The sequence below is a fragment of the Parasphingorhabdus sp. JC815 genome, assembly GCF_040717415.1.
Lineage (GTDB): Bacteria > Pseudomonadota > Alphaproteobacteria > Sphingomonadales > Sphingomonadaceae > Parasphingorhabdus.
The window spans coordinates 1-57,671 of record NZ_JBFEFM010000001.1 but is presented as its reverse complement, the minus strand read 5'-3'; the positions used below and the strand labels follow the sequence as shown (position 1 = coordinate 57,671).

The 57,671-nt window shown below is 53.1% G+C and carries 52 protein-coding genes and 2 riboswitches; of the genes, 16 read left to right on the top strand and 36 right to left on the bottom strand.

The window, feature by feature from the left end:
- Window positions 1-66 precede the first annotated feature (66 nt).
- From AB1K62_RS00260 to AB1K62_RS00250, 3 genes are all read left to right on the top strand, one after another.
- On the top strand, window positions 67-810 hold the full coding sequence (locus tag AB1K62_RS00260; RefSeq protein WP_367000311.1) for a hypothetical protein: 744 nt from the start codon (window positions 67-69) through the stop codon (window positions 808-810).
- 20 nt (window positions 811-830) lie between these two features.
- Entirely contained in the window at window positions 831-1,232 is a 402-nt protein-coding gene (locus AB1K62_RS00255; RefSeq protein ID WP_367000309.1) for a DoxX family protein, read from the top strand.
- A 62-nt stretch (window positions 1,233-1,294) separates the two neighbouring features.
- Window positions 1,295-1,447, top strand: coding sequence for a hypothetical protein (locus AB1K62_RS00250; RefSeq protein WP_367000308.1), 153 nt, complete (start codon window positions 1,295-1,297; stop codon window positions 1,445-1,447).
- Window positions 1,448-1,481: 34 nt separating this feature from the next.
- Here AB1K62_RS00250 and AB1K62_RS00245 read toward each other — a convergent pair whose 3' ends face one another.
- From AB1K62_RS00245 to AB1K62_RS00200, 10 genes are all read right to left on the bottom strand, one after another.
- Complete coding sequence (locus AB1K62_RS00245; protein ID WP_367000307.1) at window positions 1,482-2,174, bottom strand: hypothetical protein; 693 nt, start codon at window positions 2,172-2,174, stop codon at window positions 1,482-1,484.
- Window positions 2,175-2,451: 277 nt separating this feature from the next.
- Window positions 2,452-4,134 (bottom strand): RNA-directed DNA polymerase, encoded by a 1,683-nt coding sequence (locus AB1K62_RS00240; protein WP_367000305.1) that lies wholly within the window; start codon window positions 4,132-4,134, stop codon window positions 2,452-2,454.
- Between the two features lie 434 nt (window positions 4,135-4,568).
- Window positions 4,569-5,222 carry a hypothetical protein gene (locus AB1K62_RS00235; protein ID WP_367000303.1) on the bottom strand — a complete coding sequence of 218 codons (654 nt, stop codon included), beginning with the start codon at window positions 5,220-5,222 and terminating at the stop codon, window positions 4,569-4,571.
- Between the two features lie 62 nt (window positions 5,223-5,284).
- Complete coding sequence (gene thiC / locus AB1K62_RS00230) at window positions 5,285-7,207, bottom strand: phosphomethylpyrimidine synthase ThiC (RefSeq protein ID WP_367000301.1); 1,923 nt, start codon at window positions 7,205-7,207, stop codon at window positions 5,285-5,287.
- Window positions 7,208-7,250: 43 nt separating this feature from the next.
- Window positions 7,251-7,658 (bottom strand): hypothetical protein, encoded by a 408-nt coding sequence (locus AB1K62_RS00225; RefSeq protein WP_367000299.1) that lies wholly within the window; start codon window positions 7,656-7,658, stop codon window positions 7,251-7,253.
- A gap of 39 nt (window positions 7,659-7,697) precedes the next feature.
- A riboswitch (TPP riboswitch) is annotated at window positions 7,698-7,800 on the bottom strand.
- A gap of 70 nt (window positions 7,801-7,870) precedes the next feature.
- Window positions 7,871-8,998: an EAL domain-containing protein gene (locus AB1K62_RS00220; RefSeq protein WP_367000298.1), complete on the bottom strand. Its 1,128-nt coding sequence runs from the start codon at window positions 8,996-8,998 to the stop codon at window positions 7,871-7,873.
- 126 nt (window positions 8,999-9,124) lie between these two features.
- Entirely contained in the window at window positions 9,125-9,433 is a 309-nt protein-coding gene (locus AB1K62_RS00215; protein ID WP_367000296.1) for a DUF1153 domain-containing protein, read from the bottom strand.
- Between the two features lie 217 nt (window positions 9,434-9,650).
- Window positions 9,651-9,782, bottom strand: a complete 132-nt coding sequence (locus tag AB1K62_RS00210) for a DUF2474 domain-containing protein (RefSeq protein ID WP_367000295.1) — start codon at window positions 9,780-9,782, stop codon at window positions 9,651-9,653.
- Window positions 9,782-10,780: a cytochrome d ubiquinol oxidase subunit II gene (gene cydB, locus AB1K62_RS00205; RefSeq protein WP_367000293.1), complete on the bottom strand. Its 999-nt coding sequence runs from the start codon at window positions 10,778-10,780 to the stop codon at window positions 9,782-9,784. Before cydB ends, AB1K62_RS00210 begins: the two co-directional genes overlap by 1 nt.
- Window positions 10,777-12,213 carry a cytochrome ubiquinol oxidase subunit I gene (locus AB1K62_RS00200; RefSeq protein ID WP_367000291.1) on the bottom strand — a complete coding sequence of 479 codons (1,437 nt, stop codon included), beginning with the start codon at window positions 12,211-12,213 and terminating at the stop codon, window positions 10,777-10,779. The genes cydB and AB1K62_RS00200 overlap by 4 nt, the downstream gene beginning before the upstream one ends.
- Before the next feature lie 415 nt (window positions 12,214-12,628).
- Between AB1K62_RS00200 and AB1K62_RS00195 the strand changes: the two genes are divergently transcribed.
- Window positions 12,629-12,895: a hypothetical protein gene (locus AB1K62_RS00195; protein WP_367000289.1), complete on the top strand. Its 267-nt coding sequence runs from the start codon at window positions 12,629-12,631 to the stop codon at window positions 12,893-12,895.
- Between the two features lie 189 nt (window positions 12,896-13,084).
- Complete coding sequence (locus AB1K62_RS00190; protein WP_367000287.1) at window positions 13,085-13,402, top strand: hypothetical protein; 318 nt, start codon at window positions 13,085-13,087, stop codon at window positions 13,400-13,402.
- Window positions 13,403-13,525: 123 nt separating this feature from the next.
- On the opposite strand, the gene AB1K62_RS00185 is transcribed toward AB1K62_RS00190, so the two are convergent.
- Window positions 13,526-15,118, bottom strand: coding sequence for an isocitrate lyase (locus AB1K62_RS00185; RefSeq protein ID WP_367000286.1), 1,593 nt, complete (start codon window positions 15,116-15,118; stop codon window positions 13,526-13,528).
- 189 nt (window positions 15,119-15,307) lie between these two features.
- Here AB1K62_RS00185 and AB1K62_RS00180 point away from each other — a divergent pair, with 189 nt between their 5' ends.
- The gene (locus AB1K62_RS00180) at window positions 15,308-16,726 is read left to right on the top strand and encodes a short-chain fatty acyl-CoA regulator family protein (protein ID WP_367000284.1); all 1,419 of its coding nucleotides are present in this window, start codon (window positions 15,308-15,310) and stop codon (window positions 16,724-16,726) included.
- A 25-nt stretch (window positions 16,727-16,751) separates the two neighbouring features.
- Here AB1K62_RS00180 and AB1K62_RS00175 read toward each other — a convergent pair whose 3' ends face one another.
- From AB1K62_RS00175 to AB1K62_RS00160, 4 genes are all read right to left on the bottom strand, one after another.
- Window positions 16,752-18,041, bottom strand: a complete 1,290-nt coding sequence (locus tag AB1K62_RS00175) for an adenylosuccinate synthase (RefSeq protein WP_367000283.1) — start codon at window positions 18,039-18,041, stop codon at window positions 16,752-16,754.
- 30 nt (window positions 18,042-18,071) lie between these two features.
- Window positions 18,072-19,184: an ATP phosphoribosyltransferase regulatory subunit gene (locus tag AB1K62_RS00170; RefSeq protein ID WP_367000281.1), complete on the bottom strand. Its 1,113-nt coding sequence runs from the start codon at window positions 19,182-19,184 to the stop codon at window positions 18,072-18,074.
- Between the two features lie 60 nt (window positions 19,185-19,244).
- On the bottom strand, window positions 19,245-20,828 hold the full coding sequence (gene serA / locus AB1K62_RS00165; RefSeq protein WP_367000279.1) for a phosphoglycerate dehydrogenase: 1,584 nt from the start codon (window positions 20,826-20,828) through the stop codon (window positions 19,245-19,247).
- A gap of 101 nt (window positions 20,829-20,929) precedes the next feature.
- The gene (locus AB1K62_RS00160) at window positions 20,930-22,105 is read right to left on the bottom strand and encodes a phosphoserine transaminase (RefSeq protein WP_367000277.1); all 1,176 of its coding nucleotides are present in this window, start codon (window positions 22,103-22,105) and stop codon (window positions 20,930-20,932) included.
- Window positions 22,106-22,373: 268 nt separating this feature from the next.
- Here AB1K62_RS00160 and AB1K62_RS00155 point away from each other — a divergent pair, with 268 nt between their 5' ends.
- A complete protein-coding gene (locus tag AB1K62_RS00155; RefSeq protein ID WP_367000275.1) occupies window positions 22,374-23,039 on the top strand; it encodes an extensin family protein in 666 nt (221 codons plus the stop codon).
- 91 nt (window positions 23,040-23,130) lie between these two features.
- Window positions 23,131-24,000, top strand: a complete 870-nt coding sequence (locus tag AB1K62_RS00150; protein ID WP_367000274.1) for a TIGR00730 family Rossman fold protein — start codon at window positions 23,131-23,133, stop codon at window positions 23,998-24,000.
- Between the two features lie 152 nt (window positions 24,001-24,152).
- Here AB1K62_RS00150 and AB1K62_RS00145 read toward each other — a convergent pair whose 3' ends face one another.
- Window positions 24,153-24,791: a cytochrome c family protein gene (locus tag AB1K62_RS00145; RefSeq protein WP_367000273.1), complete on the bottom strand. Its 639-nt coding sequence runs from the start codon at window positions 24,789-24,791 to the stop codon at window positions 24,153-24,155.
- Window positions 24,792-25,039: 248 nt separating this feature from the next.
- Here AB1K62_RS00145 and AB1K62_RS00140 point away from each other — a divergent pair, with 248 nt between their 5' ends.
- Complete coding sequence (locus AB1K62_RS00140; protein WP_367000271.1) at window positions 25,040-25,954, top strand: prephenate dehydratase; 915 nt, start codon at window positions 25,040-25,042, stop codon at window positions 25,952-25,954.
- Window positions 25,955-26,001: 47 nt separating this feature from the next.
- On the opposite strand, the gene AB1K62_RS00135 is transcribed toward AB1K62_RS00140, so the two are convergent.
- Genes AB1K62_RS00135 through AB1K62_RS00085 form a run of 11 tightly spaced genes read right to left on the bottom strand, consistent with a single transcriptional unit; the run spans window position 26,002 to window position 37,087 of the window.
- Complete coding sequence (locus tag AB1K62_RS00135) at window positions 26,002-26,550, bottom strand: histidine phosphatase family protein (protein WP_367000269.1); 549 nt, start codon at window positions 26,548-26,550, stop codon at window positions 26,002-26,004.
- Window positions 26,547-27,347: an adenosylcobinamide-GDP ribazoletransferase gene (locus AB1K62_RS00130; RefSeq protein ID WP_367000268.1), complete on the bottom strand. Its 801-nt coding sequence runs from the start codon at window positions 27,345-27,347 to the stop codon at window positions 26,547-26,549. Before AB1K62_RS00130 ends, AB1K62_RS00135 begins: the two co-directional genes overlap by 4 nt.
- Window positions 27,344-28,393 (bottom strand): nicotinate-nucleotide--dimethylbenzimidazole phosphoribosyltransferase, encoded by a 1,050-nt coding sequence (cobT, locus tag AB1K62_RS00125; protein ID WP_367000267.1) that lies wholly within the window; start codon window positions 28,391-28,393, stop codon window positions 27,344-27,346. The genes AB1K62_RS00130 and cobT overlap by 4 nt, the downstream gene beginning before the upstream one ends.
- Window positions 28,390-29,859, bottom strand: a complete 1,470-nt coding sequence (locus AB1K62_RS00120; protein WP_367000266.1) for a cobyric acid synthase — start codon at window positions 29,857-29,859, stop codon at window positions 28,390-28,392. Before AB1K62_RS00120 ends, cobT begins: the two co-directional genes overlap by 4 nt.
- Window positions 29,847-30,794, bottom strand: coding sequence for an adenosylcobinamide-phosphate synthase CbiB (gene cbiB / locus AB1K62_RS00115; protein WP_367000265.1), 948 nt, complete (start codon window positions 30,792-30,794; stop codon window positions 29,847-29,849). Before cbiB ends, AB1K62_RS00120 begins: the two co-directional genes overlap by 13 nt.
- Window positions 30,791-31,591, bottom strand: a complete 801-nt coding sequence (locus tag AB1K62_RS00110) for an ABC transporter ATP-binding protein (protein WP_367000264.1) — start codon at window positions 31,589-31,591, stop codon at window positions 30,791-30,793. Before AB1K62_RS00110 ends, cbiB begins: the two co-directional genes overlap by 4 nt.
- Window positions 31,591-32,589 (bottom strand): iron ABC transporter permease, encoded by a 999-nt coding sequence (locus tag AB1K62_RS00105; RefSeq protein ID WP_367000263.1) that lies wholly within the window; start codon window positions 32,587-32,589, stop codon window positions 31,591-31,593. The genes AB1K62_RS00110 and AB1K62_RS00105 overlap by 1 nt, the downstream gene beginning before the upstream one ends.
- Window positions 32,586-33,536, bottom strand: coding sequence for an ABC transporter substrate-binding protein (locus tag AB1K62_RS00100; RefSeq protein WP_367000262.1), 951 nt, complete (start codon window positions 33,534-33,536; stop codon window positions 32,586-32,588). Before AB1K62_RS00100 ends, AB1K62_RS00105 begins: the two co-directional genes overlap by 4 nt.
- Window positions 33,533-34,138 (bottom strand): cob(I)yrinic acid a,c-diamide adenosyltransferase, encoded by a 606-nt coding sequence (gene cobO / locus AB1K62_RS00095; protein WP_367000261.1) that lies wholly within the window; start codon window positions 34,136-34,138, stop codon window positions 33,533-33,535. Before cobO ends, AB1K62_RS00100 begins: the two co-directional genes overlap by 4 nt.
- A gap of 51 nt (window positions 34,139-34,189) precedes the next feature.
- The gene (gene cobD, locus AB1K62_RS00090) at window positions 34,190-35,176 is read right to left on the bottom strand and encodes a threonine-phosphate decarboxylase CobD (RefSeq protein WP_367000260.1); all 987 of its coding nucleotides are present in this window, start codon (window positions 35,174-35,176) and stop codon (window positions 34,190-34,192) included.
- A 9-nt stretch (window positions 35,177-35,185) separates the two neighbouring features.
- Window positions 35,186-37,087 (bottom strand): TonB-dependent receptor, encoded by a 1,902-nt coding sequence (locus AB1K62_RS00085; protein WP_367000259.1) that lies wholly within the window; start codon window positions 37,085-37,087, stop codon window positions 35,186-35,188.
- A 132-nt stretch (window positions 37,088-37,219) separates the two neighbouring features.
- A riboswitch (cobalamin riboswitch) is annotated at window positions 37,220-37,424 on the bottom strand.
- 31 nt (window positions 37,425-37,455) lie between these two features.
- Here AB1K62_RS00085 and cobU point away from each other — a divergent pair.
- The 3 genes from cobU to AB1K62_RS00070 all read left to right on the top strand — a co-directional run bounded on the left by cobU (window position 37,456) and on the right by AB1K62_RS00070 (window position 40,976).
- Window positions 37,456-37,992 (top strand): bifunctional adenosylcobinamide kinase/adenosylcobinamide-phosphate guanylyltransferase, encoded by a 537-nt coding sequence (cobU, locus tag AB1K62_RS00080; RefSeq protein WP_367000258.1) that lies wholly within the window; start codon window positions 37,456-37,458, stop codon window positions 37,990-37,992.
- 234 nt (window positions 37,993-38,226) lie between these two features.
- Entirely contained in the window at window positions 38,227-40,005 is a 1,779-nt protein-coding gene (locus tag AB1K62_RS00075; RefSeq protein ID WP_367000257.1) for a copper resistance system multicopper oxidase, read from the top strand.
- Window positions 40,002-40,976: a copper resistance protein B gene (locus AB1K62_RS00070; RefSeq protein ID WP_367000256.1), complete on the top strand. Its 975-nt coding sequence runs from the start codon at window positions 40,002-40,004 to the stop codon at window positions 40,974-40,976. The genes AB1K62_RS00075 and AB1K62_RS00070 overlap by 4 nt, the downstream gene beginning before the upstream one ends.
- Window positions 40,977-41,030: 54 nt before the next feature.
- Here AB1K62_RS00070 and AB1K62_RS00065 read toward each other — a convergent pair whose 3' ends face one another.
- Window positions 41,031-42,791: an adenylate/guanylate cyclase domain-containing protein gene (locus tag AB1K62_RS00065; RefSeq protein ID WP_367000255.1), complete on the bottom strand. Its 1,761-nt coding sequence runs from the start codon at window positions 42,789-42,791 to the stop codon at window positions 41,031-41,033.
- Entirely contained in the window at window positions 42,791-43,804 is a 1,014-nt protein-coding gene (locus AB1K62_RS00060) for a TIR domain-containing protein (protein ID WP_367000253.1), read from the bottom strand. Before AB1K62_RS00060 ends, AB1K62_RS00065 begins: the two co-directional genes overlap by 1 nt.
- A gap of 306 nt (window positions 43,805-44,110) precedes the next feature.
- Here AB1K62_RS00060 and AB1K62_RS00055 point away from each other — a divergent pair, with 306 nt between their 5' ends.
- Both AB1K62_RS00055 and AB1K62_RS00050 read left to right on the top strand, forming a co-directional pair.
- Entirely contained in the window at window positions 44,111-45,595 is a 1,485-nt protein-coding gene (locus AB1K62_RS00055) for an MFS transporter (protein WP_367000252.1), read from the top strand.
- A 58-nt stretch (window positions 45,596-45,653) separates the two neighbouring features.
- Window positions 45,654-46,121, top strand: coding sequence for a DUF411 domain-containing protein (locus tag AB1K62_RS00050; RefSeq protein ID WP_367000250.1), 468 nt, complete (start codon window positions 45,654-45,656; stop codon window positions 46,119-46,121).
- A gap of 63 nt (window positions 46,122-46,184) precedes the next feature.
- On the opposite strand, the gene AB1K62_RS00045 is transcribed toward AB1K62_RS00050, so the two are convergent.
- From AB1K62_RS00045 to AB1K62_RS00030, 4 genes are all read right to left on the bottom strand, one after another.
- Window positions 46,185-49,256 carry an autotransporter domain-containing protein gene (locus AB1K62_RS00045; RefSeq protein ID WP_367000248.1) on the bottom strand — a complete coding sequence of 1,024 codons (3,072 nt, stop codon included), beginning with the start codon at window positions 49,254-49,256 and terminating at the stop codon, window positions 46,185-46,187.
- Between the two features lie 139 nt (window positions 49,257-49,395).
- The gene (locus AB1K62_RS00040; RefSeq protein WP_367000246.1) at window positions 49,396-51,807 is read right to left on the bottom strand and encodes a TonB-dependent receptor; all 2,412 of its coding nucleotides are present in this window, start codon (window positions 51,805-51,807) and stop codon (window positions 49,396-49,398) included.
- A 7-nt stretch (window positions 51,808-51,814) separates the two neighbouring features.
- Window positions 51,815-52,795, bottom strand: a complete 981-nt coding sequence (locus AB1K62_RS00035) for a FecR domain-containing protein (protein ID WP_367000245.1) — start codon at window positions 52,793-52,795, stop codon at window positions 51,815-51,817.
- A gap of 48 nt (window positions 52,796-52,843) precedes the next feature.
- Window positions 52,844-53,356 carry an RNA polymerase sigma factor gene (locus tag AB1K62_RS00030; RefSeq protein ID WP_367000244.1) on the bottom strand — a complete coding sequence of 171 codons (513 nt, stop codon included), beginning with the start codon at window positions 53,354-53,356 and terminating at the stop codon, window positions 52,844-52,846.
- Window positions 53,357-53,693: 337 nt separating this feature from the next.
- Here AB1K62_RS00030 and AB1K62_RS00025 point away from each other — a divergent pair, with 337 nt between their 5' ends.
- Together AB1K62_RS00025 and AB1K62_RS00020 are read left to right on the top strand one after the other, a co-directional pair.
- A complete protein-coding gene (locus AB1K62_RS00025; RefSeq protein ID WP_367000242.1) occupies window positions 53,694-54,128 on the top strand; it encodes a hypothetical protein in 435 nt (144 codons plus the stop codon).
- A gap of 225 nt (window positions 54,129-54,353) precedes the next feature.
- Window positions 54,354-54,980: a GNAT family N-acetyltransferase gene (locus tag AB1K62_RS00020; RefSeq protein WP_367000240.1), complete on the top strand. Its 627-nt coding sequence runs from the start codon at window positions 54,354-54,356 to the stop codon at window positions 54,978-54,980.
- A gap of 177 nt (window positions 54,981-55,157) precedes the next feature.
- On the opposite strand, the gene AB1K62_RS00015 is transcribed toward AB1K62_RS00020, so the two are convergent.
- From AB1K62_RS00015 to AB1K62_RS00005, 3 genes are all read right to left on the bottom strand, one after another.
- The gene (locus tag AB1K62_RS00015; protein WP_367000238.1) at window positions 55,158-55,592 is read right to left on the bottom strand and encodes a DUF2147 domain-containing protein; all 435 of its coding nucleotides are present in this window, start codon (window positions 55,590-55,592) and stop codon (window positions 55,158-55,160) included.
- 268 nt (window positions 55,593-55,860) lie between these two features.
- On the bottom strand, window positions 55,861-56,892 hold the full coding sequence (locus AB1K62_RS00010; RefSeq protein WP_367000237.1) for a FecR domain-containing protein: 1,032 nt from the start codon (window positions 56,890-56,892) through the stop codon (window positions 55,861-55,863).
- Window positions 56,889-57,431, bottom strand: a complete 543-nt coding sequence (locus tag AB1K62_RS00005; protein WP_367000235.1) for an RNA polymerase sigma factor — start codon at window positions 57,429-57,431, stop codon at window positions 56,889-56,891. The genes AB1K62_RS00010 and AB1K62_RS00005 overlap by 4 nt, the downstream gene beginning before the upstream one ends.
- Window positions 57,432-57,671: the final 240 nt, after the last annotated feature.

The window sequence follows — 57,671 nt, the reverse complement described above, 5'->3', positions numbered from 1 at the left end:
AAGGGGTCGGGCTGCTATTTTCGTTCCCCTTCCCCGAACGGGCAATAATGTGTATCGCACTGTGATATGACACATATTTTTCGCCTTTCCGGCCCTCTGCCCACTGCATTCACCGCAATTGCCATGTCTGCGGCTTTGACAGCTTGCCAGCCTGACGAGCAGCCAATAGCTCCAGAACCGCAAGACGTCTATTTTGACCGCCTGTCGCAGCTTTGCGGCAAGGCTTTTTCAGGCACTCTCGCCTCTGATCAAGCGGTAGATGCCGATATGGCGGGCAAGCCGATGATCATGCATGTCGCGCATTGTGACCAGAACGAGATCCGGATTCCTTTTCATGTCGGCCCCTCTCCCACCGATGCGGCGGATAGCGAATGGGACCGCTCGCGCACATGGATCATCACCCGTATTACCGACGGAGACAAAAGCCGCCTGCGTCTGAAACACCGTCACCGGCATGAGGACGGGTCGCTTGATGCTGTAACCAATTATGGCGGCGATACCGTTTCACGCGGTAGCGCAGAGCGTCAGCAGTTCCCGGTCGATGCCGAATCCATCGCGCTGTTCAAACAGGAAGGGCTGGACCAATCTGTCACCAATGTCTGGGCCGTGGAAATCAGCCCGCCGGGCCAAAGCGACGCCCGCTTTGCCTATGAATTGCGCCGCCCCGCTCCATCCGGCACCCCGTCCGATACTCCAGCCACCGACGCGCCTTCTGATAATTCTTCGCCCGAAGGCCGCTTTTTCCGGGTCGAGTTTGACCTGACCAAAGCCGTTCCTCCCCCGCCTCCGCCATGGGGGGATCAGGATTGAAGGAATCGCGCGACTCCCTGATGCGCCGGTTTTTTCGTCTGCTCCTTGCTATATTCTATCTGATTGCGGGAATTGCCCATATCAAAAGCCCCGGCGGCTTTCTGGCGATTACGCCCGGCTGGGTTCCTTTTCCGCAGCAGGTCATTTTCCTGACCGGCGTGGCGGAAATCGCGGGTAGCATTGGCTTGCTCATCCCGCCCCGGCTTGTGCCGCATATCCGTTATGCCGCCGGGATCGGGCTGGCGCTTTATGCGCTGTGTGTTTATCCGGCCAACATCAATCATGCGATAAACAATATCGCCATTGGCGGAGAAACCGCGAACTGGGCTTACCACGGTCCGCGCCTTTTGTTTCAGCCGGTTTTCATCTGGTGGGCGCTGATTGCCGGCAATGTGATAAACTGGCCTTTTCGCAATCGTTAGAACCCCTTACATGAGCCGGGCTTTTCATGTTACAGTGAAGTTCAACAATTTCCAGGAGGAAAATGATGGATAAAGACGGTGACAATATCAGCGTTTCAGAAGAAGAAGCGAGCAACAAAACCAACCCGCAAGGCGTGCGATGGGTATTGGGAATATCACTCATACTTGCTTTGATCGCCATGACGGTTGTGTGGATTATACCCGCTGTAACTTAGGCTAAGTTCACTAAGTTCACACCAAGGAAGCGTTTTATTCCGCCATTTTTGGATTATCGGGGGTGTTGGCATCATGCCTATCATCCCCGTTTATACTTTTAACGCTGCCTTCCCCTGAATTGGCATCATCAAAATTCTCGTCCAGCGTAGGATGGATCATTTCCAGCGCAGCCGTCAGCGGCGTATAGCCATTGGACCAGTCCTTCACAGCCTTTTTCTTGCCAAGACCAACAATCCGTTCGTCGCCAATGCCGTATTGCGCCGGATTATGGGCGCGCAGCAGGAACATCAACAAGCGGTCATTATATTTGCGCCGGACATAGGTGCACTGCCCATCACGATCAAATACGGGGTCTTCCACGCCCTTCAGCGCGCGTTCAAACGCCACATCGACCAGCCGCCGGCTCGCCTGTCGCATCGCCAGTTCCCACGCATAAGAAAAGCTCTGCCCCTCTAGCGAGCGGCGAAGCCGATAAGCGCTGCTTTCCGACATGCCGACCAATTTCGCCGCCTCCCGCACGCAGCCTGTATCAGCCAGTATCCCAATAAAATCCCGCTGCCGCTGCGGCGTCCATCCATCGACGCGCTGCCTCTCCCGCTCCACCGGAACAAAATCGAGCGGCTCGGCAGGTTCAGGCACCTGCGCGGGGAGCTGCGCAGCAGTCTCCTGCGCCACGGCAGGCGACGAAACAGACGAAGTTTCTGCTTGGCTAAAGGTTGAAGACAAAGGGCGAGCTGTGTGTTTTTAGTTTTCCATACGAATTGAGATAACCTATATGGTTATTTGTAGGAAAGTGGTTTTTTTTGGGGGATATATGGAACGAATGGAGTCTGGTTTATTATAGACGTGGTCGTGTTCCTGATAGCCGCAGTGTCTTTTTGAACACCTACACAGTCATCCTGAACTTGTTTCAGGATCCATTTATAGGCGCATTAACTCGCTATAGATCCTGAAACAAGCTCAGGATGACGAGTGGGGATAGAATTTTGACAGATCATTTAAATCAATAATTCTCCATGTCAAAACCCCTAGTATGCAGTAAAAATTTAGCTATCTCTCTTTGGTAGAAGCTTCTTACAAGAGAACGTCTAAATACGGTTTTTGCAGTTTTAGGAACGTTCCGCTTAGGATCATAAAACACAACCCCACAAGAATTCATCGCCTTGAAAAAAGGTTCGTTCATTATGTTTTTCGCATCATTCAACCAACCATTTCTAAATCCCTCATATGCAAGTAACCAAGTCCAATCGGTCATCACTCCGTTTTTGGTGATTTTATCTTCCCAATAAGCCTTTGGTAGACTTCCAGTACATAATCCGCGTTTATCCATATCTAATAACACTAAAGCTAATGCACTCGAAGGTATGTTTTTTGCCATTTCTGAAATCTTACCGGTTTTCATGCGAATTCCTAATCCACGAATAGTGTATATCTGCCAAATTGCTTCATACGTATTTCCGTTCGTGAGATTTCTTTCAGCTAATTCTGTAAACCTCGAACATATGCGTTTCTTAGAGACACGGTTAGTATCGAAATCCAAGTTTAAGAGTAATTCACATATTCGCGACATTGAACCCGGCGAGACAATTGAAGCCTTAAGCAGAAAAGATTCTAACTCTGCGACATCGGATTTTGACGATTTATGGTTTTCTAACACAGTCAAAGCATAGTTAGTAACTGCCTGATTCTCGTATGAAGTTTGCAATCGCAGAACAAGATTAAGGAATTCACGTAGACGAGCACCGATCAATGGGCCCGGACGATGAGACAAAAATGCGCCTATTTCCGATATCCAAGCTTCCTTTGCATGTGTGACAACGCGAGAAATAGAAGTTTTACTGCCATTTATGTCTAGTCCGTAGGATCGATAAACTGACGTAATAGCAGCTAACGTGGTTTCTGCGGACTCTAAATCTTTTAGCCCTATAAACCAATCATCTTGAAGACGGTCTACGTTCTCTCTCATGCTAGGATCACTTAACTCTAAGAAATCAGAGTCTATTCTCGATGATATAATTTCCGCAAGAACACGAGATGTTTCAGGCCCAATGGGTATGCCAACTGTCTGATTACGGTTACAACTGCGAACCAAAAAATCTAGTCGATCAGCTAAAGAGCCTTCGTAAGACTTGAGATTATCTTTCACTTTCTCTTTACCATACGCCGCCCATGGAATTGAATGTGTATAGATGGAGGGGTAGAAACGAGTAATATCGGTTTTAACAAGCCAATCGGAAGTTGCTTCAATATATGCCTGCTTGACCCGATGCAGTTCAAATACGATGCCCTTGATGGACCGAGGGTGATTTTTGGAAATTTTGATTTCATCCATAGAGTAGGTTTGCCTAGACAACCACTTTTGAACCGCCTTCCAATTGAAAGACAGTTCATACGCTAGTAAACTTTGCGGTATCGGATGAGTGATATGTACATTTCGTCGCTCAAAGCCCTTTTTTGGAGTTGATATTGTTTCTAACTCACTATGCCTAAGCTTGTACCCGTATGACCCATTTTTCTTTTTGTATTTTTTATCATTATCACACTTGTGAAATAGCTCGGCAGTCTCCCACTCTTTTAAAATATCTATAGAATTTGCGCCAAAACTCTGGGTGGTAAATACATGTGGAAGTTCCTTAGGAAAGTAACCTTTCGATAACAATGCTTCCAGCCTATTTTTACCCCACATAAATAATACACCTTTTCCATAATTATGATAAGCTTTTATAATACTTCAAGTATTTTTCAATTATGAATTATTACTACACCCATGAATTAAATTTTAGATATAGACTAATTACACCCACACAGTTGGGAATATATTTGCCCGAACCTTACAAAGAAAGCTGGATTCCCGCCTTCGCGGGAATGACGGTGGTGGGGTTGCGTTCCGGTTTTTGCGTCTCGTTCGGTGCGGAGGTGCTATCATTCAACATATATGCATCGTCATCCTGAACTTGTTTCAGGATCTATCAGGAGGCACTCCGAACCACTTTGGATCCTGAAACAAGTTCAGGATGACAAACGGGATTGAGGGATAAGCCGCCTCATCACCACAATATCAGCCCCATACCCCCTTCACATCTTATCACCCGGCAATTTGCTGGCCTGCTCACGCGAAGTCTAAGCACAGCCCTCAACATAACCGAGCACCGGCATGGTGCCGACGTGGATTTGGCTGACTTTGCCGTCGCTGCCGATTTCAAAGCGCAGGGCGGGCGTGCCGCTTCCGGCGTTGGGGGCGGTTAGATATTTGGCCGGGGCGTCGACATATTTGTGCGGGGTTGCCGGAAAGGGGTAGTATTTTTGGACCTCGGCTTCGCTGGCGCCGGTCCCGATGCCTTCGGCCAGCTTGACCGGTGAGCGTGGACCGATCGAGATACGCCGCACCTTGCCCCCTTCGGCAATCGCATAGGCGCCGGGGTAATCGGGCGATGAGAGCACGCGGCAAACGTCCGATAGCTGCGCGCCCATCTCGCTCCAGCCGCTGGTGGCGGGGACAGCCTCACCGATACGCAGATCGCCCAGTCCGGCAAGCGAGAGCATATCCGGCTGCGCCTTTTTAACGGGGGGCGCAGGCTTTGGGGTGTCCGATGATTTGCCGCTCGGCTCCGCCAAAGCCGTGGAACCTTCCGCTGATTCCTGTTCGGGCGTTTGCGATGAACAGGCCGCTAACAGGGCAAGCGGAACCAGCGCGAATGATATCGGGGAAAGCAGATTTTTCATACATGCGCGACGCACAGGCGCGCGAATGGTTCCCGGATGGTCGGTGATCATTATGCTGGCCCCTCTCTTAAAGCATTCCTATGGCCCCTCCCCGAAAGAGGAGGGGCTTTAGTTTACTCTGCCGGTTCTTGCGCGGCCTCTTCAACCTCGTCTGCGGGCAGATAGAGTTCCTGGCCCTTGTCCTTATAGACTTTTGCCATTTCGCGCATGCCTTCTTCGGCGGCGGCTTTGCTGGCCGCTGCGGTATCGGCGCCCAGTTTTTCCGAGGCGATAAAGCTCTCGGCGCTCTGGTTCTGCTTGCTGGCGAAGTCGCGGACTTCCTGGCTGATTTTCATCGAACAGAATTTCGGCCCGCACATCGAACAGAAATGCGCGGTCTTTGCGCCCTCGGCGGGCAGGGTCTGGTCGTGATATTCCATCGCCGTATCAGGGTCGAGCGAGAGGTTGAACTGGTCGCGCCAGCGGAACTCGAACCGTGCCTTGGACAGCGCATCATCGCGCACCTGCGCCGCAGGGTGGCCCTTGGCCAGATCAGCCGCGTGGGCGGCGAGCTTATAGGTGACAACGCCGACTTTCACGTCATCACGGTCGGGTAGGCCCAGATGTTCTTTCGGTGTGACATAGCAAAGCATCGCGGTGCCATACCAACCGATTTGCGCCGCGCCGATACCGCTGGTGATATGGTCATAGCCGGGCGCAATGTCGGTGGTTAGCGGTCCAAGCGTATAGAAAGGCGCCTCTCCGCAGACTTCGAGCTGCTTTTCCATATTCTCTTTGATTTTGTGCATCGGCACATGGCCGGGGCCTTCGATCATCACCTGCACATCGGATTTCCATGCGCGGTGGGTCAGCTCGCCCAGCGTATAAAGCTCGGAGAATTGGGCTTCGTCATTGGCGTCGGCAATCGAACCGGGGCGCAGACCATCGCCAAGGCTATAAGCAATGTCATAGGCTTTCATAATCTCGGTAATGTCGTCAAAATGCTCGTAAAGGAAACTTTCCTTGTGATGGGCAAGGCACCATTTCGCCATGATCGACCCGCCACGCGATACTATGCCGGTGACGCGCTTTGCCGCCATTGGAACATAGGGCAGACGCACGCCCGCATGGATAGTGAAATAATCCACGCCCTGCTCTGCTTGCTCGATCAATGTATCGCGGAAGATTTCCCACGTCAGGTCTTCGGCCACGCCGCCGACTTTTTCCAGCGCCTGATAAATCGGCACGGTCCCGATCGGCACGGGCGAGTTACGGATAATCCATTCGCGCGTGTCGTGAATGTTGCGGCCAGTAGACAGATCCATCACTGTGTCCGCGCCCCAGCGGATAGACCAGACCATCTTGTCGACTTCATTGGCGACATCGGATGCAACCGCGCTATTGCCGATATTGGCATTGACCTTGACCAGAAAGTTGCGGCCAATTGCCATCGGTTCGGATTCGGGGTGGTTGATATTATTCGGAATAATCGCCCGGCCCCGTGCGATTTCGTCCCGGACAAATTCCGGCGTGACATAGTCGGGGATGGATGCGCCAAAGCTCTCGCCATCGCGCTTATATTCTTTCAGCCGCTCGCGCCCCAGATTCTCGCGCTCTGCGACATATTCCATTTCGGGGGTGATAATGCCTTTGCGGGCATAGTGCATTTGCGAGACATTTGCGCCGGGTTTTGCGCGCAGAGGCCGTTTGACGACATGGGGGAATTGCGGGACGCCGCCGCTACGGTCGGGGCCAAGCTGGCCGTTATCTTCGGGCTTGATTTCCCGCCCGTCATAGGATTCCACGTCGCCGCGCGCTTCAATCCATTCGCGACGCATTTGCGGTAGCCCTGCGTTAATGTCGATCAGCGCATCGGGATCGGTATAGGGGCCGGATGTGTCATAGACGCGCACCGGATCTTCACCGCCCTCCAGATAGATTTCGCGCATCGCCACACGGATGCCCGAACCGCTATGTGCGGCGACATGGATTTTTTTCGAACCACGGATCGGGCCAGTGGTTACGCCAATTTCGGTTTTTGCGGGAATATCAGCCATAAGGGTTTGTCCTTGTTGAAATAAATATTGTTAAAAGCGTGTGTTAAAATACTTGTAGCCGGGCCAGTGCGACCACAACGGCGATGACACCGATAGCAATCGCAAATCCGGCCCAGATTTTACTGCCCCGGTTCATCATCTTGCCGGCCAGGGTAAGGAACCAGTCGCCAAACGCCAGGATCGCGACCCCTTCAAGCAAGGCTATACCGCCCACCACAGTAATCAGGATCGAGAGAATATCGGCGGGGTTGAAGGGATTGACGAGATATATCGTCGCACCAAGGGTAATGGTAATAATCCCGGTCAAAAACTGGATCGCGCCGCTTGCCTGCACTTCGCGCAACATTCCGGTCCAAAAACCGGGGCGACGAAATTCTCCCGTGCCAGCCGAAATGGCATAAATACCCATGAAAAGGGTGATCCATCCGGTGATATTTTCTGCATTACCCATCGCTTCTCTCCTTTGAGAGAGCGGAGCGCGGTTTGGCTATCCAAAACACCGCTCCCTCCCTCCGCCCGGGTTAACGGGATCAGGTTCAACGGGTCGCGGTTCATTCCGCTCTCAACCTTTACAGGCTCCCCGGGGACGACGCTCATGGTAAGCCCCCTTCATCAGAAGGTCCAGTGAAGTTTATTTTGCCATTAGATAAGGGGTGCTAAACCTTACCAGCCGGGGACGAAATATTTCGGCGGCACCGCACAGCCCCAGTAAAAGCCCTGGCCAAAATCAGCGCCAAGCAAGCGGGCCTGCGCCAGATGATGTTTGGTTTCAATGCCTTCAATGACCGAACGCGCTTTGCGGCTGCGGCAAAACTCCAGCATTGATGTCAACAGCGAGATCGGAATATCCCCGTCATAACAGGCATTGAAAATCGTTTTGTCGAGTTTCAGTTCATCGAACGGTATTTTTGTTATCCGTTCCAGATTGGCAAGCCCGGTGCCGTAATCATCAATTGAAATGGCTAGGCCATGTTCGCGCAAAACGTGGCAAACAGCGGCCATCCGGTCAATATCGACAACGCGAGATTCCTCGGTAATTTCCAGCATCAATGCCTTTGGCGGCACGTCGGCGCGTTTCAACCGGCTGATCAACGCATCGACAAACCGGCGATAGGTCATCAGGATTGCGCTGCAATTAAACGATACCGGAACCGCTTTTCCCTGTTTTGCCAAGGCAGTAGCGAGCCTTATCGCTTCGTTCACTACAACCAGTGTCGCCTCGACTTCTACGGCGACATCGACCAGATCGGAAAAGATGATTGCCGGATTGAGCGCCCGGCGCGTCTTTATCCGGGTCAGCGCCTCATATCCGACGATCCTCTCGCTTTTCAAACATTGTTTGGACTGAAACTCTACCGACAGATTGGGTAATAGCCGGTCTGTTTCCACCAGCGCGCACACATAGTCGAAATCATTTACAGCATGGCCGCTAACTTCAGCCATACGCCCGATAAGATTGGACAATGTCGGCACCTTATAAGGTTTTTGCAAACGTTGCACCACGCTGCCGGGATCGAAAACAAAATCATCGCCGCTATCTTTGGGATTCGGGGTTAATATGACCGGCAGCGACGATCGCAGCCCTGAAAAGCGGTCGAGCAGATCATGGCCATTTTCCCGCATCGCTTTGGGATCAATGACCAAAGTATCCGCGCCAAACACCAGACCTGCCTCTTCATCCAGTTTCGAGAAAACACAGGCGACGGAAATATCATGCGCTTCCAGATCATCCTGTAGTGACCGGGAAAGTGCGTTTTCCTCTTCGACTATGATGACTTTGGCTCTGGACATGGCTGACCTCGAAAGTTTTCTGGGGGGACCGCCGCGTTACGCCGGGCGGCGATGGGATGACTGGATGACAGGCTGAAAAGCTGCTTAGGCTTTTGACCAAATTACCAGCTTTCACTGCCTGTCATATCAAGCATCCTGTTTTTGTTTCTGGGCCCGATATTCCTGTAAACGGGTGATCCGCAATCCGGTCATGCCCGACCGATGGACCGCCTCTTGCCAAGAGATTAACTCCTCGAGTGACAGATTATAACGCTCACATGCTTCATCTGTGGTGAGTAGCCCGCCATTGACGGCAGCAACCACCTCTGCCTTGCGCCTGATAACCCAGCGGGTTGTGTCAGCAGGCGGCAAATCATGTTCAGCCAGCGCTTCCCCAAGCGGCCCAATGACTCTGGTGGCTTTTTGGGAGACTTTCGGTATTTTTACGTGTTTCATGCGGAACCTCATTTCTGCCTTTCGGCGCTTCCCCTGTTCCTGTGCCCGCCAATGAAAATGGCCAGCATTTATTAAACACGTATAAAGTGTCACGGTTAATAGCGATTAACCCATGAGCTTAATTATGTTTGATGCGGAATATGTTTCGGGACACGAATTACACGCGTGATAATGACTGATTTACCGGAGATACATCGTCAATCCGTTACGTGATCCATTAAGCAATCCACAGGCGCAAAATATATGCGACAATGCCCAGAACCGTGATGCTCATCGTCCAGATTGCGGCCATCCATAACAGCCGTTTCCATAACGGGGAATCATCAGCCGGTCCGTCTGTCGAAGCCATTAGTGGTAACCGTCCGTTCCGACTTTTCCGCGGAACACCCAATAGGTCCAGCCGGTATAAGCCAGAATGAGCGGCACGGTTATCACCACCCCGACCAACATGAATATCTGGCTGCTTTCGGGAACCGCCGCATCCCAGATCGTAATCTGGTCCGGAACGATATAGGGGAACATCGAAATACCCAGTCCGGCCATGCCAAGAAAGAACAGGCCCAGCGAAATCAAAAAAGGTGCAAGCTCCTGTTTCTTGAACAATCCGCGAAACAGGAAATAAGTCAGGATCAATACCAGCAACGGCACTTGCGCGGCAAATAAGATACTGGGCATATCAAACCATCGCGCCCAATATTGCCCGTCAAGAAACGGCGTATACAGGCTGACCGCCGCCATGAGAGCAAGCGTTGCAATGGCCGCCGGTTTGGCGAGACGATAGGCATCCTGCTGCGTTCCCCCATCAGTTTTCCAGATTAACCACGTGGCGCCAAGCAACGCATAGCCCGCAACCGTTCCCAGTCCGGTGAGCAGCGTATAAGGCGTCAACCAGTCAAACCAGCTTCCGGCATAAGCACGGTCAACAACCTCCACTCCTTGTAATAATGCGCCCAAAATCATGCCCTGTGCCATCGCAGCGGTCAGCGACCCTATGGTAAAAGACAAGTCCCAGATTCTGCGGTGCCCCGGGTCGCGCCAGCGGAATTCAAAAGCGACCCCGCGGAAAATAAGCCCCAGTAACATCACGATGATTAGCGGATAGGTGGCCGGAAGAATGACCGCATAAGCCAGCGGAAAAGCCGCAAGCAAACCGCCCCCGCCCAACACCAGCCAGGTTTCGTTGCCATCCCACACTGGCGCAATGGAGTTCATCGCCTGATCCCGCTCCTTGCCGACAGTGAACACGGGAAATAATATCCCGATGCCAAGATCAAATCCATCCATGACGACATAGGCAAAGACCGCAAAAGCAATGATGAAAGCCCAGATAACTGTTAAATCCATCATGCTTCTCCTTTTTCAGGGGCATCGAGAGCGGGCATGTCATAAACCGGCCCCGGCATGATACCCGCTGTGCGAACCGGGCCTTTTTCGGTTGACTTGACCCCTTTTTCACCCGCTTGTGGCGATGCTTTCATCAGGCGCATGATATACCATGTGCCTACACCAAATACGGCGAAATAGACGATGATAAACGCGACTAACGAGGCACCTACGGCTGGAGCTGCCAGCGGCGACGCACTGTCCACCGTGCGAAGCAAGCCATATATGGTAAAGGGTTGCCGCCCGACCTCGGTCGTGATCCATCCGGCAATCACCGCAACAAAGCCCGCTGGCCCCATCAAAATGGCAGCGCGGTGGAGCAGAGGCCAGTCATAAAGTTTCTTCCGCGTTCTGGCGAACAGGCTCCATAAACCCATGCCCAACATGGCAAAGCCGATGCCGACCATGATCCGGAATGACCAGAACACCATGCCCACCGGCGGCTGGTCCGCTTCGGGAACCGTGTCCAGCCCGTCCAGCGGCGCGTTCAGATCATGCTTGAGGATAAGCGATGATAATTTGGGAATCTCGACCTTGTAATCCACCCGCTTTTCCGCGCTATTGGGAATACCAAACAGGATCAGCGGCGCGCCGTCGGGGTGGCTGTCATAATGGCCTTCCATCGCCATGACCTTTGCCGGTTGATGCTCCAGCGTGTTCAGACCGTGCAGATCGCCAGCGAAAATCTGGACCGGAGCCACCAGCGCGGCCATCCACATCGCCATCGAGAACATTTTCCGGGCATGGGGATTAGCCTTGTCTTTAAGCAAATGCCACGCGCCGACAGCGCCCACCACAAAGGCGGTGGTCAGATAAGTCGCCATAAGTGTGTGAAACAGCCGATATGGAAAGCTGGGGTTAAAAACGATGTCCGACCAGCTCTCACCCGGCACAAATTGCCCGTTGGCAGCGATTTCAAAGCCCGCTGGCGTTTGCATCCAGCTATTCACGCTTAATATCCAGAAAGCGGAAATAAACGTACCGAGCGCCACCATCAGCGTCGCCATAAAATGCAGCTTTTTGCCCACTCTGTTCATTCCGAACAGCATAACGCCCAGAAAACCGGCTTCTAAGAAAAATGCGGTCAGCACCTCATAGGCCATGAGCGGTCCGACAATGGGTCCGGCAAGATCGGAAAACACCGCCCAGTTGGTCCCGAATTGATAGGACATGACGATGCCGGACACGACGCCCATAGCAAAAGTAACCGCAAATATCTTCAGCCAATATTTGAACAGATCCATATAAAGCTGTTTGCCGGTTTTCAGCCAAAGCCCCTCCAGCACAGCGAGATAGCTGGCAAGGCCGATAGAGAAGGCTGGAAATATAAAATGAAAGCTGATTGTAAACGCAAACTGTATGCGCGCTAACATTACGGCATCAAACTGCTCAAACATCGTCGATCGCCCCCTTTTGGGTGGAACTCATAATGTATTGGCGCTTGTTTATAAGATAATGCGCTATTTTACAATGTAATGACACTTGATAAGACAGTGAGTGCGATTGCATAACCCGCAACCGGAATGATGGGCCACAGACTTGATAACAGGTTCGTTCAAAGCAGCAGAATCAATAAAGTCACATAGCTTTCAGAAAGAAATGGAATCAAATTTGGGCAAGAATCGGTATTTCAGCGTCAAACCCCTTATCCTCAATTTTCACCAAATCGGATAAACAGACCCCCATTCTCGACGAAATCCAGTCACTTCTCATTTAATCGCGCAAGTCGTGCTTCCCGCCGCTTACTTGTGGAATGTTACCTGCCCAGCATCATTTTGAGATGTGCAGGGGTTAATAACGGAGTTTAGGATTATGAAAAAATTACCCATGATTGCAGCCGCTTTTGGTGCCGCCACATTGATCGCTGCACCAAGTTTTGCTCAGGACGTCCCGGAAGAAAGCGCGGCGGAAGAAGCAGCACCTGTAGGCGCTCCAGCGACCATAGACACAGATGGGGATGGCAAAATGGATGCATGGGACCAACGCGGCGATGGCAAACCCGATAGCTGGGACACCAATGGCGACGGTTCACCGGATGCTTTTGACCAGGATGGTGACGGCGCCCCTGATCCGCAATAGCCGACCCCAAATAGGCAAATAGTTAAGCACGCCTTGAACCCATCCGGCACAGACTCAGTATAAGCAGCCGGTATAGGCAGTGCATGAAGCGAGCGGCCAATCCCGGCTTCCCTCCCCCACCGGATTGGCCGCCGCAATATTCTGGAAAACCAGATTATGTGAAAATTAGCCCGGCAAAGGAATACCGCCATGACAAATCTATTGAAACCAGCATTGATAGTGACACCCGCGATAATGGCGCTTGCTGCTTGCGATGCCCCGCCAGCCGAAGATCCGGCCTTGGACGCAGATAATAGTGCAGAAATAATAAGCCCGCCCATCGAAGAGCCGCTTGACGCTGCGCCTATCGACGAGACTGCCCCCATTGATGACAAGCTCACCGGCGGCGAAGCACCATTAGACGAAATGCCCATCGATAAAGCCATGCCGGACACAGCAGAAGCCGATGCACCAGCAGGCGAAGACAGCAAGACGGATGAAAACTCCGAAGCCGTTACAACGGAATAAAGCACTTCAAAAGCTTCGCAGTCATATCATCGTCCTTCCCGTCTGCGCGGAAATGACGGTTCGGTAGCACAAAAAAGGCCCGGATTTTACCCCGGGCCTTTCATTCAATCTGCAATCCAACAATTAACCGAATTGGTTCATCGTGTTGTCAGCGCCACCTGCTTTCAGAGCCGCTTCACCAGCGAAATAATCCTTGTGGTCATCACCAATGTCGGAGCCAGCCATATTCTGGTGCTTCACACAGGCAATGCCTTGGCGGATTTCCTGACGTTGAACATTGCGTACATAACCCAGCATAGCTTGCTCACCGAAATATTCTTTAGCAAGGTTATCGGTGGACAGTGCCGCCGTGTGATAGGTCGGCAGCGTAATCAGGTGGTGGAAAATACCGGCCCGTTTCGCGGCATCCGCCTGGAAAGTCCGGATGCGTTCATCTGCATCTACCGCCAGTTCGGTTGTATCATATTCTACGCTCATCAGGTTCGCACGGTCATAGGCGGTAACATCCTTGCCTTCGGCGGCCCACGCATCATAAACCTGCTGACGGAAATTCAGTGTCCAGTTGAACGAAGGCGAGTTGTTATAAACCAGCTTTGCATTCGGCATGACTTCGCGGATCCGGTCAACCATTCCGGCAATCTGCTCGACATGGGGTTTCTCGGTTTCGATCCACAAAAGATCAGCGCCGTGCTGCAATGATGTAATGCAATCGAGCACGCAGCGGTCTTCGCCGGTTCCTTCGCGGAACTGGAAAAGGTTGCTTGGCAGGCGTTTGGGGCGCATCAATTTGCCATCACGGTTCAGGATAACGTCACCATTTTGCGCCGTTGCGGGATCAATTTCTTCACAATCAAGGAAGCTGTTATATTGATCACCCAGATCGCCCGGCTCTTTGCTGACCGCAATCTGTTTGGTGAGACCAGCACCCAGTGAGTCGGTGCGCGTAACAATAATGCCATCTTCCACGCCCAGTTCAAGAAACGCATAGCGGCAGGCACGGACTTTCGCCAGAAAGTCCTCATGCGGAACAGTCACTTTACCGTCCTGATGCCCGCATTGCTTTTCATCGGACACCTGATTTTCGATTTGCAGAGCGCAAGCACCCGCTTCGATCATTTTCTTGGCCAGCAAATAGGTTGCCTCGGCATTACCGAAACCGGCGTCAATGTCGGCAATGATCGGAACGACGTGAGTCTGGTAGTTTTCAACTTCGTTCAGCAACCGTTTTTCCGTAACCATGTCGCCGCTTTCGCGTGCCTCATCAATTTCGCGGAACATGCCGCCCAATTCGCGGGCATCGGCCTGACGCAAAAATGTATAAAGCTCTTCGATCAGGGCTGGAACGGATGTTTTTTCGTGCATGGATTGATCGGGCAACGGACCAAATTCGCTACGCAAAGCGGCGACCATCCAACCGGAAAGATAAAGATAGCGGCCTTTGGTATCGCCAAAATGCTTTTTGATCGAGATCATCTTCTGCTGACCGATAAATCCGTGCCAGCAACCCAGCGACTGGGTATAATTTGCGGGATCAGCATCATAAGCGGCCATGTCTTCACGCATGATAGCGGCGGTATATTTTGCAATATCAAGGCCGGTTTTAAAACGGTTTTGCAAACGCATACGGGCTACGGACTCAGCGTCAATGCCGTCCCATGTGCCGTTTTGTTTCTGGATCAGCGCGTTGGTCTGATTAATATGGTCTTGATATGACATGGTCATGCTCCTTTTGGGTATCGGCCTTTACAGCCGTCGATTCGTCTTAAGCTATGCCCTCCTTCTAAGCTGTCATTTGCCCGGGCCGAAGCGCTGTGCAGTTTAACTGTAACGCTTTACAAATTTTTGTTGTATAGTTGTAAGGATATTACAAACCACGCGAGTCGTCTAAGATGAATAAAGTCCGTCATGTCCAGTGAACGCCCCGTCTATATGGGTCCGCGCCTGAAAAGGCTGCGCCGTGATCTGGGCCTTACCCAGGCCGATATGGCCGCTGATCTGGAAATCTCGGCCTCTTATGTCGCGTTGCTGGAACGTAACCAGCGCCCGTTTACCGCCGATATGCTGCTGCGTCTTGCCCGCACCTATAAGATCGACATGGCGGAACTGGCTGGTGATGGCGGGGAGGAATATACTGCGCGGCTGGAATCGGTTTTGAAAGACCCGATGTTTGCAGATATTGATTTCCCTCAGCTCGACACAGCTGACGTAGCAACCAGCTATCCCGGCTTTACCGAAGCGATGCTGCGCCTTTATACCGCATATCGGGAAGAACAACTGGCGTTGGCCGATAAAGATACCGGCGCAGAGGTAAGCAATGTCGATGCCGCAGACGCCGCTGACCCTGTGGCACAGGCACGCCGCTTTCTTGCCGCCCGCCGTAACAGTTTTTCGAGCATAGATGACGCCGCCGAGCGCATTGCGGAAACCGTGAGCGGTCAGGAAAGCATGATCGCGCATCTGAAGCAAAAACACGGTCTTGAAGTGCGTAGGCTGCCTTCGGATGTGATGATGGGCGCAACGCGGCGGCTCGACCGGCACCGGCGACAGATATTGCTCGACGATCAACTGGATCACGCCAGCCAGATGTTCCAACTGGCGTTGCAACTCTCCTATCTTGAGCTGAAAGGCGAGATTGACAATGTCCTGAAAGACGGCAGCTTCACTACCGAAAGCGGTGAGCGTCTGGCCCGGCGCGCCCTCACCAGCTATGCTGCGGCGGCTTTACTCATGCCTTATACGGCTTTTGCCAAAGCGGTCGAGAAACGCCATTATGATGTCGAGGCGCTGGCTCGTCAATTCGGGACCAGTTTTGAGCAGACCGCCCACCGTCTGACCACGTTGCAAAAGCCGGGGCAAGAGCGCGTGCCGTTCTTTTTCATTCGCGTGGACCCCGCCGGTAATGTGTCCAAACGGCTGGATGGCGCAGGGTTTCCCTTTGCCCGTCATGGCGGTGCGTGCCCCTTATGGTCGGTGCACCATGCGTTCCAAACGCCGCGACAGGTTCTGACCCAATGGTTAGAGCTTCCCGATGGACAGCGGTTTTTCTCTATTGCCCGCACTGTGACCGCAGGCGGCGGCGAATTTGGTACGCCGCGGGTTGAACGGGCGATCGCGCTCGGCTGCGCCGCGGAACATGCCGACCGCCTGATCTATACCCGCGGCCGGACCGACATCAGTCCGGACAATGCTACCCCCATCGGTGTCACCTGCCGGCTGTGTCATCGCACAAAATGCCGTGCGCGATCCGCGCCGCCGATTGGCCGCCAGATATTGTCCGACGATTATCGTCAGGCCAATACGCCCTTTGGATTTTCACACAGTTAAACGCCTGAAATTAAAGGCTGCGAGTTTAATCCGCGAACGGGTCTTTCACCAATATCGTGTCATCCCGTTCGGGAGAGGTTGAAACCAGCGCTACAGGGCACTGGATCAATTCTTCGACGCGCCTGATATATTTGATCGCCCGTGCCGGAAGGTCGGCCCAGCTCCGCGCACCAGCGGTGGATTCGCTCCACCCCGGCATGCTTTCATAAATCGGTGTCACGGCTTCCTGATCCTGATGATGCGGCGGCAGATAATCATAAGTTACACCATCCAGATCATAGCCGACACAGATTTTCAGTTCTTCAAATCCATCGAGCACATCCAGCTTGGTAAGCGCAATCCCCGTAACGCCGGACACGGCAAGCGCCTGACGCACCAGCACCGCATCAAACCAGCCGCAGCGCCGTTGACGCCCCGTAACCGTGCCAAATTCATGCCCGCGCTCACCAAGGCGCTGTCCTGTATCGTCATTGAGCTCGGTCGGGAATGGGCCGGACCCCACGCGGGTCGTATAGGCTTTGACAATCCCCAGGACATAGCCGGTGCCCGATGGGCCAATGCCCGAACCACCCGCCGCTGTGCCGGATATTGTGTTGGAGCTGGTAACAAAAGGATAAGTCCCGTGATCGACATCCAGCAGCACGCCCTGTGCCCCTTCAAACAAGATACGATCCCCGCGTTTACGCGCTTCATTGAGCCGCTTCCACACTGGCTGGGCATATTGCAGCACAGAATCAGCAATCTCGCGCAGGTCGGCTAACAAACGCTCCCGGTCCACCGGCTTAACGCCAAATCCGGCACGCAACGCGTCATGATGCGCGCAAAGCCGGTCAAGCTGCGGGCCCAGATCATCAAGATGGGCAAGATCACAAACCCGGATCGCCCGGCGACCCACTTTATCTTCATAAGCCGGACCAATGCCGCGCCGCGTTGTGCCAATCTTGCCCTCACCACTCGCATCTTCGCGCATGGCATCAAGGTCGCGGTGAATGGGCAGGATCAACGGACAGTTTTCGGCAATGCCAAAATTATCTGCATTGATCGCCACGCCCTGTTTACTCAGCTTGGCAATTTCATCGCGCAAATGCCATGGATCAAGCACAACGCCGTTACCAATGATCGACAGTGCGCCGCGCACAATACCCGAGGGCAATAAGGAGAGTTTATAAACCTCACCATCAACCACCAACGTATGCCCGGCATTATGCCCGCCCTGAAAACGGACAACAACGTCAGCACGTTCCGACAGCCAATCGACTATCTTCCCTTTGCCTTCATCACCCCATTGGGCACCGATAACGGTTACATTGGCCATATCTGAAACGTCTTTCTTGCTACTTGCGGGTTAGATTTCTTGTGGATCCGTACCAACCAATATGTGGGTGCATCGCAGGTCTTCAGCTTTATCAGCTTGTGACAAAGCCGCAACTGTTCTCCATCCCTCTGACCGAAGCGCCGCTGCCGCTTTTGTGTCATGCCCCAATGGCAAAAAGACAGTGTCTTTCTGTTTTGCGCTGAAACCTGCATCGAGCGGGCCCGGATAAAGAGAGAAACCAACGGCGCTTTCCGTGCCGCCATCATTGGTCGGTATTTCATAGCTGCCACCGCGGCCCATCGCCCCGACATATCCTTCTGCAAACAAAGTAAAGCCAAACCAGTTTTGATATTCAAAACCGTGGCGTTCTGTCGGATCAAGGGTCAGGTTTGCCTTGTCCTTGATATTGGCGGCAATGGCCGCAATGCCGTCAAGGCGCGATTTCAACAGATTATCACTGTCAAAGGCGCGCATTTTTGCCATCGCATCATCAAAAGGTCCGGTTGCCTCGATCAATGGCAAATATCCGGTTGCGCCCAATGCGGTCAGGCCACCGGAATCCTTCATATCCAGTTCGCTACGCACATCGCGCGCCTGCGCGGGGTTTAACGGCAATGGACCAGCTGACAATATATCAATCAGATCGGGCATAGTGAAATCAACGGTAATGCCGGCCAATCCGGCCTGCCCCAGTGCCTCTATCGCTACCGAAACAATTTCGCTGGCCGCCGCGACGCTGTCCGTGCCGATCAGTTCGGCCCCGATTTGCAGGCGGCAGCGTTCCGGATGCAATTGGCCGGAGCGCAATTGCAGAACCTGACCGGAATAGCTGAGGCGCAGAGGCCGCGCCTCACCCGACAGGCTGGTTGCTGCGATCCGCCCGATCTGCATGGTGACATCAGGGCGCAGAGCCAAAGTCCGCTGGGAAATGGGATCAACAAAACGCATCAAGTCGCGTTTTGTCGATCCGGTCATCCGGCCTGTCAGCACATCCTCATATTCCACCAGAGGCGGAGAGACACGCGCATAGCCATGGCTGGACAATGTATCGAGCACATCGCGCTCCACGCGCAAACCGGCCTCGGCATACGGCGGCAAAGAATCATGAAAGCCTTCTGGCAACAGGTTAGACAGCTTTTGCATAGACTTTCGCCTCCATAGCCCAAGGACACGCCGAGGCCACCGGTTTTTTGATGCTTTTTCCTAAAAACGCACTGCTTTGACGGTTTTCACACCTTCCAGATTGCAGACGTCCCACAACACAGGTTCTTCAACCGGCGAATCAATGGAAAGCAGCAATACCGCGTCCCCGCCCGGTGCATCGGCGCGCCGGCCAAGGTGGAATGTGCCGATATTGACGCCCGCTTCACCAAGGGTTGAGCCTATGCGGCCAATAAAGCCGGGTTGATCCTGATTGACGATATAAAGCATATCGCCTTCAAGATCGGCTTCAACCTTGATACCGAACATTTCAACCAGACGCGGGCCAGAGGAACCGAACAGCGTTCCCGCCACTGATCTTTCCCCTTCTTCCGTGGTCACAGAAACACGGACCAATGTATGATAATCGCCTTCGCGGTCGTGACGCACTTCACGGACATCAAGGCCGCGCTCTTTGGCCAGATAGGGTGCGTTCACCATATTGACCGAGTCGCTATAGGCACCCATCAATCCGGCCAGCACCGCAGCGGTGATCGGTTTTGAGTCCAATTCTGCCGCAGCCCCTTCAACTTCGACGGCAACGCCTTTAATTTCTTCCCCGACCAATTGTCCGACCAGCGAACCAAGCTGCGTCGCAAGCTCCATATAAGGAGTGAGCTTGGGTGCTTGCTCCGCCGACAGGCTGGGCATGTTAAGCGCGTTGGAAACACCGCCATTTAGCAGATAGTCGGACATTTGTTCCGCCACCTGAATAGCGACATTGACTTGTGCCTCGCTCGTCGATGCGCCCAGATGCGGCGTGCAAATCAGGTTCGGCGTGCCGAAAAGCGCGTTTTCCTTGGCCGGTTCCTCCGCATATACGTCCAGCGCAGCGCCAGCGACATGGCCAGATTCCAAAGCCTCTTTCAATGCCGCTTCGTCAATCAAACCACCGCGTGCACAGTTCACAATCCGCACACCGGGCTTTGTTTTGGCAATGGCTTCGGCAGACAAGATATTGCGTGTCTGATCCGTGAGCGGCGTGTGCATGGTGATGAAATCAGCGCGCTCGAGCAGCTCGTCCAGCGTCACTTTTTCAACGCCCATCTCGATAGCGCGTTCAGCCGTCAGGAACGGGTCATAAGCCGCCACTTTCATTCGCAGGCCAATCGCCCGCTCGGCCACAATCGAACCGATATTACCGGCACCGATCAGACCCAGTGTCTTGCTGGTCAGCTCGACACCCATGAATTTGGATTTTTCCCATTTGCCTGCCTGTGTGGACGCATCGGCTTCAGGAAGCTGACGGGCCAGCGCGAACATCATCGCAATGGCATGCTCGGCTGTCGTAATGCTGTTACCAAACGGCGTGTTCATCACCACTACGCCCTTGGCAGAAGCGGCGGGAATATCGACATTATCCACGCCGATGCCCGCACGGCCAACCACTTTCAAATTAGTCGCGGCTTTTAATAGTTCAGGGGTTACCGTGGTTGACGAACGGATCGCCAGACCATCATATTCACCGATAATTTTCAACAATTCTTCCGGTGTCTGTCCGGTGATTTCGTCAACTTCTACACCGCGCTCACGGAAAATTTCGGCGGCTCTGGGGTCCATTTTGTCGGATATTAATACTTTTGGCATTTTTCAATTCCTGTCTCATATATTCGCGCGCAGACCGGGATGTTCATCCCTGGCATCTGCGGCATGCGAAAGGAGGCCCCTTAAGGGGCACAGATTTAATCTTAGGAAGACATCTCGGCTTTGACCTGTGCAAATGCCCATTCAATCCAAGGCAACAGGCGGCGAACGTCTTCTTCTTCAACGGTCGAACCACACCAGATACGCAAAGAAGGCGGCGCATCACGATAACCATTGAAATCGTAAGCAACATCCATCTTTTCAAGCATGCCGGTAATCTTCTTGGGCACAGCGGCTTTCTGGTCTTCGTTCAGACCATCATACCAATCACCCTGAAACATCATGCAAACGCCGGTATTGGTCCACTGTGCGGGATCGCTGACCATGTTCCGCATCCACGGGGTGGCTTCGATCCAGTCATGAACAATCTTGGCATTGCGGTCTGCGCGTGCTTGCAACTCTTTCAGGCCGCCGATTGATTTCGCCCATTCAAGCGAGGCAATATAATCTTCTGTAGCCAGCAAAGACGGCGTGTTGATTGTTGCGCCTTCAAAGATTGCACGATTGAGCTTGTCGCCCTTTTTCACGCGGAAAATTTTCGGCAAAGGCCAGTCCGGGCTATAGCTTTCGATACGCTCGACAGCACGGGGGCTAAGAATCAGCATACCGTGACCGGCTTCCGATCCCATGACTTTCTGCCAGCTATAGGTCGTCGCGTCGAGCTTGCTCCAGTCCATTTTCTGGGCAAAAATCGCGCTGGTCGCATCGTTTATCGTTACGCCTTCGCGGTCATCGGCAATCCAGTCGGTGTCGGCTATTCTTGCGCCCGATGTCGTGCCGTTCCATGTAAAGACGACATCATCGCCCTTATCAATCTGGCTCAGATCGGGAATTTCGCCATAATCGGCTTCCAGAACTGTCAGGTTCGCGGGTTTAAGCTGTTTTACAGCGTCCTGGATCCAGACATTGCCGAAACTTTCCCAGGCTGCGACAGTCACGGGACGTGCGCCCAGCATATTCCACATCGCCAGTTCAACCGCGCCGGTGTCGGACGCAGGAACAATACCGATCAGATAATCGTCAGGGATGCCAAGCAATTCCCGGCTCAGGTCGATGGCATATTTCAGCCGTCCCTTACCAGTAGCAGAACGGTGTGAGCGGCCCATGGCCACTGTGTTAATTTTGTCGAGAGACCAGCCGGGGAATTTGGCTGTCGGACCCGAAGAAAAATTCGGGCAATCAGGACGCAACTCGGGTTGCGGAATCATAGTATCAGTCATGTAATGCTTCTCCTCACAGAGCGCACGCGCGGCGTTGGGGCCGCGTGGCCCGAAGCCGCAATGTCTGTTGCAGGCAGCCAAGTCAAGGGGCAATCCTCAATCCCCTCATAAATGATCGGGTTCCGGATCATCATTTACTCATTGACCAATGCGGCTGGTAGGAAAGAATATTTCCCGGCCTAATGCTAAAACTGTTCTATCGGGTTAAAAACAGGTATAAACTGTTATGTTCAGTTCAGATTCAAGAAAGTTCCGACAAGCGACCTGTATGAAAGATACACTGGGAAAGCCGGCGCAGACGCATAGATTTTTACCTATAGTTGTCCTGTCATTGTCGCTCGGCGCTTGCGGCATACCGGACAGCAAACGACCAGCAGACCGTGTCACAGCAGTGAAGCCAAGCGTGGAAACAAAACAATGTTTCGCTGATCTGCAACATGCCGGTGTTCGCTTCTCCCCCCTGCCCAATAAATATTTCAGCGGTGGATGCAGCCAGATTGGCACAGTCAAGATGATGGATGCCGGACGCCGTACCGGGATTACCAACATTGGTCCCGTGCGCTGTGAGCTGGCCAATAAATTTGCCGCGTGGACGGAATATGCCGTCAAACGGGCTGCGCGCCAATATTTGGGTAGCGAGCTAATCCGAATAGAAACAATGGGTAGTTATAGCTGTCGCAATATAGCGGGGTCCAACCGCAGGTCCGAACATAGCAAAGCCAATGCGATTGATGTGTCCGCTTTTGTGCTGGCTGATGGCAGACGCATCACTGTAACCGGAAACTGGCGCGACGGCGGACGGGGAGAACAATTTCTGAAAGTCATTCACAAAAGCGCCTGTCGCCGCTTTGGCACCGTGCTTGGTCCCGATTATAACGCCGACCATTATAATCATTTCCATTTCGACATGAGCGGTAACGGCTATTGCCGATAATTCTCATTCAGACAGATAACCGTCTAAACCATTACACTTATTGGCAACTCCCGTGTTGGCAAGCAGGTGGGCTATCCTATAGGGCATATTTATGACAAACAAAGATTTACACGACCGCCGCTTTTACCGGGCAAAAGAAGAAGCCGATTTCGCCAAAGAACAGATCAGCCACACGCCCCAAACAGAAGACCCGGCCTATACGCTCGCATTTCAGGACAAAGAATTCCTGCTTCGCGAAGAATTGCGTCCGGTGCGCTTTCAACTGGAATTGCTTAAGCCGGAAATGCTGCTTGATGAAGCGGGTATAAACTCCACTCTCGTCATCTATGGTTCTGCGCGTATTCCCGAACCGGCCAAGGCCGACGCTTTGATCGAAGCAGCCAGTGACGAAGCAAGTTTGAAGATGGCCCGGCGCATGAAAGAAAAGTCCAAATATTATGACGAGGCCCGTAAATTGGGCTATCTTGCGAGCAATTGCGGCCTTGAAAAAGATGGCAAACGGGACTTTGTGGTTTGCTCGGGTGGCGGGCCGTCAATCATGGAAGCCGCCAATCGCGGCGCGGTTGATGCGGGAAAAGAGACTATCGGGCTGAACATTGTCTTGCCGCATGAACAAGCACCCAATGAATATGTGACGCCCTCGCTCAGCTTTCAATTTCACTATTTTGCGCTGCGTAAGATGCACTTCCTGCTACGGACGCGGGCTGTTGCCGTATTCCCGGGCGGGTTTGGAACATTGGACGAGTTTTTCGAACTGTTAACGCTGGTGCAAACGGGCAAGATGGAGCCGCTGCCCATCATTCTTTTTGGCAAAGATTTCTGGAACCGGGTGATAAACTTTGAAGCGTTAGCCGAAGAAGGAACAATCAGCGCCAAGGATATAGAGCTGTTCCAATTTGTCGAAACAGCGGATGAGGCCTGGAAAATTATCCGGGATTTCTATGATCTGGAATGCGCGTAATTCATCGCGCAAGATTGGCTCGGCTAAGGATTAGCCCTGACGCGGGATGTTGATTATTGCAACAACCCGATGAGCGCATACACGGAATGTTAAACGAAGCGTTGCGGGTAAGCTGAATTATATTTTCAGCAAACCCGGCAAAGCATGAAACTCTATTCCTCAGCAGCAGCCGCGTCGGCTTCAACGGTTTCTTCTGCTACTTCCTCAGCAGCAACATCGGCAGTTTCTTCGCCTTCAACCGCTTCACCTTCGGCAGTTTCTTCAGCCACCGGCGGTTCGGGATATGGCAGATTTGATCCCTTGGTATTCATATAGGCAATCAGATTCGCACGATCTTCGGGTTTACCCAGACCAGCGAAGGTCATTTTGGTGCCCGGTGCATATTTGCGCGGCGATGTGAGCCACTCATCCATGTTTTCAAAATCCCAGTTGCCGGAAATTGAAGTCAACGCATCGCTATAGGCAAAACCGGCGACATGGCCATGCGATTTGCCCAATGCGCCATAAAGGTTGGGGCCGATTCCATTGGCACCACCCTGATCAATGGTGTGACAGGCAACGCATTTCTTAAATATGGCTTCACCCGCCGCAATGTCGGCATCAGCGAGATAGACACTGATTGGCACTTCTTCACTGCCGCCTGATGATTCGACGCCTTCAATAACAAATCCCATGGTTTCCGGACGCTCATGTTTATCGGCGTGGAAATATTTTCCGCTGAGAATTGAAAGACCAAGCGCTGCGATTGCGCCCGCCAAAACCCAGCCAGCTATGGTGTTGTTATTATCCATCTTGTCTCAAATCCCTGAATCATCTGCAGTATCAGCCTGCGAAAACTTTGGGCTTTCTCTAATAACAGCACCGATTCAAAGCAAGACCTCAATTTCTTCTGCTGTCACTAAAGGCCCATACCCACGGCTCACACTAATATAATTGCGCCTGATAATGCGAAAACGATCAGGTCTTGCGCCAGCGGGCTTTGTGCGGCAATCGCGACAATTAACAGAGTAGCGATATAAGCACAGGAACACAAAACGACATGGACAGCTTTCCCCAGAATGCCTTGGGTATGGTCAATAAAATGACCGAAACAGCCGCACAAGCACCAGATAAAGCCATTGCGTTTCAAGGTGCGCCCGGCGCAAATTCCCATCTCGCAGCTATGGAATATGACCCGGATTGCCTGCCTCTGCCGTGTTTCTCATTCGAAGATGCACTGGATGCTGTTAAACAAGGCACAGCCGCATCAGCAATTATTCCGATTGAAAACAGCCTGCATGGCCGGGTTGCCGATATTCATTTTCTGTTACCCGAATCGGGCCTGCATATTGTTGCGGAACATTTCATGCGTATCCGCCATTGTCTCATGGCGAAATCTGCTGATGTAAAAATCAAAACAGCGATGAGCCATCCACAGGCTTTGGGCCAATGCCGCCATTATCTGCGTACCCGTGATATTATTCCGGTTGCTTATGCGGATACTGCCGCAGCGGCGGCTTATGTCGCGCAGCAGGATGACCCCCATGCCGCTGCGATTGCTCCGGCCCTGTCCGCGCAAATTTACGGTCTGCACCCCATTGCCAATGATATTGAGGATGAAGATCATAATATGACGCGCTTTGTCCTGCTCGCACCTGCCGCCTGTGTGCCCGAAGCCAACGGAGCAGAGGATTTTCAGCCCATGACCACGTTTATCTTTGAAGTGAAAAACGTGCCTGCCGCGCTTTACAAGGCGATGGGCGGTTTTGCGACCAATGGCGTGAACATGACCAAGCTGGAAAGCTATCAGGAAGGTGGCAGCTTTTCGGCTTCAAAATTCTATGCCGACATCGAAGGTGCACCCGGCGATCCGGCAGTTGACCGGGCTTTGGAAGAGCTAAAGTTCCACTGTAACTCGGTCCGCCTGCTCGGCACATATCGTCAGGCCCGTTCACGCACGATTGACGCTAAATAGGATTTAAAGGCATTATTGCCACATCATCAACAATCTTAGTGCTTTATTCAAAGACTTAGCGGATCAACCTCACTGATGCTGTTCAAAGCGGGTATGTAACCGGCCAAAGAGCGTAAATCCGCATTATCCCGCTTTGCCAATATTGCAGCAATGGGCCCGCCATGGGTGATAACGGCAATATTCTGATCCGGCGGCAAGTCATTCAATGCTGACAGGGACCGCGCAGAAAGCTCTGCGGTCGTTTCACCGCCGCCCGGTCGAAAATCATGCGGATCATCTATCATCCCGTCCATCGCGTTGCCGCTATCGCGGTAAATAGCGTTCCAGCTTTGCCCTTCCCAGCTCCCGAAATCCCGTTCGCGCCAGCGGGCGTCGGCGCGTGCCTCTATCGCCAATATATCTGCTGCACGCTCCGCAATCTGCCGGGTTCTTCGCAAGCCGGAATGGATAATTGCATCCGGTGACAATTGCACCAGCCGGAATATCAGTTCTTTTGCCAGACGGCTACCTTCCCGGCTTAGGCCCATGTCGCTGATCCCGTAGCAACGCTTTTGCCAATATTTTGCCACAGGCGGATGACGGACCAGCCAGATCATTGCCCCGCCAGCGCGGCAAGAAGGATGATCAATTGCCCGGCATAAGCCGCAAAGCCCAGACAATCGCCCGTGCTGCCATTTATCCGGCGTAATAGAAATGCACGGAACCAAAACAGAAATATCCCGGTCCCGCCAAGCGCCAATAAAGCAGAAAAAGGCTGATACCCGGCGAATAAAGCCATGACGGGCGCTGCGATAAGCGCCGCGAAAAACAGGTCGGCATAGCCGGTGCGCTCGCCAACATCCTTGGCCAGCCCGTCGCCCTCTCTTGGTGCAGGCGCAACCAGCGCCATCATCGTCACGGCCATCATCCGGCCAAAACAGGCAGATGCAACCAGCGCAATCACCATGATATGTTGCGGCAATGCGGTCATCAGAGCGATGAGCAAAGCGGCGCGCAGGGCTACGGCAAAAAACAGACCAAGCGCACCATAGGTGCCAATCCTGCTGTCTTTCATAATCCGCCGGGTTGATTGGGCATCAAGGCCGCCGCCAAAGGCGTCACAAAAATCCGCCACCGCATCTTCGTGGAAAGCCCCTGTCAGCCGCGCTTCGATCGCAAGGGCAAGTATAACCGCAATAGTCACAGGCCATATCTGCGCTCCCGCCACCAGCACGGCTGCGGTAATCCCCCCGACCAAAGTGCCAACCAGCGGAAACCATATTACCGAGCGCGACAGACCATATCGCGCCTGCTCCGCCGTTAGTCCGTTTAATCCCGGAACCGGCAAGCGAGTCAAAAATTGCACAGCCAATAAGGGCGGCATCCACCAACGGATCAATGGCGGCGCGTTCATGGCATAATATCCGTAAGTTTCGCGACATCATTCAGCAAGGCCGCTGCGCTGTCGAGCATCGGTAACGCGGTCAGCGCGCCGGTCCCCTCCCCCAGCCGCATATTCCATTCCAGCAAGGGTTCCAGCCCCAGATGGTCAAGAGCCGCCCGGTGTCCCGGTTCTGCGGAGAGATGCGCCGCGATCATTTGCTTTGTGGTTCCGGGCATCAATCGCTCGGCAATCAGGGCAGAAGCCGTGGCGACATAGCCATCCAGTAACAGCGTGGACCCCTGCCGTGCGCTCTGAGCATAGAAACCGGCCATGGCCGCGATTTCGAAACCGGCAATTTCTGCGATGGCCGCAACCGCGTCGCCTTCATCGGTAAGTAACGCGCTGGCCCGTTGCGTCGCTTGCGTAGCAATATCGCGTTTTATTTTCAGTATCGCATCATCCGCGCCCGCGCCGCGTCCGGTTGCTATCTGTGCATCGACACCGGCCAGCAGCATCGTCAGACATGCTGCCGATGTTGTATTCCCAATGCCCATTTCTCCGGCGATCAATATCACATAGCCTGCTTCATGTGCCTGTCGGGCCTGCGCCTCTCCTATGCCCCATGCGGCATGGAACTGATCTTTTGTCATCGCTGGTCCGTTTGCTAGATCAGCGGTTCCGGCGGCGATACGCGCGCTTTGTAATGCGGGGGCCGGAAATGCAGGAGATTGTTTGCCGGACCCGGGCGGATATATGCTGCCGGTATCGACCAGCAACAGATCCGCCGAGTGGGCAGCGGCTAAGGCGGTGCTGGTCGCTTTTCGGGCGATTATCGTTTCCATCATCACTGTGGTCACGGACGATGGCCATGCCGACACGCCGCTTTCAACGACGCCGTGATCCCCGGCAAACAACACAATCCGGCGCGGCTTCGTCCGGACGTTCAGGCTTTGCTGCACAAGGGCCAATTGCACGGCCAGCCCTTCCAAGCGGCCCATGCTGCCTTGCGGCTTGGCAAGGGCATCAAGATATTCACTCACTTGACCGGCGGAAACAGGTTCGCTTGCATCTGTCATGACGCATATCCGGCAATGGTAAGCAACCTGTCTATATCCACATATTCCTCCAGCGCATTTGCCAAATCATCTAATGCCCGGTCAACAACCGCTGTCTGTTCTTCGCCGTTGGAGCCTGTGCCCAGTTTCGTCAACCATGATTGGCGCTGGGCTGCGCTGTTGAAAAGCCCATGCACATAGCATCCTGATATTCGCCCATTGGCGCTGACCACGCCGTCCAGCCGTCCGTCATCAAAACGCAGCATCGGTGCCGCCTCTTCACCCTTTGCGACACGGGTTTGCCCGACGTGAATTTCATAGCCAGTGAAACCTGCATCATCGGCCAGTGTTTTTCCCGAGCTATTGACCAAAGTCTTGGCCGCGGTCAGCCTTGTTTCCACTGGCAACAGGTCCAGTCCCGCTACTGTTTCCGCTGTTCCTTCAATGGCATCAGGATCGGCAATCGACCGGCCAAGCATCTGATAACCCCCGCAAATGCCCAGAACATGCCCCCCGCGCCGGACATGGGCGGCAATATCAATGTCCCAGCCCTGATTTCGCAGGAATTGAAGGTCGGCTATGCTGGCCTTGGTTCCCGGAATGATGATCAGCGATGCGCTCGCCGGTATCGGCTTACCCGGCGGCACCATGTGCAAATGCACTTGCGGCTCCAGCCGAAGTGGATCAAAATCGTCAAAATTGGCGATACGCGAAAGCATGGGCACAGCAATTTCCACAACGCCCTCGCCCGCAACGTGCGGCTGTTGCAACACTACCGCATCTTCTGCGGGTAATTTATGGATCATCGGCAACCACGGAATAACGCCCAGTCCATCCCACCCTGTGCGCTCTGCAATGGCGGTATAGCCGTCATCAAACAGGCTGACATCACCGCGAAACTTGTTGATCAGAAAGCCGTGGATCATTTTGGCGTCATCGCTGTCGATCACTGCCTTGGTCCCGACAATCGAGGCAATCACCCCGCCGCGATCAATATCACCGATTAACAATACCGGCACATTGGCTGCGCGCGCAAAACCCATATTTGCGATGTCGCCCGCACGCAGGTTTATTTCCGCCGGACTGCCCGCGCCCTCTATTAACACAATATCTGCTTGCGCCCGCAAGCGGTGATAGGAATCCAGCACGGCATCGAGCAAAGCCTGTTTGCGATTCCGAAAATAGCCCGCATCCAATGTCGCGTGTAATTTTCCATGGACGATCAATTGCGCGCTTTTATCCGATTGTGGCTTTAACAAAACCGGGTTCATATCAACATGCAGCGGCGCGCGGCAGGCAATGGCTTGCAACGCCTGCGCCCGCCCGATTTCACCGCCCTCCGGCGTGACGGCGGCATTGTTCGACATATTTTGCGGCTTAAATGGTCGCACGGTCATGCCGCGATTGGCGAGCAAGCGGCATAATCCGGCAACCAACACGGATTTGCCAACATCGGATCCCGTACCCTGAAACATCACAGCGCCCATATTAATGCCCCTACCAATGCCCATAACAACAGACAGGCGCGCAGATATACCGCCAGTCCGGTTTTCAATTCCGCCGGGCCGGGCCGCGCTCCATCGCCCAGCGGCGCACGGGCAATCCATTCCCCGTCATAAGCTGCACCGCCGCCCATTTGCACTTTCAAAACGCCTGCCATCGCCGCCTCTGACCATCCGGCATTGGGGGAGAGATGCTTCGGGGCATCACGAACCATGATCCGCCAGCCGCCCATCCCCGCCAGACAGATGAGCAAACCGGCGATACGGGCGGGAATATAGTTCATCACATCATCAACGCGCGCCGCTGCCCAACCAAAATAGCGATAGCGGTCATCCTTATGCCCGATCAGGCTGTCGGCGGTATTTATCGCCTTATAGACAAAAAGGCCGGGCAGGCCCGCCAGCAAAAACCAAAATGCCGGTGCCACTATTCCGTCGCAAAAACTCTCGGCCAGACTTTCGGTGGCAGCAGAGGCAATTTCGCGGTCATCCAGATCGGCAGTATCGCGCCCGACAATCATCGCAAGCGCACGCCGCGCGCCCGTTATGTCGCCCTGTTCCAACGGCACCAATATTTTGCGGACATGATCATAAAGGCTGCGCTGCGCCAGACCGGTCGTGGCGATCAGGATCAATAGTGCCGCGCCCAAACTTCCCGTCAAAACCGCTTGCAAAGCCATGCCGATGATTATCATCAGCCCGATCAGTACCGCCACCACTGCGATTCCGGCTGCAATTGCGGATTTGGGCTGCGCGCCGCCCTTGTTCCACGCACGGTCCATGCGGGTTATCAGCGTCCCGATCCATACCACCGGATGCGGAATGATACGGTGCAACGCAGCGGGATAGCCAAATAATGCTTCCACAATCAGGATCACAAGCAACTGTTCTGGCCGGTCGCCAATGACGGTAAAGGTCATCTCATCCGCCGCACGGGCACTACCAAAGGCTCGCCGGTATCACTGGTTCCGATCTGAACCTCCACGCCATAAGCCTGCGCCATAATGTCAGCGGTTATCACCTCATCACGCGGTCCGGCAGCTAATATATGGCCGCCTTTCATGACCATCACGTCATCGGCAAAGCGCGCGGCCTGAGTCAGGTCGTGCAAGACAACGATAACCCCGTTACCCGTAACCGCATAGTTTTTCAGTCGTTCCAGAACATCAAATTGATGCGCGGGGTCCAGACTGGCCAGCGGTTCATCGGCGAGCAGCCAGCGCGGCTCCCCGGCCAAAACCCGTGCCAGCAGGACGCGGCCCTGTTCCCCGCCCGAAAGGCGCAATGCCTTGCGCTCGGCCAATGTCGTGCAATCGGTTGCCTTCATCGCTTTTGCTACGGCTTCATGGTCGGCGGCGCTCATCCCCCATCGCCCCGAATGTGGCAATCGCCCCAATCCGACGATGGTTTTGACATCGACATTCCAGTGAATATCGGGCCGCTGCGGCAATAAGCCGATCGAGCGGCCCCGCGCAGCGCCATCCAAAGCCAATAGCGGCTGTCCATCCAGCATCACCATTCCGCTCTGCGGTTCACGGAGGCCCGCCAAACAGGATAATAAGCTGCTTTTTCCCGCTCCATTTGCGCCCAATATTACTGTCACCCGCCCCGGTTCGAACCGTCCGCTGATATTATCCAGTATTTTCCGGTTCCTGAGCGTGAGCGACAGGGCTTCAAAAGACAGGTTTTCGATGGCGTTATTTTCAGTTGCTGTCATCACGCCAGCTCCCGGTGCATTTTGAACAACAGCACCATGAAAAACGGTGCGCCCAATAATGACATGGCAATGCCCAGCCGCAACTCGCTTACGGTAGGCAATATCCGCACCGCGCTGTCCGCGCCCACAACCAGAAGCGCCCCGGCCAGCGCAGACGGCAGCAGCACCGCCGATGGCCGATGCCCCGCAAAGGGCCGCACCAGATGCGGAACGATAAGGCCGACAAAACCGATAATCCCCGCCGCCGCAACAGAAGCGCCAACCGTCAAACCAACGCCCAGCACCGCCAGCCATTGCAAGCGCAGGACATTCACCCCCATCGACCGCGCGGCATCTTCGCCCAATGTCAGCGCATCGAGTGAACGGCCCGTGGCGACCAGAGACAACATGCCGACGGCTATGATCGGAACCGCCAGTTTAACGTCATTCCAGCTACGGTCTGTTAGCGCGCCCATCAACCAGCTAATAATCTCGGTCGTCGCAAAAGGTGTGGGGGCCAGGCTGATCATCAAGGACGTAAGCGATCCGGCAAGGCTGGACAGGATAACACCCGCGAGCGTGAAGAGGATCAAACTACCCGTCCGTCCGGCCAGCAGCGCCAGCAACCCCATGCCAATTGCCGCGCCGCCAAGGGCAAATGCGGGCAGCAGCCATGCCGCCATCGTATAGCCGAAATAGAGCGATGTTACCGCGCCCAGCGCCGAACTGGCCGACACGCCAAAAACGCCCGGATCAGCCAGCGGATTGCGTAAATAACCCTGCATCGTCGCCCCCGCCATGCCCAGCGCAGCGCCAATGGCCGCTCCCAACAAAGTGCGCGGCAAACGCAATTCCATGATGATTAATGCGCTCAAATCATTACCCCACCACGCTGATGGCGCGACCCAGACTTTCCCCGCAGCCAGCGACAATGCCATGGCGACGACCAGCCCGATTGCCAGCACGATATTGAGCGTAAAGCCCTGTAACCGGCCACCGTTGATGCTTTCACCGTTCATGGCGAACCTTTCAGTTTACGACGCGCCGCAGACAGGACCATCGTGGCTTCAATCAAAGTCGGCCCCGCACAATGCAATAATCGTTCGGGATAATGGGCAATGGTGATCCGGTGCGCGAGCTTTTTCAGCACCGGATGCGACAATGTGCGGTCTGTCTGTCTGGACTCTTGCACAGCGGCTTTTTCGGTGGCTTTATCTTGCACGCCATTGGAGAATAATATCCGTGAAGGGCGCGCTACCAGATGCTCCAGCGGCAATATATCCCATTGTTTCAGGCCATAGCTGTCGCTAACATTTTTAAACCCTGTCCGGCGCAGCAATTCATCGGGCAATGTCCCGCCGCCCGGTACCAGTCCGCCGCTGCGCCAGATAAGCGCGGGAATATTCTCATCATCCACCGGCTTTGCACGGGTAAAGGCGGCGTTGATATTTTTATTAAGCTGAACCCCGCGCTCCGGCTTGCCGACAATTTTGGCTAGCGTGGCGATCTGCTCCTGACTTTCGGCAACGCTTTGCGGAATCATCAGTTTGACCAACGGAATATTCAGCCGTTCCAGCGCCCTTGCCGTGGGTCTGGCGACATGGGAACCGGCCACCACCAGATCAGGCTGCATCGCCAGAATCTCTTCGGCAGTGCCCGATGTCGCGGGAAACAGCTGTGCTTGCTCCAACGGGATTGAGGTTGCCCGCTTGTCATGGGAATAATGGCTGACGGACGCAATCTGATTGGCATCGGCCAGTTGCATCAACAAGGCATCGGCACAGGGATTGACCGATACGATCCTTCTGGGCGTCGCGGGGATTTGCGCGCCGCCGCTTCGCACCACCATTTCATTAGCGATAGGAGCGGCAGCGGGGGCGGATGACCCCGACGGCAGAACCACCGCCGCAACCGCAGCGATCAAGAGCGCTGCGAGAGCAATTGAAATGGCGGCAATCCGATTCAATATTCTACACCCTTTTGCGCTTTAAACCCGGCTTTGAAAGGATGTTTCACTTCGTCAAATTCAGTCACCAGATCTGCCATTTCGATCAGTTCCGGCTTGGCATTGCGCCCGGTGATACAAATATGTTTTTCCATCGGGCGCTGCGCCAGAAATTGCGTAACCTCGGCAATGTCGATCGTGTCATCGCGCAGCACGATATTCAGCTCGTCCAATATGACAAAAACATATTCCGGGTCGAGGATCAGTTCCTTGGAGCGTTCCCACGCCGCCTTTGCCGCCGCTATATCTTTTTCGCGGTCCTGCGTGTCCCAGGTAAATCCCTCCCCCATTACTTCAAATGTCAGCAAGTCGGGATTGGCTTGAAAGAAATTTTTCTCCCCCGTTTCCCAATTGCCTTTAACATATTGGACAATCCCAACCTTCATGCCCCAACCGAGCGAGCGGATCGCCATGCCAAATGCGGAAGAGGATTTACCCTTGCCATTGCCGGTATGCACGATCAACAGACCGCGCTCTGTTGTCCGGCGCGCCTGCATTTTCCGGCGAGCGGCCTGAACCCGTTTCATGCGGGCATTATGTTTTGCATATTGGTCATCACTCATCGGGTTTCTCCTGAAAATATATCATCTATTGCCAGTCTTAATTGCCAGTCTCTATTGCCAGTCTTTAAGGGCGCTCGATAGCCGTTCCCACGCCACTTCATTTGCGGGCAAACCAAAGCGCAACTGCCGCTCATCTGTGTTGAAGGGCCGAACCAATATGCCCGCACGCCCTAGATGTTCAAATAATTCCCCTGCCCTGTCATGGGCCGCCAGCCGGAACAGCGACGTGCCGCCCACAATAGCTAAGCCCCCCGTTTCAAGCATCGCATCCAACCGGCTTGCTGCTTTGTTCAGGGCGCGGCGGTGATCATCCTGCCACTTTTTGTCCTGATAAGCGGCCAGACCGATTTCTATCGCTGCCCCTGATACCGGCCAGTCGCCCAGCATGTTACGCAACCGCTGTGCCACGGCAATATCGGCCACAACAAAGCCCAGCCTTATACCAGCCAGACCGAAAAACTTCCCGAAGGACCGCAAGACAATAGCACCGCGCTTATCGGGAAGCAGGCTGGTCGCGGGATCGGTATCGGCAAAAGCTTCATCAACAATCAATTGCCCGTGCAACGCCCGTAACCTGTCGGGTGACATGATCCGGCCATCGGGGTTGTTAGGATTTGCGAGGATCAGCAAATCATATTTTCCGGAAACAGTATCAGCTTCCTCAACATTGATTTCGGCTGCATCCGGCCATGCGGCTTTATGGCCTGCGAATATTGGTGTGAGCATGGCGCTCCGCTGACCGGGGAACAGCACCGCCAATAACCGGATCGCAATATCGCTGCCCGGCACCGCGACGACTTCATCGGAATCAGCCACCCCGAAAGCATGGGCCGCAGCGTCCTCTAGTGCGCGCAATTTTTCCGGCTCCGGCAGGCGGTGATAGAGGGGCTGGTCCATGTCAGGAACCGGATAGGCCCATGGGCTAATCCCCGTGGACAGGTCAATCCACGGGGTTGGCGCACCTGCAAACCGCGCAGCCGCAGCCGCCAACCGTCCGCCATGAAAGCGGAATGGATCAGCGGCTGCATCGGTGTTCATCCTAGCACCTTAGTAACTCAGACGAACGCCGGCAAAAGCAGAGCGACCCGGCGCACCATAGCGGAATACCGTTTCATATCTTTCATTTAGCAGATTATCCACGCGGCCATATAATTCGATATTGCCCGTAATCGGCACAGCCGCCCGCACATCGACAAGGACATAGCCCGGCACTCTGGTTGTGTTCGCTCCATCATCGAAATGCGACCCAACATGCGTGATTGTCGCACCGGTTTGCAAACCAAAGGACCAGTCATAATCGATCGAGGCATTAACGCTGTGCTTGGGACGGCGGTTAAGCCTGAGGCCGGTATCGCGGTCTTTTGCATCAATCAGACTGTAATTCACCGCCCATGTCATCGCCTCGACCGGACGGGCGAGCAGAGTAAACTCCAATCCTTGCGCCCTTGCACGATTAACATTGTCATAAGTGCCAAAAGGACGGCCATCGCAGATGCCGGTTGGAACAGGGCAACTGATATAATCTATCAGATTATCGCTATCCCGGCGGAATGCTGTTGCGCTCAGCTCCAGCTTGCCATCTACCAAAAGCTGCGTCACGCTGGCATCAAAGCTGGTCGATGTTTCCGGCTTTAACGCGGCATTGCCATATTCGCTGAACAGTTGGTACAGGGACGGCACTTTAAACCCTTCGCCATAGCTTGCCCGGAAGGTCGTATTGCCGTCATTGGGGCTGTAAACAATATCTCCGGCGAAGGTTGTTGCACCGCCAAATGTGCTGTGGTCATCATGACGCACACCCGCTGTCGCGGTAAATCCGGCCAGCGGCGACGCGCTGATCTGTCCATAGAAACTATCGGTATTGGCACTGTAATGATCTGCCGTTGACCCTGAACCGTTGCGATATTTGGATTTTTCCGTTTCTGCGCCAAAGGTCGCACGGAACATGTCCGAAATATCGAATATGCCCTGATACTCAAAGCGTTCATTGCGGCCCAGAGCATCAAAAGTCTGCACATTCAGGTTGAAATTCTCGCGCTTGGTGCTGGTATAGGCAAAGGCCACACGGTTACGGAAACGTCCGTCAAGCATGGCGAAATTCAGACCCGAATAGCCGACAAATTCTTCAGTATCACTATATTCCGGTGTGTCGCCCAGTCCAAAAACACCATTGGCAAATACAAAACCGTCAATATCCGTGCGGCTATCGGAATAATAGCCGCGCAGATCAACCGAGATTGCGTCGGTGAGGGTAATTTCAACCTTGCCATTCGCACCGAAATTGCGGTGGCCGTCACGCTCTGTTCCGCCGCGATCCTCGTTAAAGGCGGAAATGCCATCGCTGTGATAATAGCCAGCACCCGCGCTGGCCGCAACGGGGCCAAAGCGCCCTGAAATATTGCCGACAACATGGCCGGTATCCCGATAACCATATTCGGCGCGCGCATTGATGCTAAGGTCGTCGGCCGGTTCCCGTGTCACGGTATTTATAACACCGCCCATTGCCTGACTGCCCCAGATCACCGACTGCGATCCGCGAAGCACTTCGATCCGGGAAATATTTCCGGTCAACAGATTACCAAAATTAAAGCCGCCGCCCGGTGATGACGGGTCGTTCAGCTTCACTCCGTCAATCAACGCAACGGTATGGCTTGAATCCGCGCCGCGAATGAACACCGATGTCGATGTGCCAATGCCGCCATTGCGGGAAAAAGTGACACCCGGCACGCCGCGCAGCAAATCAACAACAGTGGTGCTTTGGGTCCGTTCGATCCGGGCTTCGTCAATGACCGTGATGGACCGGCCTGTTTCGGAAAGGGGTTGTTCGGAACGGGAAGCGGTAACGATAATCGCGTCCTCTCCATCTTCCGCCAGCGCCGCCGTTTCGGCGAGAGCAGGCTGGGAGAGCACCAACGCGGTGGTAGACAAAATGATAAATTGAAAACGCATGAATATTCCTTTTTGACAATCATTCAAAAAGGCCACGCATATTGATGCCCATGGGATTCCCACATGCGCAGCCCGATAGTAATCGCCGCTGCGCGAGGAAATCCTCGATCATGTGACACACCCCGTCCGCATGATAGAACGACAGCCACAGGCAGGTCTCCTGGCTCTTGGATCATCGCTTTGTCCGTCCCCTTCCCAAACATAAAGTCCAGTGGGATTTGACGGGTAAGCTCACCAATAACAGTTGCGGGGGCAGCTTCGGCTTAAGGATATGACATCCCCGTTTCCGAATTCCCTTTTGATCCCGTCTCCGGGAACCTGTAGCGGGGGTCGCCTTAGTCATCCTTCATTTGCGGAGCAAGGAAAATATGTCTGCCGATAACGAAAAACAGGGCCGGATCACTTTGATACTGGGCGGAGCACGTTCCGGAAAAAGCCGCTTTGCACAGCAGCTGGCCGAGGAAAGCAGCAATAAGCTCATCTATATTGCGACAGCCGAAGCCTTTGATAGAGAAATGGCCGACCGGATTAACCGGCACAAAAACGATCGTGGCCCCCGATGGCAAACGGTGGAAGAAGCCACCGATATTGCGGCTGTAATTGCCGCCCACAGCAGGCCGCAAGTCACAATATTGATCGACTGCCTGACCTTGTGGCTGAGCAATCTGATGCTGGAAAAAGCGGATATAGAAGCCGTGCAGGAGCAGCTTATCGAAGCACTGGACAATGCGTCCGGACCAGTCATTCTTGTTTCTAACGAGGTCGGTTCCGGAATTGTCCCGGACAGCGCTCTTGGTCGTGAATTTCGTGATGAAGCAGGCCGGATGAACCAGCGCATTGCCGCCGCCGCTGGCAATGTCGCATTGATAACTGCGGGCTTGCCGCTCTGGTTGAAGCGTAGCTAAAACGCAGTCAGGCACCCCAAGCGACTTTCCTACAACCGTGCGTTTGTGGTAATTTTCGGCATGGCTCTTTCTCAATCTACAAGTAACGCCGGTTCTCAATTTACAATAAACGCCAACACTGACGAAGGGGTGTGAATTGTGTGAACTTTGAAGCCGGAAGAGAATCTATCCGCGGGGACATATCGGAGATAATCCGCGCTTGCCATATACCTATGGGGGGTATAAATAGCGGTGATGAAAAATAGCTATGATTCCCTATCGCGCCGTAATGTGATTAGCAGCATGGCCGCGCTGGCAGGAGCAGCCTCCCTGCCCGTTCCGGCATGGGCCAAGGGGCAATTGACAGCGCCGGTTCGCCAAGGAATTGATGAAGTTTCGGGCGCAAAAATCGACCTGCATATTGGCAAGGGCCAATTTACAAGCGGCGGGCGATCCGGCCATGCGATTGCCGTCAATGGCACTATTCCGGGGCCGCTCATCCGTTTGAAAGAAGGGCAGAAAACGCTCCTTAACATCCACAATATGCTTGATGAGGAGAGTTCAATCCATTGGCACGGATTATTGCTGCCGTTTCAATTTGACGGCGTGCCGGGGATCAGCTTTCCGGGCATTAAACCGGGCGACCATTTTCAGGTCCCCCTCACCCCGCGTCAATCCGGCACCTATTGGTGGCACAGCCATTCGGGCTTGCAGGAACAAATGGGTCATTACGGGCCGATTATCATTGATCCCGCCGGTCGCGATCCGGTGCAATATGACCGTGAGCATGTCATTCTGCTGAGCGAATTTACACCCATGCACCCGCATGGAATCATGAAGAAGCTAAAAGTTTCCGAAGGCTATTTCAGCGAGCAGAAAACATCTGCAACCGATGATTATGACATGAGCATGGCCGACAGGTTGATGTGGGGCAAGATGCGTATGATGCCCACCGATATTGCCGATGTGTCAGCGCCTACTTATACGTATCTGATTAACGGCCATGGTCCCGATGACGGTATGGAACTGCCATTTCGGCCCGGTGAGCGAGTGCGGCTGCGGATTATCAATGGCAGTGCGATGACATTTTTTAACATTCGCCTGCCCGGATTACCGATGACCGTGGTGCAGGCCGACGGACAGAATGTGCAGCCGGTAGAGGTGGATGAACTGCAAATCGGGGTTGCCGAAACCTATGATGTCATCGTCACCCCGCAAACGCATGGCAGCTTTGCATTGATCGCGGAATCAAAGGATCGCAGCGGCATGGCACAGGCATCGCTGACTTCGCGGGCCGGGCGCAAGGCCATGTTTCCTGCGTTACGCAAGCCCCCGGTGTTGAGTATGACTGACATGGGTCATGGGGACATGGACGAAGGCAGCATGGAAGAAGGCAGCAAGAATCACGCGCAAATGGACCACTCGAATATGGGTCATGACGGCCATGATATGAGTGCGATGGATGGAACAGGCGGCATGAATATGCGCGACACCAGTCTGCTACCCACCGATGTGAAGAGTGGCCCCGGTATTGATATGGTGGCGATGAACCCGCAAGACCGCACCGGCTATCCGGGGCTTGGCCTTGATGATGTCCCGCACCGCGTGCTCAATTACCGGATGCTGAAATCGCTTCACATGGATCATGAAAAGCGTGAGCCGGACCGGACGATGGAACTGCATCTGACCGGCAATATGGAGCGCTATATGTGGTCCTTCGATGGCAAGAAATTCAGCGCGGTCGGGGATGCTCCCATCCGTTTTGGTTATGATGAAAGGGTGCGGGTGAAACTGGTCAATGACACGATGATGGCGCACCCGATTCACTTGCATGGCATGTTCTTTGAAGTCGTAAACGGGCAAGGCCATTATCAACCCAAAAAACATACACTGACTGTTCAGCCCGGAAGCAGTGCCACATTCGACGTGACAACTGACGAGCCGGGGGATTGGGCGTTTCATTGCCATTTGCTTTACCATATGCACGCCGGCATGATGCAGACGGTCAGCGTCGCATTTCCAAAGGACGCATGATGCGTATCTTCATTATAGCTATATTGGCCGCAGCTCCAATCTCTGCCCCGTTAATGGCGCAAAGCCATCATCAAGGACATGATCAGAGTCACACGGCGCACCGGGCACCTGAAACTAAGGACGCGGCGCCAGAAGTTGATCACAGCACTATGGATCACAGCGCTATGGGCCACGAGATGGACCACAGCGCTATGGGCCATGCACCCGCTCAATCTGTTCCGGCATCGCCTTCACCCAATAATGCGACCGGACCAATTACCGCCGCCGATGCCATTTGGGGCGCAGATGCCATGCGGGAATCGCGTGCCGCGCTCTATAAAGAGCATGGCGATATGCAGATATTCTGGTTTCAGGGGGACCGGCTGGAATATCGGGCGCGAGCGGGCCGCGACGGCTATTTGTGGGATGTGCAGGGCTATTATGGCGGCGACATCAATAAACTATGGTTCAAAAGTGAAGGAGAAGGATCGTTCGGTGAGAAAGCCGAACAAGCCGAAGTGCAAGCGCTTTACAGCCGTGCTATTGCGCCATTCTTCGATCTTCAGGCAGGGATAAGACAGGACTTTGCCGGACCCGCCAATACCACTAATCGCACCCATGCCGCTATCGGCATACAGGGTCTTATGCCCTATATGTTTGAAATTGATGCTGCAGCCTTCCTTTCCCACAAAGGCGATCTGACCGCCCGTATCGAGGCGGAATATGACCAGCGCATTTCGGACAGGCTGATTTTGCAACCGCGCGCGGAAATGAGCCTGTCGGCACAGAATATACCTGAACTGGGCATAGGTGCCGGGATCGACAGTATCGAGCTCGGCATGCGGCTGCGTTATGAGATCAAACGCGAATTTGCGCCCTATATCGGTATTGAACAGGAATGGAAAATCGGTGACAGCGCAGATTATACACGCCTGGCCGGGGATGATCCCGGCGTCACCAACTATGTGGTCGGCGTGCGCTTCTGGTTTTGATTATGAGTGGATAGGAGTTTCGACACGGCTCCCATAGCGCCTATACCCCGGGCATCAATCCCGATAGGTCAGTTGATATATCGGATATGTGCCATAGCCTTTGGCAAATTCAATATTTCCGGCATAGCGACATTGATATTGATCCGCGGCCTCAAGCGCCAGAATGGCCGCAAACGGCTCGGTTACAAATATAGCACCGGGGGGCGTGACAGGCTCGATCCGCGCTGCTCTGGAGACTTCGGTTCCGTAGAATGTTGTTTTACGCGTGATCGGATCGGGTGTTTCATAGGCTGGCCCGTAATGCACCCCGATCCTCATTCCCAGACTTTCCTCCATACCTAAAAGCTCATAATCAAAATCGCGCAATGAAGCCTGAATCTCCAGCGCCAGACTGGCCGCGCTGGTTGCATCGGGCGTTACAGCCAACAACGCATCACCCCAGCTATTTTGCGCCAGAATTTTACCGGGATATTTGTCCAATACCTTTGCCATATTACCCATGATCCCGTTCCAGAAATCGGGAAGAGCTGCTTCTGTCAATTTTGAAAATCCGGGAAAATCGGTAAATAAAATAGCCGCGACTGTCCGTTTATAAAGGTCTTCATCGTGACTTTCACGGCGCGAGATATTACGGTCTATCTCTCCGGCATCAATGACATGGGTTATCCCGCCATAGGCGCTCCAGACTGCGACATCCGCGCCAGTACCCGCTGCGCCAGCCGAACCATTTCCGTCCCATAGCGCAAGCTGTTGTGCCGATTTACCGAGATATTGGGCGCGCAATACGGCCATACCCATGGCAACCTTGCTGGCATAACCAAATTGCTCCGGATCACCGACATAGTGCATTTCGGTCGCAAAAGTGACGCTGCTCGCTGCTGCCATGCAGGCTTCAAACCGGCTCAACCATTCCCCACCCGCGGGTGTGATTGACTGGGTTATAAAATCGTCCTGCGCGAATGGCATAATCACGTTCAGTTCGCCGCCACGCGCCAACACCGCCTCTGCGATCAATATATCCGCACCGGCTGCCAATGCACCATAAGCATAGCCCACATCATATTGGTCGAGAAACTCGTTTATAGACGCTTTGAGCTTTTCCTCGGTTGCGGTATTTTCCAGAAAAATATGCCCGCAAAATTGAATGACCGACGGGGGCGATATGGGCGCGAGCAGCTTGTCGATAGCATCTTGGCTCAGCCCGGCCTGTTTTGTCACAAGCTCCAGTTGCCGGTTCGTGCTTGCTTTGGCTCCGGCATTGGCATCGGGCATTGCCCCCGCCTTGTTCAGACTTTCCTGAGCCGCATCCCATTGTCCGGTAATCAGCAAGGCTTCAGCTTGGGTTGCGGTATCAAAATAATTATCAGGCGCAGAGATTTCAGGCAGATCAAGAATAGCGGAGGCAATGCTGATCGCTTCATCCGTTTTTCCGCCCAGAAAAGCCAGACTGGCCGCGTTTATGCCCGGGTAGGTATCTCCGCTCTCCTCAAAAATAACCTGATAGGCGCGATAGGCGTTCAGCAAAGCCTCTTGCCGTTCGCGCGGTGCAGAAATAGCGAAAGCCGCATCTTTCAATATGCGCGCCGCGATGCTGCGGTGATGGGGGTCGGGTGAGCTGTCCAGACCATATTGATGGAACAGCTCCATCGCACGGTCGCTATTACCCATGCGAGCCAGCGCCAAAACCATCAGGTGGCGCAACTCAACCGAGCTATCCCCTTTGCTTATTGCGGAGATTGCAATGTCATAGGCAAGGAGCAGATTGCCATTATCAATCGCTGCCTTGGTCAGCGCTGTGGAATCATCTGCTGCCATCAGTCGGCAACTATTTGGGTCATACTTTCCTGTTCACGCTGCATAGCTTTGCGTTTGCGTAATATTTTGATGGTCAACAGCGCTGCCGGTACAGCCACTGTGATTATTCCGAAAGCGATCCAGAAAACATCACCAAGCCCGCCCTGGCCATTGATAAGCTGGCTTAATGGCTCCCAGATAAAGCGTATGGCCACTATCCAGAGCAGCGCTGTGAGATAAAGGGCAATTTTGTCATTGAGCACGATTCCCAGACCGAACAAGCCGTCATCCTTGTTTTTCCCGCCTGATGCCTCACGGAAACGGGCGATCTCGGCTTCGGCGTCCGCTTGGCCCGATTGCGCCTGATCCAATTCGCGGCGCAGGCGCACAAGTTCGCGTGCATTGGTCGCTACTTCGCCAGCCTGGGCCTTTGATGCAGCGGAAAGCTCTGCCAGCTCCGCTTCCAGCGCGCTGCGTTTGGCGCGTTCCGTGGCCAATTGCTGGCCCATGTCCGGTGATGCTTGTTCAACAATATTATCAATAACATCGGGAACCAGCGGGTCGGTCGGATAATGAGCCAGCCATTTTTTCCAATCTGCAACACTGCCCTTTTCTTTAAGGCGGGTATATTCAACAAGACCTTTGCGATCGAGCAAATCACCGATACGTTCCAATATGCCGAGCCAGACCGGATTGTCCGTGCCTTCTGCACCCTCTGGCAAAACTTCCGCCTGAACAGAACGGAATTCAAGCGGAAGCGTACAAGGCCTGAGCTGGACCGCGATTAATCCGCTTCGTTCCTTACCCGTGCGCGCTTCATTGCGTACCCAGTCGGATTCTACAGATTCCTCACTCCACAGCACTAGCAGTGCTTTGGCAGCCTCTATTTCCCGCTCGATTTCCCGGTCAAAAGACGAACCTGCACCAATGCCCGCATCAAACCAGACACTGACTTTCAACTCTTCCAATATATTGCGGATAGCCGTGCAACGGTCCCTGTCGTTGCGCGAATAACTTATAAAAATATCTGCCATATCATTTTCCCGGATTCATGGGCGATCCCGTTTATCAACGAAGCATAGTGTCACGAACGTCGCAGGACAAGTAGCTAGAAATTTCAGGGAAAATTACAAAAAACAGTTTTGCTGAAAACCAAGCTTAAACTCGCGTATCGGGCAGTTTTCTTATCCTTCGCTGCTATGCCTTCAAGAGCAGAAACCCAATTTCGGTTTCTTCTGAAACCAGGCGTTGAAAATGGGATATACAACAGTCAAAAATTCGGTATCGTGCGAAAAAAACCATAGATAACTATTGGTTAGAAAAATAACAGGAGTATGGATTTGGCCGAAACATTAGTGAGCGATACCCGGGAACCGGACATTCCAGGTTCCCCGGCGACAGGCTATGGTGGCCGTAATTACCGAAATTATATTTTAGGGGTGTTGCTGACGGTTTATATCTTCAACTTCATCGACCGCACGATCATCAATATCCTCACCGAACCGATCAAGGAATCATTCGGCATGGAAGATTGGCAAATGGGGCTGCTTGGAGGCCCTGCTTTTGCGATCCTATATACTTTTGTCGGTATTCCGATTGCCCGTTATTCGGAAAAACATCACCGCGTCTGGATCATTGCGGGTTCGGTAGCGCTGTGGAGCTTAATGACCGTATTATGCGGATTTGCGACCAGTTTCATCGCGCTCTTCATCTTCCGTATCGGTGTTAGTATCGGTGAAGCAGGATGCTCGCCGCCGGCCAATTCCATCATCGCGGATTATTTTATACCTGCTGAACGCTCGACAGCAGTATCGGTCTATGCGCTCGGCATACCTCTCGGCGGCATGGTGGCTTATATTTTTGGCGGCTATATCGTCGGCAATCTTGATGGCGCTAGCATTTATGCATTGCTGACAAGCTGGAACTGGACATGGGCGGCAAATATACTCGACTGGCGCAATATAGAAGGGTGGCGCGTAGCCTTTGTCGTAGTCGGTATTCCCGGCCTCATCGTCGCTGCGATTGTAAAACTGACGATCAAAGAACCACCACGCGGCTATACCGACCCGCCGGAAATGCAGAATAAGGAGCAGGTCGGTTTTGGTGAGGTATTGAAGATATTATATACCAAACCGTCTTATTGGCACATCACTATTGGTGTCACCATTGCTTCATTTGTTAATTATGGCGTCGGCCAGTTTTTCGTATCCTTCCTGATCCGCACACATGAAATGTCGATTTTCGATGCGTCGATCAAAGTCGCCATGTTGCTGGCTATCATGGCGTCTATCGGAACTTTCATGTCAGGCTATCTGGCCGATAAATTCGGGGGCCGTTTTCCCAAAGCACTGGCATGGATTCCGATGATGGCCCTGATTATTTCCACGCCCATGTTCGTCATCGGCTATTTACTGGAATCCTTATGGCTGGCCGTTCCTATACTGATGATTGGCCAAATGCTGTTATATACCTATCTTTGCCCGCTCTATGCGGTGCCAAGCGCGGTTGTGGACAGCCGGATGCGTGCAACATCCGTGGCGATCACATTGTTCATTCTCAACTTGCTGGGCTATGGGCTTGGGCCGCCACTCATCGGCGGGCTTTCGACCATATTAAATGCCTCGTTCCTGTCCGGCATTGATCCCGCACTGACACTGGAAGCATGCAAGGCAAGCGGCCTGACCTCTACGGTTCAAGCGGCTTGCGATACTGCCAATGCGAAGGGGCTTCAATGGTCGATGATCTTCTTTAAATGCCTGTATATCTGGGCGGCTTTACACTTTTATCTTGGTAGCCGAACCCTTCAGCGTGATATGGGAAGGTAATAGGGAGTCGGGCAGCGAGAGCGCTGCCTCGCGCCCGTTCATATAAAAGGACTGTAATATGATCGGAAGAATAGCAAAATCATTTAAAGATGCTTCTGGCGCGGGTTTGCTTCTAGTGTCTCTCGCCGCCTGTTCAACGGCTGCACAAGCGGCCACCTATACAATGTACCGCGATGCCGGTTGCGGGTGCTGCCTGAAATGGGCGGACCATGCCGAAGCGGGTCTTGATGCGACCGTTAAAGTCGAAAATGCACCAAATATGCAGACTGTCAAAGACTTGCACGGCGTTCCGGTCGCATTGCGTTCTTGCCACACCATGCTTGTTGAAGGCTATGTCATTGAAGGCCATGTTCCCGCTGAAGCAGTGGAGAAGCTCCTGCGTGAAAAACCTGACGACGTGACAGGTATTGCTGTTCCCGGCATGCCGATCGGATCGCCGGGAATGGAACAACAGGGTATCAAGCAGCCCTATCAGGTGATTGCCTTTGGACCCAAGGGCCAACGCGTATTTGCAAATTACAATTGATGCTTATGAGGAGCGGTCAGAGGATTTCCCTGACCGCTCCTCAACAACTTTAAGCCAATTGGTTTAAAAGCCCATCCGCACGGACAAACGCACACCGACAGAAATTTTATCCTGCAACTGCTCTTCTGCGCTGACTTCGCCCGCCACAGACAGTTTTCCGGTGCCGCCGACTAGCCGCAATCCGCCGAGCCAGCCATCAGTCCTTGTATCGGCGCTTAGCGTAAACGCATCGCCGCCCGCAAATCTGGCAACAGTATTGCCAAGCTCTCCGCCAATGATCTGACGATAGCCGCCTTCTACCTCGGCGCGGAGCCACATTCCGCCAGGGTCCGTGTCACCAAAGTTCAGCGCTGCGGCCATAGTCGTGTTCAGCGCCAGTTCGTCACTATCGCGTCCCTCGACAATCAAATTGAATGCTTCGCCACCTTCGGTTTCAGTATAACCTTCTTCTTTCAGATTATAATAATCAACCGATACACCAGGGCGGAGTGATACGCGCCCTAAGCTCAATTCATAAGCAAGACCACCGGCGAGGCTGTAAAGATCACCTGACCAATCTGCGGTGGCAAAGCGTTCTACCCGCTCGCCGCTATTTTCCGAAGTAAAGCGCCGACGGGAATCAAAATTGATCTTGGCATAAGATCCTCTGGCAAAAGCCCGCAAGCCGCCCCATTGCGCGCGCCAATATCCCGCAAATTCAAATTGATCACTATCCACTTCATTGGCGGCATCCGCATCGCTGTCATTGCTGTTCAGATAACCAAGCGAAATCCCGAGATTGCCAAAGCCGCCCGTTTCAACTTCAATACCTGCTGTCGAGCCAAGGCCGGTAATATCATAGCTATCGGTCTGCCCTCGCCCTTTGGAGAGATCCCATACGGTCTGTTGTAACCAGAAACCCCAGCCGCCCTGATCGCTATAGGGCGCGACCGGATCGGTGAGGAAACGGGCCGTAGAGCGCGACCCCTTACTGACCGTGGCAAAGACACCGCCAGCGTGATCGGGCAGCATCTGCTGAATCGTCTCGCCAAAAGTCTCCGCCGAAGTTGCGCCAAGGAAGCTGGATGCAACGCCCGCGTCATTATCCAGCACGACGAAAACCGCGTCATAAGCACTGGTTTGCGAGCTGCTGAGGTTCATCTCCGTGGCTGTTTTGCGCTCAATATCCACCCAGACCGCACCTTGAGCATCATCGCTCGCAATGCTGCTCTTGAACATATAGGATTGGATAATGCTGTCAGATTCCAGATTATTGCCGCCGGTAAGAGTGCCTGCGTCGATTATCTGATACCGCCCTTCTGACTCGCTGACACTGACCAGCTTGATATCCAGCTTTGACCCGGCATCGAAATTGGCACTGCCTGCAACCTCAAACCTAGTGAAATTGCCGGACTTACCGTCAATAACTATACCAAGAGCGCCCTCGTCGGTGACATTTAGCGAGGCAATGTCGACCGGCGCAACATTTGTGGCAAACAACGCGCCGCCATTTACATTGACCGTGGCGCCAGAAGCGCCGGTCAGCTTTCCGCGAAACATGCTGTCGCCGGATACAATCAGACTGTCTGCACCGCCGCCAAAATCCAGCCCGCCTGTCACCGTGCCGCCTGCAATGTCGAACACGTCGGCACCGGAACCAAATCGCACGTCACCGCGGATAGCAGGTGCAGCATTATCATTTTGAACGATTTGCCGGACGGTCGCACCGCTATTATTCTCTGACAGGTCAATCGCAATGGCCGATCCTGCTTCACCACTGGCAGCGCTGATTGTTCCGCTGTTTTCGATAGAGCTTAACGTGCCGGACCGGTCGATAATCGCGCCAGCCGATCCCTCTTTCGCGGCTTCCGCGCTGATAGTGCGGCTATTGGTGATAGAGGCCAGCGAGCCGCCCTCTTCCACCAATATCGCATAGACAGCAGAGCTATCGGCATCACCGCCAGTAGCCATTATCGTGCCGGTGTTGCTGATCTGTGGGACGGTCGCTTTATCGCCAATTCGGATAGCCGTGGCATTGTCATCAATCGACTTTGCGCTCACCGTGCCATTGACCAATATACCGCCGACAATTTCCGTTTCACTGCCAAGACCGCCAATCGCCAAGCCATTGCCAGCAACCCCTTCATAAACACCCTTGCCCTGAATGGTTCCGTTAATAACGACACCATTGCCGTCTGCCGCAGCCCCGGCAACCGCGCCGATGGTTACAGTATCGCTGGCCGAACCAATTTGAACGGCAGGTGCTTCTCCAAAAGAAGTGACAATCGCATTTCCTTCTTTTGCATCCTCTATGCCGTCATTATCTTCATCATCCTCATCCGGATCATTATTGGCAGGGCGGATGTCGAACAATATGCCGCCTGCGACATCGTCCGAAATCACCAGCGCCGGACCACCTTGCAGCAAATCATCCCCATCAAGGTCTGAGGTATCTCCGGAAGGCGATGTGTTGCGATAGCCGGTGGAGCTAATCGCACCCTGTATCAACAGGGCGCCCCCGACCGGGCCAGTAATAGCAGCGCCAATAGCACCCTCGCCCTGCGCTGTAATATTTCCCCGAAGCGTCACATCGCCTGTCACGGCATCGGTGCGTACGCCGACGCTGTTATCACCGACGACCGCGATCTGGCCGCTTTGGTTCAACGACCCGGCAAGCGGTCCGTCCAGTGATATGCCCGCGCTATCATTGCCCTCAACCGTGATTGTTCCGCTATTGATGACGGAGCCGGTAAACGCCCCTTCTGTCCGGATGCCAAAGCGGTTCTCGCCCTTGGCAAAGGGGCCATCAAGATCGCCGTCATCATCGTCATCCTTGAGTGTATAATCTTCATCAATAGTGATGGAGCCTTTATTAGTGATGGCCCCGGTACGACCTGCTTGTGCAAAGATTCCCTGTGCACCATCAGCATCGCTGACCTGAATCTTGCCTTCATTGGTGACATCATTATCGCTGTTAACTGTCACCGCCGCTGCGCTGTCCAGCTTTATTGAACCGTCTTTGGTTATCCGGATGTCGTCATTGTCCGTGGCTATGGCAGTCGTCTGTGCATCGTCAATCACAGTTTCGGCATGAAGAGGAACCGCTGAAATAATGGCGACGGGAGTAAGACAGGTGCAGATCAATAAACTACGCATTGGGATTCCTTAGAGATATGAGGTTCGATATCTCACTAGACGTCACCGACGCTCATTATCCGCATGGCCGCAGACATGTTCTGCAAAGAATTAAATCTAAATCGCTGTAAATATTATAAATTATCTGATAACCAAATGATCAGAATCTGACATCCAAACCCATACGAATGGTGCGGGGGCGCAGCGGCGTATATTGTTCACCATATGGCAGGGTAAACGGTGACCCAAGTGCAAAACGGTTGCCGACCTGATTGAAAACATTGGATGCCTCCAGCCAGATCGAGCGTCCGCCAAGGTCAAGGCTTGCCGACAAGCCGGTGTTGACATAATCGCCCTGCCGTGCGCCCAGCACCGGACCAAGGCCAAGCCGCGATTGCCCGGTGTAGCGGGCCCATGCTGCCAAGGAAAGATGTACATCATCTGACAAAGCCCGCGTATAACTGGCTCCCAGTCGTCCCGAAAAATCCGCTACATTGGGCAAATCATCACTTTCTACGATGACCGCTCCCGCTGGAAGATTGCCGCTCAGTTGCTCATTTGAATTTCGCACAAAAATAAGCGCTGCGGGACGGGTCAAGCGGCTGTCGGCCCAGATAGCGCTCGCGTCTATCGACAGGCCGGGCAATGGCCGCCAGTTCATTGACGCATCAACGGTCCATATCCGCCCACTGCCGATATTTTGCGTAACCGGCAAACCGCTATTGTCAATCAGATCGGCCTGAATATCATTCCATTTGCTATACGACAGAGTGACACCGCCATCGAAACCGGTTTCGCCGCCGCTATTGTAGACCAGCCCGCCTTCAATCATCGCCACATCGTCATTGCGGAATCGCTCGACCATATCGTTACGCACAGCAATACCGCCAGCGCGAAAACCCTCTTGATAGCGGATATGCCCGGTTATCCGGTCTGCAAGCCGGTATTGAAGTCCGGCCGAGGGCAAAAAATCGGTCTGGCTTCGTTTCGCTTCTTTTTGGGACGCCAGCACCACCATCATCGGTGCATCCTGCGTTCTTCCCGAAAGCCACACATGGCTGAGGCGGCCACCGGCATTTATGGTGAGCCGGTTTGACACGGGCCAGTTTATTTCGCCAAAGCCGGTGGCTTCATTTGCCTCATTCTCGATACCGATAATAGCGGTGGTCAGGAAACTGCCTTCGCGCACACGCCTGATGCGATAGCGGTTTTTGATCAGACTGGTGCCCAGAAACCAGCTTCCACCGCTGTCAAGCGATTGTGACAGGCGTGTTTCTGATGTAAACAAACTGATGTCACCACGCTGGCGAAACAGAGCGGGCTGTGGCGGCGAAAACGGGCCATCGGCGGGCTTTGTCGCATCAAATGTCTCGGACAATTTTTGGTCAACAATATTAACCGCAGTCATGAACTGCAAATCATCCCATTGTTTACGCACCACAATCTGCCCCAGTGCAAAGCGGTTGCGATAGGGCTGTGCAAAGGGTGATGCGCGGTCAAGCGCGCTGCCATTTTCGTCGGCATATTGGCTATCGCGCCCCTCAATCTCTTGTGCTGTAGCCATCAGGTCAATCGACCAGCCTGCCCCCGGTTCCGCACGCAGCATGAAACGGCCACCTAGCGTATCCACGCGGTTCACGTCGTTCAAATTGCGGTGCCGGTCGTCGATATAACCGCCCTGACGACCACCATAGATTGAAGCGCGAATGCCAACCGATCCTTTGACCAGTGGCAGATTCAAAGTCATATTCCCGTCAGCGGAAGGATCGCCATCCTGCGTAGCCGCCAGTGCAAGAGAGGCTTTACCGCTCAATTCATTCAGCCGCACAGCATTGGGAACCAGCCGGATGACACCGCCCAAAGTGCCCGCCCCAAAGCGGGTTCCCTGCGGTCCTTGATGTATTTCTATGGCGCTTAAATCTATCAGCCGCAAATCCGGGTCCGGAGCATTATAATTTAACCGCGCTTCACCCAGATATTGCCCCGACACCGCCTGATTGGGGCCGTTGAAACTCGAATCCGCTATACCCCGGATGAAAAGACGGTTGCGACCCGGCCCAAGCTGGGTTGAACTTATGGTTGGCAGACTGTTGATGAGTGCGCCGGTTCCCCGCATCGCCGCCGAAGGACCGATTTCATCTAGCGTCAAACTTTTCAGGCTACCCAGTGTTTCACTGTTCAGACCATCATTAATCAAACGTCCGGTGACAACAATGTCCGGATAGCTAATGGGCGGTGCAAAGGGCCGGTCTTTGGCGTAACCTATTTGTAAAGGGGGCGTCTTTCGTATGTGGTTCACGGCCACGATACGCCAATATCTCGCACGAACGCGCTCTGGCTTTGCCGCGCTTCCCGCCAGCAAGCGGAGTAACGCCTGACGAGAGGTCATCCGGCCTTTGATCCGCGGCACGCGTTGCGCCCCTATTCGGGGATCAGCCAAGCCAATGCTTATTCCCGCCTGTTTGCCCAGCACAAAAATCGCTGAATCAAGACGACCTGCGGCAATATCCACCTGAAACTGATTTTCGGCATGAGCAGGGGCGGCAATCGCGATCCCCAGCGCAGCGGCCATTATGCGATTATATCTCATCACCCCCGACCAAAACCCAGCCACCGGGCTGTTTGAGAGCTTGCACGCCAAGTAGCGCGGCAATCGGTTCGATAGTATCCGGATTGCGGTCCTTTATCTGGATGACGCCGCTAAACGTGCGCGACGCGACTGATTTTGAAGCTGTAATACGAGCGGCCAGATTACGGTCGAGCACTTTGGCAACCTCTCCCAGAGTCTCGCTGGTAAAGCCAAGCTGGCCCGTGCGCCAGGAACCAACCTGTTCAACCGCAATGTCGGACATAGTCACCCGTCCTCGTGCCCCGTCCCGATAAAGTCGTTTACCCGCAGGCAGGCGGACATTCTCGCGCCCCGGATTATAGATGACCAGACCTTCGGACACAGCCACGTCAATCATCCCATCACCCATTACGACGTTAAATTCCGTGCCGGCATCAACCAGACGCGCATTACCTGTATCGACTATGAAGGGATCGCCATCATCATGGACAATTGTGAACAACGCTTCTCCGCGATCCAGACGGGCATAGCGGGGCTTATTATAATCCAGCTCAATCTTGGTATCGCCGTTTATCCTGATTTGGCTACCATCGGGCAGTAACACTGTTTCGTGCTGTCCCGGCCCGGTTATAATATCATAAGGCCGCGACATTTGGGTCCAGACACCAGCACCCACAGCAGCAACCAGCGAGGCGGCGATAAGGCCGGACATCATTTTCCGCCGGGACATTCCTGATGGCGCGCTATCTTCATCATTAGCCGGTTGGCGAAGCACAGAGATATTATCTTCGGGCTTAAAGGATGAATCGTCATTCGTGACCATAGCGACAAAATCATCTTCAGCGAGCAACACAGCTTCATAGGCTGCATTATGCATGGCATCGGCTTCGAGCCAGCGGGTAAAGCCGTCCCAATCCGTAAAATCAGCATCGCGCACGCGCATAGCCCAGCCGATGGCCTGCTCTTGGATCCTGTCATTCATTGTAGCCATAATATCTGTCCCGGGGCATAGACGTCGCGGCACACCCGATCCCGCATGCTAATTTTCATCTTCGCTCTGTCTCCACGCCGCAATTGCGCGATATGCTTTTTGTAAATCTTTTTCGACAGCGCTCAGACTGATACCCATTTCCTCGGCAATTTGCCGCTGACCTATGCCATCTATACGAAAGCGCTGGAATATCCGGAATACCCGTGGCCCCGCTTTACCGATCCTCGCCTCTACGGCGGCAAGCTGCTGACGCGCGGCCAAAGCGCGATCAGGCAGCGGTAGATCAGATGCGCCGCCCGTCCCGTGCGTGACTTCGCTCCAGTTATTATCCCGCTTGCGCGCCCGCTGGCTCATACGATAACGGTCATGCATCAGGTTGTTCGCTGCCCGGTAGAGATAGGCCAGAGGATTATTAATCGCTATCGTCTCCATATCCTCCACTCGAATCCAGAGATCCTGCAATATATCTTCGGCATTATCACCAGCACCGCGCGCGCGCAAAAAACGTAAAAGCGCATCGCGATGATTAAGGAATACAGCCTGAAGTTCGTGTTGCGTCACTATCTGACAAATCTCTAAAAGTTAAAAACTACGGTTCGTGGTGGACTCACCGCTATCTTCACGCAAGCCCAGAGAGATGTGAAGCGCGTTCCAAAAATATCCTGCCATATAATTGAAACATGCGAAATATCCCTCTGATGCCGTCAACTTACTAGTGCGAAAAAATAATATCGAATATTTTGCGGGTTCATACAGCCGGTAACGTCTTACACATCGGACCCATCCCTTAACCCTGCGGGTCCTTTATCCCAAAACTTTCCCCGGAGTTTTGAGGGCGGGGGGAAGAGAACGAACAATCTTCCCCCCATCTGATTTGAACGTCTACAGGATACAGGAAATGTTACGTTTTGGCCTTGCAATACTTCTGTTCATTTTTTCTGGCTGCACTTCATCAGACATAAATATAAATACAGCCAGCGCGATTGCAGACAGAACCGAGATGATCTTTGTACCGCCTGTGGAGGTTTACGAAATATCATTTCAAGGGTTTACTGGTCAAGAAACGACCGATTGCATTCAAATGAAACAAGTTCGATCCATCAGAGTTATTGATCGTATCGGTATTATATATGAAATGCCTGATCGCAAAATATGGTTCAATCGCCCCGAATGGGGAGCATCAACGCTCAAAGAATATCTTGTCATAGTTACGCAAGGTAATCAGAATATGCTTTGTTCGGGTGATATTGTACGTTTGAAGGACAACTCCCCTGACGGAATTGTAGGAACAGTCGGGTTAGGACCATTTGTCCGCTATCCAGATAGTCAATAAACGGCTTTGAGTTATATATACAGATAGCATTTTTTAAGTCGAGTAACCTGCCAACTGATCAGGGAAAAAGATGTGTGGAGCTGTTAGTAACGCGCGCACAGCTATTACGACTTTTAGAGGAATAACATCGCTAAGCTGCCATAGAATATAGTTAAGCCAACTCCCCTATAACATAATGTTAAGATTATAGCATTCAACAGAGTTTGTGATACGCTAGCGAACGATATGAATGAACAAAAACAGATACCATTTACGCGGAGCAGGGTTTCAAAAGAAACAGAACATAATATTCGTTCTGCAGTCCGTAATGCGGATTCCATACCGACTGAAAATACAAAATCTCGGATCGCTATCGCAGACGATGCGCCTTTGTTGTACGCTTTTTTAAGTGATCCGCAGATCAGCACACCAATTTATACATTGCCGTCTGTTCTAACGGTGGAGGCCGTAGAGAAGTTCATAGCAAAACATCAGCATGAACAGAGTGTAGGCGAAGGTCTTCTATTCCTGAACTTCAATTCGGATGGAGAGATTGGAGGCTATCAGGATCTTTGCATCTGGCCCCAATGGGCTGCTGGAGAATTGAGCGGCGCAGTGCATCCAGAGCGTCAAGGAAAACGAAAAGGCATAGAAGGCGCAAAACTTGGTTTTGACTGGATGTTTGATGTTTTGGGCCTGCACCTAATCTGCGAAACGGGGGCTCTTGACAATCACCGAACAGCTCGACTTTTGGATGGCCTCGGTTTTGAACGCATGGGCACCACAGTGAGTCATCGCGATGACGGGACAACGCGCAAATCACTTGTTTGGGAAGTCACCAAAGAGCAATGGAAAGAGAGGCATTGCACCTGATAGAATAATAGTAGTTCGAACACGATTTAATATCTGATTGTAGTTGAAAACTGACTATTTTCATTAAACCAAGTGGTGACAGATAAATGTCCCGCATATTACAAGACCGACTGATTGGCATGAGTTTTTGGAACCAGGATCTATAGCATTACATATAAATTATGATAATCCGGTCTTTTATGGACGGCGCCGTGTCCATATTTGGGTCCGACAAAAGAAACGCGCGATGCAGCCACGTACTTCGAGTGTATTCGCATCGCGGAGGCGAAGTCGCCCGCGCGGTGCACTATCACCCGTATCAGGATCATAGAGCGGCCCACCAGACCATTCGCCGGTTTTACCAGTAAAATTCTTGAGCACGACTAATCCCCGCACCGCACGGCTACGCAAATCTGGATCAGGATTATTGACATCAGTCTGCTTTGGATTTTTACGAAGAACTGCAGCATCTATCACCCGTCCACAAAAGGCATTGCTACAGTGGAATATTTCCACCACACCGTTGCGCTTTTCAGTTTTCCAGAAGCCTGTCGGATCAAGCTTGTCATTCGCTGAGGCTGCAGGACTTAATAGAAATACGCAAACTGCAGCAAAGATGTAGGACTTCTGCATTCCAGACCGAAAGTTGTTAGTTGAGCATAGTTCTATAGTCATAAATTTCCTCATATTGTCCATAAACATCCGTTTGTCTTGAGCCTGCTACTTACATCAAAGGCCCAAGCCCTTGATTCTATCAGCTCTATGCTATGAGTGACGCAGTCTCTTGCTGATCGGGGGGATTAGAATTTATGTTGCCTGGAAATAATCAGGATTATATAGTTTTTACCTCCATAATTTTAGCATCAATAGAGAATAATATACGGGATATTTCATAATTATATTATTCGACCTTCTCCCTATTTCTGATTACTGACAATATGATCTCATCATCAGATTTCGAAACAACTTTTACTCCCCCGTTCAGTTCAATTGCTTTTACAAATGCATCCACATCACCGGTTTCAAATACACCGACAATCCGCTGACTGGGAACGATGTCACTTTCAAATACCAGCTTGCGCTTGGAATAGCGGTTCATCTCTTTTACCGCCTCCACAAGAGGTTTATCCAGAAAACTAAGCCGACCGTTCATCCAGCCCGTTTCGCGTGGAGCGTCAACCTTGCGGATTTTCCATTGTGGTTCGTCACCGGCCACTAGCTCTTGACCGACTGTAAGTTCCACTTGCCGTGGCGTATTGGTGAGAGATTTCTTTTGCTCTACATGAACCTTCCCTTCCAGAAGAACGATGGTCACTTCATCTTCATTCATCCGGACCGAAAATGATGTTCCGATAGCCTCAACTGTTTTGCCCCCCGCCTGCACGATAAAGGGCCGTGATGGATCTTTCGCCACATCAAAAAATGCGCGGCCTTTAACAAGTCGGAGCGAGCGCGCTTCCTCCATATCGAGAATATGAACTTCGGAATCTGTGTCGAGCGTCACCACTGACCCTTCGGCCAATGTCATCGCCACACGCTGCCCCACTTCGCTCCGGACAATTTGCGTATTGCGATCGAAGAAACCGATCGTATTCTCTAAAAAGCCAGAATTATAAATTGCCCAGACCGATGTAACCATTAATATCAATGATGCAGCAATTGCCGCCAGATGGCGCCATCGGGTGGGCGCACGAAAATTTTCTCGATCTTGTCTTCTCGTTTCCCGAACCCTCGGGTCTTCTGCGACCCCCCCCATTATTGTCCACTGGCGTTGTAATTGTTTATACGCCCTGTAATTTTCAGGTTCGCGTGCCAGCCAAGTCTCGAATCTGGCTTCATCGGCAGTACTTATCTCTCCCGCCTGGTGTAAGTTAAACCAGTGCGCCGCAGCAGCCAGCGGACTATCATCATTTGAGGCATATCTCTCCGTCACTTATCTAATTCCATTTCTTTGGCGATATGCAAAAGAGCCCGGTGCATAAGCTCTTTCACTGACTCTTTTGAAATGCCCATATGCTGGGCAATCTGTTGATAAGTCATATGTTCGAACCTGTGCAATTGAAAAGCAGCTCTAGCGCGGGGGGGTAAATTTTGAATAGCCGAAATTGCCCGTTCATATTCTTGCTTACCGATTGCGATACGCTCGGGCGAAATATGATCTGGCAACTCGATAGTTTCATCAAGCGAATCATGAAATTTGCTAAACCGGACTTTGCTCCGGCGATAGTGATTGATTAAAATGTTGCGAGCAGCCGTAAATATGTATCGCTCGGGGTCTTCTATCCGGCTTTTCGCTTTTACCTTCTGCATACAGACAAGTACCTCTTGGACCAGATCGTCCACTTCGTTGATATCCACTCGCCGCATGAAATAGCGTTTTAAAGCAGGGCCAAGCCGCACCGTCCAGACTGAAAGATCAAACTCGTCCATCTGCTTGCGATTGATTAAATTCAAGTCCAACGATCTGGACACTGTTCCGTTTCCTTTCAGACACGCCACCGTCAATATTCAAAGGTTGTTCCAGTAGTATTGACGTTAACCGATCAAGGTCGGGGGGATTGATGGTGAGAAACCCATGTATCCGCAGCAAGCCCAAAGCGAATTTTTGAAACGAATTTATCGATTCCTGTTGAGCTATTTGATCTATGTTTAGGATGCGTAGCGACAACGCATAACCCTCCTACCAAGAACTATCAGATAGTCCGACGATAT

Excerpts from the sequence above, each read along its gene's own strand:
- AB1K62_RS00065 (WP_367000255.1), bottom strand. The coding sequence starts at position 42,791 with ATGGCAGCAGATGATTCCACAGCGCTGACCAAGGCAGCGATTGATAAT.
- AB1K62_RS00145 (WP_367000273.1), bottom strand. The coding sequence starts at position 24,791 with ATGGATAATAACAACACCATAGCTGGCTGGGTTTTGGCGGGCGCAATC.
- AB1K62_RS00190 (WP_367000287.1), top strand. The coding sequence starts at position 13,085 with ATGACAAATCTATTGAAACCAGCATTGATAGTGACACCCGCGATAATG.
- AB1K62_RS00260 (WP_367000311.1), top strand. The coding sequence starts at position 67 with ATGACACATATTTTTCGCCTTTCCGGCCCTCTGCCCACTGCATTCACC.
- cydB (WP_367000293.1), bottom strand. The coding sequence starts at position 10,780 with ATGATGGATTTAACAGTTATCTGGGCTTTCATCATTGCTTTTGCGGTC.
- AB1K62_RS00210 (WP_367000295.1), bottom strand. The coding sequence starts at position 9,782 with ATGGCTTCGACAGACGGACCGGCTGATGATTCCCCGTTATGGAAACGG.
- AB1K62_RS00025 (WP_367000242.1), top strand. The coding sequence starts at position 53,694 with ATGTTACGTTTTGGCCTTGCAATACTTCTGTTCATTTTTTCTGGCTGC.
- AB1K62_RS00130 (WP_367000268.1), bottom strand. The coding sequence starts at position 27,347 with ATGAACGCGCCGCCATTGATCCGTTGGTGGATGCCGCCCTTATTGGCT.
- AB1K62_RS00075 (WP_367000257.1), top strand. The coding sequence starts at position 38,227 with ATGAAAAATAGCTATGATTCCCTATCGCGCCGTAATGTGATTAGCAGC.
- cobO (WP_367000261.1), bottom strand. The coding sequence starts at position 34,138 with ATGAGTGATGACCAATATGCAAAACATAATGCCCGCATGAAACGGGTT.
- AB1K62_RS00120 (WP_367000266.1), bottom strand. The coding sequence starts at position 29,859 with ATGGGCGCTGTGATGTTTCAGGGTACGGGATCCGATGTTGGCAAATCC.
- AB1K62_RS00070 (WP_367000256.1), top strand. The coding sequence starts at position 40,002 with ATGATGCGTATCTTCATTATAGCTATATTGGCCGCAGCTCCAATCTCT.
- AB1K62_RS00175 (WP_367000283.1), bottom strand. The coding sequence starts at position 18,041 with ATGGCCAATGTAACCGTTATCGGTGCCCAATGGGGTGATGAAGGCAAA.
- AB1K62_RS00050 (WP_367000250.1), top strand. The coding sequence starts at position 45,654 with ATGATCGGAAGAATAGCAAAATCATTTAAAGATGCTTCTGGCGCGGGT.
- cobD (WP_367000260.1), bottom strand. The coding sequence starts at position 35,176 with ATGAACACCGATGCAGCCGCTGATCCATTCCGCTTTCATGGCGGACGG.
- AB1K62_RS00015 (WP_367000238.1), bottom strand. The coding sequence starts at position 55,592 with ATGCAGAAGTCCTACATCTTTGCTGCAGTTTGCGTATTTCTATTAAGT.
- AB1K62_RS00105 (WP_367000263.1), bottom strand. The coding sequence starts at position 32,589 with ATGAACGGTGAAAGCATCAACGGTGGCCGGTTACAGGGCTTTACGCTC.
- serA (WP_367000279.1), bottom strand. The coding sequence starts at position 20,828 with ATGCCAAAAGTATTAATATCCGACAAAATGGACCCCAGAGCCGCCGAA.
- AB1K62_RS00135 (WP_367000269.1), bottom strand. The coding sequence starts at position 26,550 with ATGATCTGGCTGGTCCGTCATCCGCCTGTGGCAAAATATTGGCAAAAG.
- AB1K62_RS00225 (WP_367000299.1), bottom strand. The coding sequence starts at position 7,658 with ATGGGTAATGCAGAAAATATCACCGGATGGATCACCCTTTTCATGGGT.
- AB1K62_RS00020 (WP_367000240.1), top strand. The coding sequence starts at position 54,354 with ATGAATGAACAAAAACAGATACCATTTACGCGGAGCAGGGTTTCAAAA.
- AB1K62_RS00140 (WP_367000271.1), top strand. The coding sequence starts at position 25,040 with ATGGACAGCTTTCCCCAGAATGCCTTGGGTATGGTCAATAAAATGACC.
- AB1K62_RS00195 (WP_367000289.1), top strand. The coding sequence starts at position 12,629 with ATGAAAAAATTACCCATGATTGCAGCCGCTTTTGGTGCCGCCACATTG.
- AB1K62_RS00220 (WP_367000298.1), bottom strand. The coding sequence starts at position 8,998 with ATGTCCAGAGCCAAAGTCATCATAGTCGAAGAGGAAAACGCACTTTCC.
- AB1K62_RS00250 (WP_367000308.1), top strand. The coding sequence starts at position 1,295 with ATGATGGATAAAGACGGTGACAATATCAGCGTTTCAGAAGAAGAAGCG.
- cobT (WP_367000267.1), bottom strand. The coding sequence starts at position 28,393 with ATGACAGATGCAAGCGAACCTGTTTCCGCCGGTCAAGTGAGTGAATAT.
- AB1K62_RS00155 (WP_367000275.1), top strand. The coding sequence starts at position 22,374 with ATGAAAGATACACTGGGAAAGCCGGCGCAGACGCATAGATTTTTACCT.
- AB1K62_RS00255 (WP_367000309.1), top strand. The coding sequence starts at position 831 with ATGCGCCGGTTTTTTCGTCTGCTCCTTGCTATATTCTATCTGATTGCG.
- AB1K62_RS00085 (WP_367000259.1), bottom strand. The coding sequence starts at position 37,087 with ATGCGTTTTCAATTTATCATTTTGTCTACCACCGCGTTGGTGCTCTCC.
- AB1K62_RS00235 (WP_367000303.1), bottom strand. The coding sequence starts at position 5,222 with ATGATCACCGACCATCCGGGAACCATTCGCGCGCCTGTGCGTCGCGCA.
- AB1K62_RS00180 (WP_367000284.1), top strand. The coding sequence starts at position 15,308 with ATGTCCAGTGAACGCCCCGTCTATATGGGTCCGCGCCTGAAAAGGCTG.
- thiC (WP_367000301.1), bottom strand. The coding sequence starts at position 7,207 with ATGGCTGATATTCCCGCAAAAACCGAAATTGGCGTAACCACTGGCCCG.
- cobU (WP_367000258.1), top strand. The coding sequence starts at position 37,456 with ATGTCTGCCGATAACGAAAAACAGGGCCGGATCACTTTGATACTGGGC.
- AB1K62_RS00185 (WP_367000286.1), bottom strand. The coding sequence starts at position 15,118 with ATGTCATATCAAGACCATATTAATCAGACCAACGCGCTGATCCAGAAA.
- AB1K62_RS00240 (WP_367000305.1), bottom strand. The coding sequence starts at position 4,134 with ATGTGGGGTAAAAATAGGCTGGAAGCATTGTTATCGAAAGGTTACTTT.
- AB1K62_RS00150 (WP_367000274.1), top strand. The coding sequence starts at position 23,131 with ATGACAAACAAAGATTTACACGACCGCCGCTTTTACCGGGCAAAAGAA.
- AB1K62_RS00035 (WP_367000245.1), bottom strand. The coding sequence starts at position 52,795 with ATGGCTACAATGAATGACAGGATCCAAGAGCAGGCCATCGGCTGGGCT.
- AB1K62_RS00045 (WP_367000248.1), bottom strand. The coding sequence starts at position 49,256 with ATGCGTAGTTTATTGATCTGCACCTGTCTTACTCCCGTCGCCATTATT.
- AB1K62_RS00160 (WP_367000277.1), bottom strand. The coding sequence starts at position 22,105 with ATGACTGATACTATGATTCCGCAACCCGAGTTGCGTCCTGATTGCCCG.
- AB1K62_RS00040 (WP_367000246.1), bottom strand. The coding sequence starts at position 51,807 with ATGGCCGCTGCGCTGGGGATCGCGATTGCCGCCCCTGCTCATGCCGAA.
- AB1K62_RS00060 (WP_367000253.1), bottom strand. The coding sequence starts at position 43,804 with ATGGCAGATATTTTTATAAGTTATTCGCGCAACGACAGGGACCGTTGC.
- AB1K62_RS00170 (WP_367000281.1), bottom strand. The coding sequence starts at position 19,184 with ATGCAAAAGCTGTCTAACCTGTTGCCAGAAGGCTTTCATGATTCTTTG.
- cbiB (WP_367000265.1), bottom strand. The coding sequence starts at position 30,794 with ATGACCTTTACCGTCATTGGCGACCGGCCAGAACAGTTGCTTGTGATC.
- AB1K62_RS00200 (WP_367000291.1), bottom strand. The coding sequence starts at position 12,213 with ATGTTTGAGCAGTTTGATGCCGTAATGTTAGCGCGCATACAGTTTGCG.
- AB1K62_RS00110 (WP_367000264.1), bottom strand. The coding sequence starts at position 31,591 with ATGACAGCAACTGAAAATAACGCCATCGAAAACCTGTCTTTTGAAGCC.
- AB1K62_RS00215 (WP_367000296.1), bottom strand. The coding sequence starts at position 9,433 with ATGAAACACGTAAAAATACCGAAAGTCTCCCAAAAAGCCACCAGAGTC.